Raw genomic sequence first — 45,333 nt, forward strand, 5'->3', positions numbered from 1 at the left:
GCCAACACCTCTCCCGGACGGGAGAGGGGACCCGCGCCTTCCACCTCACCCGGACGAGGGGGGACGTCGCGGGTGGCCTGCCCTCCGGACCTGCCGTCAGGATCTGGCGTCGGAGCCCAGCACCGCGCGGATGAGGCGCCTGCCGTCCTCGCTCGACCACTCGGCCGGGCCCTTCATGACGCCGATCTCGCAGCCGCCCGCGTCGATCAGGATCGTGGTGGGCAGGCCGGTGGAGCCCGTGTCCCGCTGCACCGCCGGCAGGACGCGGCCGCCCGGGTCGGCGTAGTAGGCGAGCCGCGCGATGCCGTTGTCGCGCATCCAGGCCGGCGGCCGGTCGAGGTTGCGCGTGTCGAGGTTGATCGCCACGACCTGGAAGGCCGGGCCGCCGAGCTCGGCCTCGAGCCGGTCGAGGGCCGGCATCTCCGCCTTGCAGGGCGCGCACCACGTCGCCCACAGGTTGACGAGGAGCGCCCGCCCCTTGAGCGCGGCGAGCGAGGTCTCGGCCCCGTCCGGCCCCTTGAAGACGAGGTCCGGCGCGGGCTTCGGCGTGTCGAGGAGCTGCATGGCGGCGACCTCGCCGCGGGCGTGGGGGGCGGCCCGCGCGATCGCCGCGGCGGCGCCCGCGCAGGGGCCGGCGGCGTCGGGCCCGTTGCCGCCGCGGCCCGTCCCGTATAGGGCGAGGCCGGCGCCGAGGACGGTGACGAGGGCTGCCCCCACGGCGAAGGCGGCGAGGCGACCGGGCCTCATCCTGGCGTTCCCGCGACGGGCCGGTGCGGCGAGAGGATCTGAGTCATGAGCAACCGGATGTGGGGCGGGCGCTTCGCGAGCGGCCCCGCCGAGATCATGGAGGAGATCAACGCCTCCATCGGGTTCGACAAGCGCCTCGCGCCCCAGGACATCCGCGGCTCGCTGGCGCATGTGGCGATGCTGGGGGAGACCGGCATCCTGCCGGCCGAAGATGTGGCCGCGATTTCCGCCGGGCTCAAGACGGTCCAGGCCGAAATCGAGTCCGGGCAGCTCGCCTTCAGGCGCGAGCTCGAGGACATCCACATGAACGTGGAGAGCCGGCTCACCGAGATCGTCGGCCCGGCGGCCGGGCGCCTGCACACGGCGCGCTCGCGCAACGACCAAGTCGCCACCGACATGAAGCTGTGGGTGCGCGACACCCTCGACAGTCTCGACCTGCAGGCCGCCGACCTGCAGCGGGCGCTGGCCGAGAAGGCGCGGGCGCACGCCGCCACGGTGATGCCGGGCTTCACCCACCTGCAATCGGCCCAGCCGGTCACCTTCGGCCACCACCTCCTCGCCTACGTGGAGATGCTGGGGCGCGACCGCGGGCGCCTCGCCGACGCGCGCGCCCGCCTCAACGAGTGCCCCCTCGGCGCGGCGGCGCTCGCCGGCACCTCCTTCCCGATCGACCGGCACGCCACCGCCGCGGCCCTCGGCTTCGACCGGCCGACGGCGAACTCCCTCGATTCGGTGGCCGACCGCGACTTCGCCCTCGAGGCGCTCGCGGCGGCGGCGATCTGCGCCGTGCACCTGTCGCGCTTCGCCGAGGAGCTGGTCGTCTGGACCTCGGCGCAGTTCGGCTTCGTGCGGCTGTCGGACGGGTTCACCACCGGCTCGTCGATCATGCCGCAGAAGCGCAACCCCGACGCGGCGGAGCTGGTGCGGGCCAAGGCCGGCCGCGTCATCGGCGCGCTGTCGGGCCTGCTCATCGTGATGAAGGGGCTGCCGCTCGCCTACTCGAAGGACATGCAGGAGGACAAGGAGGGCACCTTCGACGCGCTCCAGACCCTGTCGCTGTGCCTCGCGGCGATGACCGGCATGGTGCGCGACCTCGAGCCGGTGGCGGAGACGCTGGCGCGCGCCGCCGGCTCCGGCTACGCCACCGCCACCGACCTCGCCGACTGGCTGGTGCGCGAGCTCGGCCTGCCCTTCCGCGACGCCCACCACGTCACGGGTCGCCTCGTCGGCGCGGCCTCCGCCCGCGGCGTCGGGCTGGAGGAGCTGTCGCTCTCCGAGATGCAGGCGGCCGAGCCCCGCATCACGCAGGCCGTCTACGCCGTGCTCGGCGTCGGGAACTCGGTCACGAGCCGCACCAGCTACGGCGGCACCGCGCCGGACAACGTGCGCGCCCAGGCGGACCGCTGGCTTGCACAGCTTGGCCGGGGAAAGGGCTGAAAAACGTGCAGGCAACCCTCACCTATGAGCGTGCGTTCACGGCTCAGCTATGTGAACCTCGCTAAGAGGCGGTCCGAGCGCATCGGAGAGCGTACATGCCCCTTGAGAGTTGGATCACGCCGGAAGAGACGGCCGCGCTGGCGGCCGAGGCGGCGGCCCGGATCGACGCGGCCCTGACCGGCCATGCCGCGACCGACCGGGACGCCTACTGGGCCTCCGTCCGCAAGGCCTACAACACCCCCTACAACGACCCGGCCCCGCGCGAGCGCCCGGCCCCCGTCGAGGCGCCCGCCCCCGCGCCGGACCTGCCCGCCGCCGCGAGCCCGCTGCCCGGCCTGCCGGCCCCGGCCGTGATCGCCGGCCTCGGCGCCCCGCCGGCCGAGATCCACGCGGCCTGAGGTCGGCGCCCCCCCTCCTCGCCGCCCCTCCTCGCCGCCCCTGTTGCCCGCGCCTCTTGCCCGCGCCTCTTGCCGAGCGCGCGCCCAAGCTTCACAAGTTGCCCGAGAACGAGCCCTGCCGCGGCGCGGGGACCGCCGCGCGCCCGCGCCGCCGCCCCCCGGCGGCGCCGGGACGCGGCGGCGCGTGCCGCCACCTCAGGATGTGTCGATGCTTCGTGTTGCGCGCTGCCTCACCGCCGGCTCCCTCGCCCTGGCGGGCCTCGCCGCCCCGGCGCTGCCCGGGATCCCCGGCCTCTCCGTGACGGCGGCGCTGGCGCAGGAGGCCGAGCCGGCGCCGACCTCCCGGCGGCGCGGGCGCGAGCGGGGGGCTCCGAAGCCGACCGCGGCGCCGCCCGGCATGCAGCAGGCGGTGCCGCTCGCCACCTTCGGGGACTGGAACGTCTTCGTGAACGGCCAGGGCAAGGCGCGGATGTGCTACGCCATCGCCCAGCCGACGACCCGCTCGCCCGCCTCCCTGAAGCGCGACACCGCCTACCTCTTCGTGACGGTGCGCAAGGGCGAGAACGTGCAGAACGAGGTCGCGGTGATGCTCGGCTTCCCCTCGAAGCCCGCCGCCGCGCAGGTGAAGCCGGGCTCGCCCCCGGCCCCCACCGACCCGACGCTCAACCTCGGCAGCACGCGCTTCGGCCTCGTGGTGAAGGACGGCAACGCCTGGCTGCAGAACCCGGCCGAAGAGGCCCGGGTCGTGGCCGAGATGAGCGCGCGCAACCCCAAGCTCGTGATCAAGACCACGTCGCAGCGCGGCAACCCGACGAGCGACGAGTACGCCCTCGGCGGCTTCGCCGAGGCGATGCGCAGGACGCGCGAGGAGTGCAAGTAGGCCCACGCCGCAAGGAGGCCCACGCAAGGAGGCCCACGCCCCCGAGAGAGCGCGGCCGTCTCCCCGGGGCCGGCCCCGGGGAGGCTCCGCTCCGGCCTGGAATGTCGGCGGCCGGGCCCCGGCCGCCCCCGCGTCAGACCGCCCGCAGCCGCCGCGCGGCCTCGTGGCGGGGACGGTGGGCGGCGTGGCGGGCGCGCTCGCGAGCGGCGCGGGCCGCCTGCTCGACGCTGCGGAAGACCGTGCCGTCGAGGGCGTCGAAATCGCGGGACGACGAGAAGAAGCGCACGCCGCCGTGCTCGGGCACGGCGATGCCCGCCGTCAGCTCGCCGATCTCGATGATGCGGGTCGGCGCCCGCTCGCCGTAGGGGCGGGCGCGGGCGGGGGCGGCGAAGGGGGCGGCGAAGGGCTCGGCGAGCGGCAGGGTCTCGGCGAGGGCGTGGCTGCCGGCGTGAAGCTGGGGCATCGGACGAAGAACTCCCTGGGCCGGATCGGAACCGGCCGTGCGATAGCTGGACGATGTGACGGTGGAATGAGCGTCAGCGTCGACAGCAGTCGCGGGATCGGCGCGGCCGGGCGCGCGCGGCGGAGGGCCCTGGGAAGATCTGGCAAACGGTCACGGCAAGTCATCCTCTCATCGAAGGACCACGAGGCGCGAGTGCTTCGCGGTGCTTTAGCGTTTGATGACGCGGCGCAAGCTACACACTTCAAATCACCGCGGCCGAACGACATCGAAAGACCTCGCCCGACAGCTTTAGGATGGTGCCGTTGACCTTCTCCGTCAATGGTATGGTTTTTCGAATGCGCGCGGTTCCTTAGGCCAAACGTGGCCTTTACGGGACCCGCGCAGCCGCTTCCTTCGCCGCGCGCCTCAGGCCAGGGCGGCGATCACGGCGGCGAGGTCGCGGTGGTCCGAGAAGACCCGAGCCGCGCCGGCGGCCGCGAGGTCGGCGCCCGCCGGGTCGTGTCCCCAGTGGCCGCCCCCCGTGAAGCCGACGACGCTCATCCCCGCGGCGCGGGCGGCCGTGACGCCCGGCACGCTGTCCTCGACGACCAGGCAGGCGGAGGGTTGCGCGCCCATGCGCTCCGCCGCGTGCAGGAACAGGTCCGGGAAGGGCTTGCCGCGGGCGACCTCGGCGGAGGAGAAGACCCGCCCCGCGAACAGCGGCATCAGGCCGGTCAGCGTCAGGGTGTGGGAGAGGCGCACCGGGTCGCTGCTCGACGCGACGCAGCTCGGGATGCCCAGCGCGCGGACCGCCTCGGCGATGCCCGCCATGGCGGCGAGCTCCCGGTCGAAGGCGGCGAGCGTGTCCGCCTTGACCCGCTCGACGAAGCCCTCCGGCGCCGCCACGCCGTAATCGTTCGCGACGTGCCCCATGATCGAGGGCATCGAGGTTCCGGCGAAGCGCGCCCGCACCGTCTCGACGTCGATGGCGACGCCGATCCCGTTGAGGGCCGCCGTCAGGCAGCCGAGGCTGATCGGCTCGCTGTCGATGAGAACGCCGTCGCAGTCGAAGATCACGAGCTCGGGCCCGCGCGCCTCCGCCAGGGCCCGCAGGCCGCCTCCGCTCCCGTCCAAACGCACGACCTCCCGCTGAGCCGGACGGCGCTGTGGCACGCCGGTGCGGCGGGGGCAACCGGCCGGATCGCCGCCCGGCCGGCCCGCGTTCCGCGCGAGCCCGGCTCCGATCCGCGCCCGCGCGGCGCGCTCCTCGCTTGCGCGGGGCTCGGCGGGCCCCTACTCCACCGCCGGTGGCGGCCCGTGCCGGGCCGGCCGACGGGGCCCCGAGGTCGAAGACGCGCGATGTTCCGCTTCCTGCTCCGCTTCCTCGGCTACCTGCTGCTCGCCGGCGGCTTCGTGGCCCTCGTCTACGACGGTGCCAGCTCGATCGCGAACAACGGGCTGCGGGTGACGCCGCTGAGCGACCTCCTCTTCACCCTGTTCAAGGACAGGGCGAGCGCCCTGCAGGCCACGGTCGAGGGCGTGGCACCCTGGCTCTGGCAGGTGCTCGTGCTGCCGCTGACGCTGGCGCCGGCCTCGCTGCTCGGGCTCGGCCTCGGCGCCATCCTGCTCTGGCTCGGCCAGCCGGCCCGCGAGCCGATCGGCTTCCTGACGCGGCCCTGACGCGCCTCTAGCCGGCGAGCGCCCAGCGGACGGCGTAGGCCGGCGTGATGCGCAGGCCCGGCGGCGGCGCGAGGCTCGGGGGCGGATCGAGCAGGGCCTCCTCCAGGAAGGCGAGCGCGGTCTGCAGGCCGTGGAGCGTGTAGGGCTTGGCGATGACGCCGAGCGCGCCCGCGTAGTCGTCGCCGGGGTCGTTGTCGCCGACCGTGCCGGGCGGGCGCTCCGCCTCGTCGCCGAGGGGCACGCGGCGCTCGTTCGCCGTCACGAAGATGACCGGGATGCGCCGGGTGCGGGTGAGGCTGCGGCACACGGACAGGCCGGTCTCCCCGTCGCAGAGGCGCAGGTCGACCAGGGCGAGATCCGCCTCGAGGGTGGGCACGAGCCGCAGCGCCTCGCCCCCTGACATCGCGGTCCCGGCGACGCCGTGGCCCGCGGCCTCGATCAGCGCCTCGAGGTGCATCAGCAGGAGCGCCTCGTCCTCCACGACGAAGATCCGGAGCGGCCGCGGGTTCATCATCGGGGGGCCTCCGGCGGGCGGACGGGACCTCGGCAGGGTCCGCTACAGAGATGGCTCAGCCCGCCGGGGCGTCAACCGGCGCGGGGAGGCCCACGGAGGCCGGCATGGCCACCACCACCCGCGTGCCGGAGCGCGGCCCGCTCTCGACGGCGAGCCGGGCGCCGAGCTGGCGGGCCAGGGTGCGCATCAGCGCCTGGCCGAAGGAGCCCTTCGGCTCGTCCGCCGGCGGCATCCCGACGCCGTCGTCCTCGACGACGATGCGCAGGTCCTCCGCCAGCCCCACCCGGATCGCGATCGTGCCGGGCCGGCCCGCCGGGAAGGCGTGCTTGAGGATGTTGGTCACGATCTCGTTGAACAGCAGGGCGAGGGCCACCGACTTCTCGGCATGGACCAGCACCGGGGCGAGATCGAGGGCGACGCGGATGTCGGAGCGCCCGCTCGCGCCGATCATGTCGGCCACGAGGTCGCGCACGAGCCCGGCGACGTCGACGCGGGAGGCGGACTCGGACTGGTGCAGGCGGCGATGCACCGTGCTCAGCGCCTCGACCCGCTGCAGGGTCTCCATCATGGAGGCGCGCGTCGCCGGGTCGTCGATGCGCTGGCTCTGCAGGACGATCATCGCGGCGATCATCTGGAGGTTGTTCTTCACCCGGTGGTCGATCTCGTGGACCAGGGTGGTCTGCACCGCCAACGCGTCGTGCAGCGCCGTGTTCGCCGCCTCCCGCTCCCGTACCAGCCGGTAGCGCTCGGTCACGTCGAGCTGGGCGGCGAAGAAGAACTGCAGCTCGCCGGTCTCGGCGTGGACCGGATTCAGGTGGAGCGCGTTGTGGAAGGTCGAGCCGTCCTTGCGGTAGTTCAGGAGGTCGATCGCGATCGCCTGCTCGGCCCGGATCGCCTCCCGCACCCGGGCGACGGCATCCGGGCAGGTGCCGGGGCCCTGCAGGAAGCGGCAGTTGCGGCCCGTGACCTCGTAGCGCTCGTAGCCCGTCATGCGCAGGAAGGCCGGGTTCGCGAACACGATCGGGTTGTCGTGCCGGCGCGGGTCGGTCACGATCATCGGCAGGTGCGTCGAGCGGACGATCGCCGAGAACGAGTCGGCCTCGCCCCTCTCCGCGCGCTCGGCGCGCCTGCGGCCCGCGAAGCGCGCGGCGTCGGCCTTGTCCATGCTCTCTCCCCCGAACGCTCGGAAGCCCCGAAGGCCGCGCGCCGCATCCCCGAACGCGACGCTAGCGCGGGGCGGCCTTTAGTCAAGTCTTTCTCTAAGTTATATTTTCGATGACAACCGCCGGTCATGAATTTGTATTTGATGAAACCGGAGATTACCAGACGAAAACAGTATCGGCCGTTCAGATGAGCAATCCAGACGCCGGTGCCCCGTCCGGCCGCCTCGCGGCGCCGCCGGACCGCGCCGGGCGTGCCCCCGCTTCCGCGCGCGCCCGCGGCACCCCATATCGGGGCGAGAGTTCGTGCACGGATTCGTCCGAGAGGAGTGACGATGTTCCTGTTCCGCAAGCGCGCCGAGATGCCGAGCCCCGCCGACGCCCTGCCCGGCCGGCCCGACCCGATCCCGACCGCCGAGACCCACTTCGTGAACGGGCGCCCGCTCAAGGGGCCCTACCCCGAGGGGATGCAGTCGATCGTGCTGGGCCTCGGCTGCTTCTGGGGCGCCGAGCGCAAGTTCTGGGAGCTGCCCGAGGGCATCCACGTCACGGCGGTCGGCTACGCGGCCGGCCACACCCCGAACCCGACCTACGAGGAGGTCTGCTCGGGCCTGACCGGCCACAACGAGGTGGTGCTCGTGGTGTTCGACCCCGCCGTGCTGCCGCTCGACGCCGTGCTGAAGACCTTCTTCGAGAGCCACGACCCGACCCAGGGGTTCCGCCAGGGCAACGACGTCGGCACGCAGTACCGCTCGGGGATCTATCTCACCGACCCGTCGCAGGAGGAGACCGCCCGGCGCGTGCGGGCGGCCTACGCCGAGGCGCTGAAGGCCCGGGGCTACGGCGACGTGACCACCGAGATCCTGCCGCTGAAGGACTTCTACTTCGCGGAAGGCTACCACCAGCAGTACCTCGCCAAGAATCCGGGCGGCTATTGCGGGCTCGGCGGCACCGGCGTCTCCTGCCCGGTGGGCACGGGCGTGGCGGCCTGACGCCGCTCACGCCCCGTCTTGCCCAAGCTCCGTCTTGCCGGTGTCGCGCGCCCGTGCGACACCGCCGCTCCCTGACGGAGGAGATGAGCGACGATGCTGGAGCGGACGTTCGAGCGGGCCCTGTTCGCGTGCCGGTGGCTGCTCGCGCCGTTCTACGCGGCCCTGGCGATCGGCCTGTTCGTCCTGCTCGTGAAGCTGCTGCAGGAGCTCGGGCACTTCATCCTGCACGCCCTCGACTCGAACGAGTCGCAGACGATCCTCGGCGTGCTGACGCTGGTGGACCTCTCGTTCACCGCCTCGCTGCTCATCATCGTGATGTTCTCGGGCTACGAGAACTTCGTCTCGAAGTTCGACCACTCGGACCATAAGGACTGGCCCGAGTGGATGGGCACGATCGACTTCACGGGGCTGAAGCTCAAGCTGATGTCCTCGATCGTCGCGATCTCGGCCATCCAGCTCCTGAAGGCCTTCATGGACGTGAAGGCGAACACGGACCGCGAGCTCGGCTGGCTCGTCGGCCTGCACATGGTGTTCGTGGTCTCGGGCCTGCTGATGGCGCTGACCGACCGGGTCGCTGCCGGCCACCACGACAAGTAGCCGGCCTCCGGCCCTCTCCCAGCCCCTCCCCCGGCCCTCAGCGGGCCTTGAGCACGGAGCGGCAGGCGGGCGGGAGCGCGGCCAGGGTCATCGGCGGCCGCGGCTTCGGCTTCACCTTCGGCGGCTTGGGGTGCAGCACCGCGTCGCTGAACCAGTAGGCGAGCTCGTCGCCGCAGCCGTCGCCGGGAGGCGGCGGGGCCTGGTCGTCGCACGCCTCCGCGCCGCCCGGGCAGGCGAGGCGGATATGGTAGTGGTAATTGTGCCCGTACATCGGGCGCACCTTGGTGAGCCAGCCGCGGTCCCCGCCCGCCTCGCGGCAGAGCGCCTTCTTGATCGCCGCGTTGACGAAGATGCGCGCCACCTCCGGCTGCTGGGCGGTGAGGCGGATCAGCCGCGTGTGGGCCGGCGTCCAGACCTGCGGGTCGATGTCGAGGCGGTCGGACCGCACCATGTCGGTGGCCGACGTCTCCTCGCGCTCCAGCCGGCTCATGCGGTGGCCCGGCATCGGGGTGAGCCAGACGTCGGCGTCGAGGCCGAGCTGGTGCGAGGCGTGGCCCGTCAGCATCGGGCCGCCGCGGGGCTGGGACATGTCGCCGACGAGGAGGCCCGGCCAGCCGACCTTCGGCGCCTTGGCGGCGAGCCGCTCCATGAAGTCGACGAGGTGGGGCGTGCCCCACATCCGGTTGCGCGACAGCCGCATCACCTGCCAGGTCGCCCCGTCGACGGGCAGGGCCTCGCCGCCCGAGAAGCAGCCCTTGGCGTAGGAGCCGTAGGCGCGGGCGGGGCCCGGCGCCGGGGTCGCGGCGCGCCCGAACAGCTCCTTGGCGGCCACGCTCGGCGCATCCGGGTCGGCGAGCGGGGGCAGCGGCCTCGGGTTCACGCTGCCCTTGTCCTGGGCGCGGGCGCCGGGCGCGGCGACGAGGATCGGGACGAGCGCCGCGAGGGCGACGGCGAGGCGGGGCAAGCGCGGCTGTTTCGGCATGGAGGGCAGGCTATCCGGTCGGGAGCCCCCGCGTCGAGGGCTGAGAATCGCGCCGGAACGTCGCCGCGGGGCGGGGCGTTTTTCGGGCATCGAAACAACCGGAAGTTCGCGACAGTGAATGACGCACCTCTGGATACGGGCCCGCGCAGCCTCATCGCCAGCGACCGGGTGATCGGCACCGACGTGCGGCGGCCGGACGGCGAGCGGGTCGGCCGCATCGAGCGGCTGATGCTCGACAAGGCGTCGGGCCGCGTCGCCTACGCGGTGATGAGCTTCGGCGGCTTCCTGGGGCTCGGCGAGAGCTACCACACCCTGCCCTGGGCGGTGCTGCGCTTCGTGCCGGACTTCGACGCCTACGTGGTCGACGTCACCGAGGCGCAGCTGCGCGCCGCGCCCCCGCGCACCCCCGAGGGCACCGACCCGGCGGAGGACAGCGCCTGGGAGGAGCACATCCACCGCCACTACAACGCCGCGCCCTATTGGGGCGTGTGACGGGCTCGCGCCCTGTCGGGGCGTGTGACGGGCTCGCGCCCTGTCGGGGCGTGTGACGGGCTCGCGCCCGCCTACGTGACCGGGCCGCACCAGCCCGGCAGGTAGCCGGCCTCGGGGGATTTCGCGAGGGCCATCGCCTGCTCGAGGGCGGCCGCGAAGTCGGACGCGATGCGCTTCTCCTTGACGGTGCGGCGCAGGAAGTCGGCCCACAGGAACTCGCTGAAGGGCGTCGTGTCCTTGGCGAAGCCGCCGGCCCGGCGCAATTCGCCGGCCAGGCTCCGGTAGGGGTCGTCGGCGAGGTCGGCCACCGCCTTCGGGATGTCCTTGAAGGCGGCGCGCACCCCGTCCGGGCCGTAGGGGTGCACCCAGGCCCGGTGGTCGCAGACCGTCCAGAAGGCGTCCTTGTCGAGCTTGTGCAGGTCCGCCACCACGGTGACGAGCACCGTCTCGACGCCTTCGAGCGCGAGGGCGCGGGCGAGGTGGTGATGGTCGATGACGTAGTGGCGCTTCTTCGGCCCGAGCAGGGTCGGGATCATGTGGGCGCCCAGGAACTCGGCCTTCTTGTCGGCCGGGTGCTCGCGCCAGCGGCGGCGCTTCTCCTCGACCTCGCGGTAGCCGACCGTCATCTGCGTCGGGCGCAGCTCGGAGATCGGGACGGGCTTCAGGATCGGTTCGCGGATCGCCATCGGGGCACTCGGGCTGTTGCCGTCGCCCCAGAAACACCCGTCCGCACGGCCGGGAAAGCGGCGCGCGGTCACGCTTTCGTGTGTTCAGCCGAGGCCGCCCATCGCCCGGACGAGGCGCCACTCCGCCTCGGTCACCGGCTGGACCGAGAGACGCGAGTTGTTGACGAGGACCATCTCCTTCAGGCCCGGCTCGGCCTTGATGGCGTCGAGGCTCACGGGGCGGGGCAGCGCCTCGACGGCGCGCACGTCGACCATGCCGAAGCGCCCGCTGGCGTCGGTGTGGTCCGGATAGTAGGGGCGGATCACCTCGACGATGCCGACCACCGCCTTGCCCTCGTTCGAGTGGTAGAAGAAGCCCCGCTCGCCCACCTGCATGGCCATCATCTGCTGCTTGGCGAGGTGGTTGCGCACGCCGTTCCAGTCGGTGCCGCCCTCCCCGGCCGCGACCTGCTGGTCCCAGGACCAGGTCGCGGGTTCGGACTTGAAGAGCCAGTGCGCCATGACGTTTCCCCGTGAGCGGGGCCGTCCTTACAGGCTTTCGGGCGCGGCTCCCACCGGGCGCTGCCCGCTCATCCCCCGGAGAGCGCGGCCTGCCAGTAGCGGAGGCTTCCCGGATTGACGGGGGCGCCGGAGGCGGCGTTCCGCCCCGCGACGAAGGCGTGGAACTCCGCCGCCTCCTCGGGCGAGGCGAGGTCGCGCACGGCCGCCAGGATGCGGGTGATGCGCAGGTGGTTGTGGTCGTGGGGGCGCAGCCACCCGTCGGTGCCGGCGTAGAAGCGGCGCATCCGGGCGAGCGCCGCGCGCAGGCCCTCCCGCGCCGCCGGATCGGCGCGGATCGCCGCCGCCTCGGCGGCCGTGAGCACGGGGGCGCCCGGCACCGCCCGGCTCGCCTCGGGCAGGGGGAAGCACCACTGGATGAAGTCGTGCACGCCCTCGATGCGGGCGTCGTCGAAGGCGAGGATGTCGGCGAGGCGCCGGCCCGCGCCGTCGCGGCCGGAGCCCGCCAGGAAGGCGTGGATCGGCAAGGCGTGGATCGGCCCCGCGCTCACTCGGCCTCCCCCTTCAGCGGGCGCGCGAGGAGCCGCGCGATCACGGCCTCGACGCTCGCGGCCTCCGCGACGACGGCGGCCACCGCCTCGGCCACCGGCATCTCGACCTCGCGGGCGCGGGCGAGCGCCACCAGGGCGGCGGCCGTGAAGGCGCCCTCGGCGAGCTTGCCGCCCGCGGCCGCCTCGGGGCTCGCCCCCGCGCCGAGGCGCTCCCCGAAGGCGAAGTTGCGCGATTGCGGCGAGGAGGCGGTGAGCACGAGGTCGCCGAGGCCCGACAGGCCCATCAGCGTCTCGGGCCGGCCGCCGTAGGCGCGGGCGAAGCGCATCAGTTCGGCGAAGGCCCGGGCGATGAGGGCGGCGCGCGCGCTCTCGCCGAGGCCGCGGCCCGCCACGATGCCGGAGGCGATGGCGAGCACGTTCTTGCCCGCGCCCCCCACCTCGACGCCGCGCACGTCGTCCGTGTGGTAGAGGCGCAGCGACGGGCCCGAGAGGGTGCGGGCGAGATCGGCCGCGAGCGCCCCGTCCTCCGCCGCCAGGGTGACGGCGGTGGGCAGGTTGCGGGCGACGTCCGCCGCGAAGCTCGGCCCGGACAGGACCGCCACCGGCGTGCCCGCGGGCAGCACCTCGGCCGCCACCGCGCTCATGAAGGCGTCGCTGCCGCGCTCGATGCCCTTGGCGCAGAGCACGACCGGGGCGCCGGCCGCGAAGTGGGGCCCGAGCCGCCCGAGCACGCCCCGCATGGTCTGGGCCGGCGTCACGAGGAGGAGGGCCTGCGCGCTTGCCAGCGCCTCGGCCTCCGCGGTGGCCCGGATGCGCGCGTGGAGCGGCACGCCGGGCAGGTAGCGGGCGTTCTCCCGGGTCTCGTCGAGGCGGGCGGCGGCCTCGGCGTCGCGCAGCCAGAGGGTGACGGGGTGGCCCGCGGCCGCGGCGGCGTTGGCGAGCGCCGTGCCCCAGGAACCACCGCCGACGACCCCGATGGAACGCGTGTCCGGTCTCGTCATGCGGCGGCTCCGTTCGCGGCGTGAAACTCCGCCGCCGAGAGACGATACAGCACGTGCCGGCGCAAGGGGCTGTCGGCCGGCACGCCCGGGTGGTCGAAATCCTCCGCCGGGTCGCGGCGCATGCCGAGCCGCTCCATCACCCGGCGCGAGGGCGCGTTGCCGGCGGCCGTGAAGGCGAGGACGTCCCCGATCCCGCAGCGGCCGAACAGGTCGCCGAGCGCGAGGCGCGCCGCCCGGGTGGCGAGCCCCCGTCCCCAGCCCGGCCGCGCGAGGCGCCAGCCCACCTCGACGGCGGCGCCCGCCCGCTCGCCGCCCCGGAACGGCATCGGCCGGACGAGGCGCATCGACCCGACGAAGCCGAGGAAGGGCTCGCCCGGCATCTCCAGCGCCCAGGGGCCGAACCCGTCCGCCGCGAAGCGCCGGTCGAGGCCGCGCGCCTCCCGCAGGCTCTCGGCGGGCGTCTTCAGGGCGGGGAAGTGGCGCATCACCGCGGGATCGGCGTTGAGGGCGGCGAAGGGCGCGTCGTCCGCCCGCCGCCAGCGGCGCAGGGTGAGCGCGCCCTCCCGCAAAGCCTCCGGGGCGGGCGGCACGGAGCGCTTGCCGCGCCAGCGCAGGGAGCGCCCGTCGAGAAGGACGAGGTCCGCGCGGTCGGCGAGCACCGCCTCACCGAGCTCCACCGCGGCGGCGAGGCGCGCGGGCGGCATGTTCGCCCAGGCGGGCGGGGCCACGCTCTCGCGCCAGGGCCCGCCGCAGGTGTTGTCGAGGAGGATCCGCGCGAAGCAGTGGTCGAGGCGCACCGGCCAGTCGGGCCGGCCGCGCGCCGCCTCCGGCAGGCGCCGCTCGACGAGGTCGCGCCAGCGCGCCTGCATCTCCGTCGCCGCGGGGCGCGCCCGCCTCACGCGGCCTTCGGCTCCGCGAAGGGCCAGCGGGCGCGGGCCGGCGCCGTGAGGTCGTCCACGAGGCCGAGGCGCAGGCGCTCCAGGCCCGCCCAGGCGATCATGGCGCCGTTGTCGCCGCAGAGGTTGAGCGGGGGCGCGACGAAGGCGAGGCCCGCCTCGCCGGCCTGGGCGGCGAGCGCCCGGCGGATGGCGCCGTTGGCCGAGACGCCGCCCGCCGCGACGAGGGCGGTCGGGTGGCCGGCCACCTCCGCGAAGGCGCGCAGGCCCACCCGCAGCCGGTCCACCACCACGTCGACGACGGCCGCCTGGAAGCTCGCGCAGAGATCGGCGACGTCGCGCTCGGCCAGCGGCGCGATCCGCTCCGCCTCGATGCGCAGGGCGGTCTTGAGGCCGGAGAGGGAGAAGTTCGCCTCGTGCCGGCCGAGCATCGGCCGCGGCAGGGCGAAGCGCTCGGGATCGCCGCCCTCCGCCATGCGCTCCACCTCGGGGCCGCCCGGGTAGCCGAGGCCGAGGAGCTTGGCGACCTTGTCGAACGCCTCCCCGATGGCGTCGTCGATGGTGGTGCCGAGCCGCACGTAGTCGCCCACGCCCTTCACGGCGACGAGCTGGGTGTGGCCGCCGGAGGCGAGGAGCAGCAGGTAGGGGAAGGCGAGCCCGTCCGTGAGGCGGGCGGTGAGCGCATGCGCCTCCAGATGGTTGACGGCGAGGAGGGGCTTTCGCGCGACGAGGGCCAGCGTCTTGGCGGTGACGAGCCCGATCAGCACGCCGCCGATCAGGCCCGGCCCCGCCGCCACCGCGATCCCGTCGACCTCCGCGAGCCGCATCCCGGCCGTGTCGAGGGCGCGGGCGATCAGCCGGTCGAGCACCTCCACGTGGGCGCGGGCGGCGATCTCGGGCACGACGCCGCCGTAGGCCGCGTGCTCGGCGATCTGGCTCAGCACCTCGTTCGCCCGGATCAGGCCGCGCCCGTCCTCGCCGGCGGCGACGATGGCGGCGGCGGTCTCGTCGCAGGTGGTCTCGATGCCGAGGACGTTCATTCTGGGGCCGATCCGGTGAGGGAGCCGCACCCTACCCGGCCGGGCCGGGCGGGGGCAACGGATTGACGCGGCCTCGGCGTCGCCCTCCCGCAGGGCCTGCCGGTCACGGCGCCCCGCGAAGCGGGTTGACGACCCGGACGCCGCCGAAATCCGTCTCGTCGTCGGTGACCACCACGCAATCGTTCGCCTGCGCCAGGGCGGCGATGATCGTGTCGAGCGCGCCGCGGGGCCGTCCCCGCCGCCGTCCGGCGGGCTTCTCGAGGATGCCGCGGCGGATCTCGGCCACCGTGAGGGAGGCGATGTGGAGGTCCTCGTCGTTCCGCCCGGCCATCCAGGCGACGAGCGGCTCGGAGGGGGATGCCTTGACGAGGTTGCTGATGATAGTGGTGTCGAGCAGGTAGCGCATCAGAGATCGACCGCGCGGCCCTCCTCCCGCGGCCGGTCGAGGTCGAGATCGGCCCCGACCCTCGGGGAGCGCCTGAGCGCCGCCAGGATGCCGCCCCGGCGGGGAGGCTCGTCCGCGATCGACCGGCCGACCACCGCGCGCAGAGCCTCCGCCTCGGGCGTGTCCTCCGCGAGGCGGCGGGCGAGCGACCGGATCAGCTCCCGGTCGGTCTCGCGGCCGAGCACCTCGAAGCGCGCGAGCCCGCGCGCCCCGAGGCGGGAGCGGTCGTTTCGGACGGCGCGGCGCTGCGACCGACTCAACGGCGATCCCCGGTGTTCCCGGGAATACAGCCGGGCAGAACTCGCGCTCATGGGCCGAGGCCAGCGTCCTCGGGCGCCCGCCTCACTCGGCGGGCGCGATGGCGATCTTGATCGCGTCCCGCTTCGCGCCGCTCACCTCGATCAGGATCGGCGTCGTCCCGAACTGGTAGCGCACGCTCTTGCGGATGGCCGGGCAGTCGCGCTTCACCGTGAAGGCGGTGGGCGGGCGCGCGGTCTTGCCGTCCTGGCTCACGTCGATCCAGGCGTCCTCCGAGAGGGTCACCTGGTAGAGGCCCGGCGTCGTGAGCGCGGGGAAGCGCAGGATGCCGCCGTAGGTGCCCGGCGCCGGCTCCTTCGAGGGCGGCACCGGGAACTCCACCTCGGCGTCCGGCCTCAGCTTGAGCACGGCGCCCGGCATGTCCGCCGCGACCGTGTCGCCCGAGGCGACCTCGCCGAGGCCCGGGGCGGAGAACCACGCGAGCTCCCGCATCAGCGACCAGTCGAAGGCCGTGCAGGCCGGCGGGATCGGGGCGGCCTCGCCCTGCGCCCGCGCTGCCGAGACGGTGACCGAGAGGGTGGCCAGGAGGCAGAGGGAGAGGCCGAACGCTGCGGGCCGGCGCATCGGCTCAGTCCACCGCCACCATGACGTCGGACGCCTTCACGACGGCGTAGGCCGGGGATCCGTTCGCGAGCTTGAGGGCGTCGACCGAGTCGTTGGTGATCGAGGCGGTGACGACCTGACCCGGGGCGACCTCGATCTTCACGTGGGCGGTGGTGGCGCCCTTCTCGACGGAGACGACGGTGCCCTTGAGGACGTTGCGCGCGCTGATCTGCATCGATGCACTCCCGATCTTCCTGTGCCGGCGCGGGTCGCGCCGCTGCCCGTCCTATACACGAGCGCGGAGCCCGCCACCTCCCACGGGCGCGCGGGAGCAGCCCCTCACGGGGCGTTCTCCCCATCCGCCTCGTCCTCCGGAGCCTCGTCCGCGCTCTCCTCGGGGATCGGGGCGGCGCCCCAGGCGACGAGCGCCTCGTTCAGGTCGTCGAGGACGAAGTGGCGGGCGCTGTCGCGGTCGTAGCCGTCGGCGAGCAGCGCGTCGTACTCCGTGAAGACGTGCCGGGCGTAGGCCGTCAGCGCGAGGCGGGCGGCGGTCTCGGGGGCGGCGCCGCGCAGCCCCGGGCTCGCCAGCGCCCGGTCGAGGGTGGCCTCGTGCTCGAAGGCGGGCAGGCGCGGGGCGAGCCGGCGCAGGGCGCGGGCGACCGCCTCGCGCCGGTCGCGCGGCGGTCCCTCCTCCGGGACGGGCCGCCTCACGCCGGGCTCCCGGCCGGTGCGGGCCCGCACAGCGCGGGGCGTCCGCACGCCATATTTCCCGCCCTCGCCCGTGCTAACGCAGGCGAGACGCCCCCGCCGGTCCCCGGAGATCGCAGCGCCGGGCCGACCTTTCGCGAGGCATCGTTCCCCATGCGTGTATCCCCGCGCCGCCTTCTGGCCGTCGCCCTCATCACCGCCCTCCCGCTCCCCGCCCTGGCGCAGCCCGGCGACAAGGCCGGGGCGCCGACGACGAACCGCACGGTCACCGCGACCGGCGTGACGAAGCCGCCCGCGGCCTCGACCTCCGGCTCGAACCTGAGCCCGGCCGTGCGCACCGAGATGGCCAGGGCCGAGAAGGCCGCCGCCGAGCGCAACCGGGCCTGGGACTCCAAGATGCGGACCACCATGGGCTCGATCTGCCGGGGCTGCTGAGCCGCCCCCGCCCGGCGCCGGGAGGCGCCCGTGATCCGCTTCGAGGGCGTCGGCAAGCGCTTCCCCGGTGCGCCGGCCCCGGCGGTCGACCGCCTCGACCTGACGGTGCCGCAGGGCCGCACCTGCGTGCTGATCGGCCCCTCGGGCTGCGGGAAATCCACGACGCTGCGCATGGTCAACCGGCTGGTCGAGCCCGATACCGGGCGGATCACGGTGGACGGCGCCGACGTGCGGGCCGCGGACCCGATCGCCCTGCGGCGCCGGATCGGCTACGTGCTGCAGGGCGTCGGCCTGTTTCCCCACTACAGCGTCGGGCGCAACGTCGCCACCGTGCCGGAGCTGCTCGGCTGGCCGGCCAGGCGAATCGCCGCCCGCGTCGAGGCGATGCTCGACCTCGTCGGCCTCGACCCCGCCCTCTACCGCGACCGGCGGCCCGACGCCCTCTCGGGCGGCCAGCGCCAGCGCGTCGGCGTGGCCCGCGCGCTCGCCGCCGACCCGCCGGTGCTCCTGATGGACGAGCCGTTCGGCGCCGTCGACCCCGTGGCGCGGGCGCGCCTGCAGGAGGAGATCGGCGCCATCCTGCGGCGCCTGTCGAAGACCGTGCTGCTCGTCACCCACGACATCGACGAGGCGATGCGGATGGGCGACCAGGTCGCGCTGATGCGGGAGGGCCGCCTCGTGCAGGCGGACGCGCCGGAGCGGCTGCTCGCGGCCCCGGCCGACCCGTTCGTCGCCGCCTTCGTGGGGCAGGACCGGGCGCTGCGCCGCCTCGCGCTCCTCACCGCGGGCGAGGCGGCGCGGCCTCTCGCGGAGGCCGGGATCACGGGCCTTGAGATCGCGGGGCCGGAGATCGCGGCCGGGACGTCGCTGCGCGACGCCCTCGCCCTGATGCTGGCGCAGGGGGCGGACCGCGCCCGCGTCACCGGCGGGCCGGAGCCCGCCCTGCTGACGCTCGAGGCGATCCGGGCGGCCGCCGCGGTGGAGGCGGCCTCCTGAGGGGGCCGCCGGCGGGCTCGACGAGAAAAAGGGCCGCCCCGGCGGGACGGCCCTCTCGAACGACGGGTCCTGTGCGGACGGGTCAGCGGGAGTAGAACTCGATGACGAGGTTCGGCTCCATCTGCACCGGGTAGGGCACCTCGGAGAGGCCCGGCACGCGGGTGACGCGGGCGGTCATCTTCTGGTGGTCGACCTCGATGTAGTCCGGCACGTCGCGCTCGGCGAGCTGGCTCGCGACGACCACGATCTCGAGCTGGCGGGACGCCTCCTTCACCTCGATCACGTCGCCGGGCTTCACGAGGAAGCTCGGGATGTTCACGCGGCGGCCGTTGACCTTGACGTGGCCGTGGTTGACGAACTGGCGCGCGGCGAACGGCGTCGCCACGAACTTCGCGCGGTACACCACCGCGTCGAGGCGGCGCTCCAGCAGGCCGATCAGGTTCTCGCCCGAGTCGCCGCGCAGGCGGATCGCCTCGGCGTAGTACCGGCGGAACTGCTTCTCGGTGATGTTGCCGTAGTAGCCCTTGAGCTTCTGCTTGGCGCGCAGCTGCGTGCCGAAGTCGCTCATCTTGCCCTTGCGGCGCTGGCCGTGCTGGCCGGGGCCGTACTCGCGGCGGTTCACGGGGCTCTTCGGGCGGCCCCAGATGTTCTGGCCCATGCGGCGATCGAGCTTGTGCTTCGCCTGAACGCGCTTCGACATCGCGTATCCTCTGACACGATTCACTACGAGGAACGCGCCCTCCTCTTCCGCCCGGAGGCGGACGACAGGGCGGTGTTGAGGCCGCCCACGGGTGCGTGTGAAAAAGCCACGGGGCCCCTCATCGGAGCCCCGCGAACCGTGCGTCCATAGTTCAGACGGGCGGACCCGTCAATCCGGCCGGGCGCCGCTCAGCGGGCGCCGGTCGAGGACTTGCTCGGGTCGGTGGCCGAGCCCGGATTGTTGCCGGAGCTGGTGCTGGCGCCGCTGCTGTGGCCGCTGCTCGGCGCGTTGCCGGCCCCTTGAGCGAGCGCGAGGCTTGCGCTGCCCGCGAGGAGCGCGAGCGCGATCAGGGGTGCGTGGAGCTTCATGGGGTTCCTCGTCTGTCGTTCTGTGGCGGGCGTCTTCGGTCCCGCGTCCCGGGGTCGGGGCGCGGCGTGCTCGGCCAACGGCAAGCGGCGCGCGCCTGTTCCACGACACGATCGCGTGGGCGGGCGAGCGATCCGGCGCGACGCGCGTTGGGGGTACGACCGTCCCGATCCTCGAGCCCTCAGGACCGACCGATGCCGCCTCGCCCCGCCTGCGCCGCCCTCCTCGCCCTCGCGGCGGCGCTCCTCACGGCCACGCCCCGGCCGGTCGCGGCGGGGCCGGCCCAGTCCTACCTGTTCGGGGAGCAGCGCTTCCGCAACGCCTGCCGGCCGCCGCTCAAGTACGCGGCGGGCGCCTGCCTGCGCCGCTGCCCGGCGGGCTACCAGGACATGGGCCGCACCTGCCGCCTGCGCAACATGCGCTGGTGAGCCGGCGCTCACTGGAGGGTGAGCGGCATCGGCTCGACGGCGACCTCGTGCAGGCCGCGCCGGGCGAGCGAGCGCCGCAGGGCCTCGCCGAGGCCCGCGCCGCCCGTGAAGGCGCCGAGCACCGGGGCCTCGCCGGGCTCGCCGGGGCCGAGGAGCTGGGTGACGCGCCGCGCGATGGCCGGCGCCGGGTCGATCCAGGTCACGGGCCAGGGGGCGAGCCGCTCGAAGCGGGGCAGCAGCAGCGGGTAGTGGGTGCAGGCGAGGCAGACCACGTCCGTGCGCGCGCCCGCCGCGTCCGTGACGAAGCAGGGCGCGATCTCGGCGGCGAGCGCCGCGTCGTCCACCGGCGCGCCGGCGAGCTCCGCCTCCGCATAGTTCGCGAGGTTCGGCGAGCCGACGAGGCTGATCCGGCATGCGCCCGCGTAGGTGCGGATCAGGTCGTGCGTGTAGGCGCGCGCCACCGTGCCGGGGGTGGCGAGCAGCGAGACGAGGCGCGAGCGCGTCGTCTCGGCGGCCGGCTTGATCGGCGGCACCACGCCGACGAAGGGCGTCGGGAAGCGCTGGCGCAGGGCCGGCAGCACCAGCGTCGAGGCCGTGTTGCAGGCGATCACCACGAGGTCCGGCCGGTGCAGGGCGAGGAGGCGCTCCATCACGGCGAGCACGCGCGCGACGAGGACGCCTTCCGCGAGGCGCCCGTACGGGAAGGCGGCGTCGTCCGCGGCGTAGACGTAGCGGGCGTCGGGCCGCGCCCGCCGCACCTGCTCCAGCACCGTCAGGCCGCCGAGCCCGGAATCGAACACCAGGATCACGGGCTGCGGCGCCGGGTGGAGAGCTGCCGCGGAGAGGGTGGCCCCGGCCATGAGATCGATCCGCATCTGATACGCGCCCGGCACCGTGCAATCGGGCCGAGTGTCGGTGGGCGAGGGTTAAGGCCACCTCACTGAGGCTTGAAAAAGGCCGCGCCCGGCGGCCGGTCCCCGGTAACCACCGGCCCGCGTCCCGCGAAGGGCCCTGGTCGGTCCGGCTGCGCACAATCGAACGCCCGCCGCCCTGCCGCCCCGCTGCGACGAACCGGCCGAGGTTGGCGAGCGTTGCAGAATGCGCGGCGGCACATATGTGCTCGGACCGGGCGCGTTTCGAGGACGGAATTCTCCCCGCCCGCCGGACAGAGGAACATCGGCATGGCAGCCTCTTCTGCAGCCACCCTGGCGGCGAGCCCCGCGCCCCGCGGGCGCGCCGGGCGCAGCGCCTTCCCGCCGCCGCCGGTGACGGCGCGCCCGGTCGACCGGGACGCCTGGATCGCCGCCTTCCGGCAGGTGCGCGACGAGACGGAAGCGCGCGCCGCGCCGCTCTCGCCGGAGGACCAGCAGGTCCAGTCGATGGCCGACGCGAGCCCCACCAAGTGGCACCGCGCCCACACGACCTGGTTCTTCGAGCAGTTCCTGCTGCGCGAGCACCGGCCCGGCTACCGCATCTTCGACGAGCGGCTGCACTACCTGTTCAATTCCTACTACGTGGCGGCGGGGCCCCGGCAGCCGCGGATCAGCCGCGGCCTGATCACCCGGCCGACCGCGGCCGAGACCGCCGCCTACCGCTCCTACGTGGACGAGGCGGTGGAGGCCCTCCTCGCCGAGGCGTCGCCGGAGGCGCTCGGGCGGGTGCTGCCGATCCTCGAGATCGGGCTCTACCACGAGCAGCAGCACCAGGAGCTGATCCTCACCGACATCCTGCACGCCTTCGCGCAGAACCCGCTGGCGCCCGCCTACGACCCGGGCTGGCGCTTCCCCCGGCCGCAGGCCGCGGAGGGTGCCGCGGCGCTGCCCGCCGGCCTCACCCGGATCGGGCACGAGGGCGAGGGCTTCTCCTTCGACAACGAGTCGCCCCGCCACGACGTGCTGATCCTGCCCGGCGCGATCGACCGTGCCCTCGTCACCAACGCCGAGTGGCTCGCCTTCATGGCGGACGGCGGCTACGCGCGGCCCGAGCTCTGGCTCTCGGACGGCTGGATCGCGGCGCAGACGGAGGGGTGGGAGGCGCCGGGCTACTGGCAGCGCGAGGGCGCGGCCTGGCTCACCATGACGCTCGCCGGGATGAGGACGGTCGACCCCGACCTGCCCGTCACGCACATCAGCTACTACGAGGCCGACGCCTACGCCCGCTGGGCCGGGCGCGACCTGCCGACCGAGGCCGAGTGGGAGGTCGCCGCCCGCGACGGCGGCCTCGCCGACGCCTTCGGCCTCGTCTGGCAATGGACCCGCAGCGCCTACAGCGCCTACCCGGGCTACCGGCCGCTGCCGGGGGCGCTGGGCGAGTACAACGGCAAGTTCATGTCGAACCAGTTCGTGCTGCGCGGCTCCTCCGTGGCGACGCCGGCCGGCCACGCCCGCCTGCCCTACCGCAACTTCTTCTACCCGCATCAGCGCTGGCAGTTCACCGGCCTGCGCCTCAGCCGGCAGGCCAGCGCCTGACCTCCCCCTCGCGCCCGGAGTGAGCCCCTTGACCATCAAGCCCGTCTTCGCGGACGCGACCCCGATCGGCCCGCTGCCGGAGCCGAGTGGCTTCCTCGACGACGTCGTGGCGGGCCTCGGTGCCGCGCGGAAGTCCCTGCCCGCCAAGTACTTCTACGACGCGGCGGGCTCCGACCTGTTCGAGGCGATCACCCGCCTGCCCGAGTACTACCCGACCCGGACCGAGCTCGGCATCCTCGACGCGGCCGGCCCCGAGATCGCCGCCGTGCTGCCCCGCCGGGCGACGCTCGTGGAGTTCGGCAGCGGCTCGACCGCCAAGGTCCGCCGGCTTCTGCGCCACCTGCCGAACCTCTCCGCCTACGTGCCGGTCGACGTCTCGGAGAGCTTCCTGCGCAGCGAGGCGGAGGCGCTGCGGGCCGATGTCCCGGCCCTGCACATCGAGCCGGTGGCGGCCGACTTCACGAAGCCCTTCGCGCTGCCGGCAGACCTCGCGGGCGGTCCCGGCGGCGCGGCGGCCGCGGGCTTCTTCCCCGGCTCGACCATCGGCAACTTCGAGCCGGCCGAGGCGGGCCGGCTCCTCGCGCAGTTCGGCGCGGTGCTGGGCGCGGGCGCGAGCCTGATCGTCGGGGTCGACCTCGTGAAGGACCGGGCGGTGCTGGAGGCGGCCTACGACGACGCGGCCGGCGTGACGGCCGCCTTCAACCTCAACCTCCTGACCCGCATCAACCGCGAGCTCGGCGGCGACTTCGAGGCCGGCGGCTTCGCGCACCGGGCGCTGTTCAACGCGGAGGAATCGCGCATCGAGATGCACCTCGTGAGCGCGCGGGCGCAGACGGTCCGGGTGGGGGGCCTGCCGTTCCGCTTCGCGCCCGGCGAGACGATCCACACCGAGAACAGCTACAAGTACACGATCGAGGGGTTCCGGAGCCTCGCCGCCGGGGCCGGCTGGGCGCCGGGCGCCGTCTGGACCGACCCGGAGCGCCTGTTCTCGGTGCACGCGCTGCGGCGCGCCTGAGGCCGGTTCCGGGCGGGGGGCCGGGGAGCGGGCCTCAGGCCCGCTTCTCCATCATCGCCTTGACCTGCATGAGCTGGTCCCAGACCTGGCCGGGCGAGGTGCCGAGGAAGTCGAAGCCGGCCGTGATGCCCCAGTAGATGCCGAGGCAGATGATCGGCACCAGCACCCAGGCGAGAAGCTCCTCGCCCCGGCGGCGGCTCCGTCGGCGGCGGCGGCGCTCCTCGCGCCGGGTCAGCTTCTGGGGCGGCGGAGGCGCGGTGCGGGCGACGGGCGTGAGGGGGCTCTCATGCAGCTCGCTGTTCATGATGCCCCCCTCGTCTCGTGCGGGCAGCGATGCCGCGCCCCCCGAACCTCTCGCGATGCTCCCGCCCCGGTGAGCGGCGGGAGGGCGCCCGGTCGTCGGGCGCGCTGCGCGTGGCTCATATCCCGGGACGCACGCGCAGGAAAGGACATGAAAGCCTCACGGCCCCGCCGCGTCGCGGGCGGCGGGGCCGCGCCCTGGTCTCAGGCGCGGACGAGCGGGACCTTGGGCACGGTGCGGACCCCGCCCGAGCCGCCGGAGCCGCCGCCGCCCTTGTCCTTGTCCGCCTTCTTGCGGGTCGTGGCGCGCGGCTTCGAGCGCTTGTGCTTCTTGGCCGCGTTGGTCACGTCCTTCTCGGGCTTCGGCGTCACGGGCCCGGCCGGGAACTCGAAGCCGAGGCTGTCCTTGGCGCCGGCCTTGGCCTCCGCGTCCTCGGGCTTCTGCACGACGACCCGCACGGCGCCGCCGTCCTTGAGGCGCCCGAACAGCACCTCGTCGGCGAGCGGCGTCTTGATGGTCGACTGGATGAGCCGGGCCATCGGGCGGGCGCCCATCGCGTCGTCGTAGCCGTGCTCCACCAGCCAGTCGCGAGCCTCGTCCGAGAGCTCGATCGTGACGTTGCGGTCGGCGAGCTGCGCCTCGAGCTGGAGGACGAACTTGTCGACGACCTTGGCCACGACCTCCTTCGGCAGGTGGCCGAACGAGATGATCGCGTCGAGGCGGTTGCGGAATTCCGGCGCGAACAGCCGGTTGATCGCCTCCACGTCGTCGCCCGTGCGCTTGCTCTGCGTGAAGCCGTAGGCCGCCTTGGCGAGGTCGGAGGCGCCCGCGTTCGACGTCATGATGATGATGACGTTGCGGAAATCGACCTGCTTGCCGTTGTGGTCGGTCAGCTTCCCGTGGTCCATCACCTGCAGCAGGATGTTGAACAGGTCCGGGTGCGCCTTCTCGATCTCGTCGAGCAGGAGCACGCAGTGCGGGTGCTGGTCGATCCCGTCGGTCAGGAGGCCGCCCTGGTCGAAGCCCACGTAGCCGGGGGGCGCGCCGATCAGGCGGCTCACCGTGTGGCGCTCCATGTACTCCGACATGTCGAAGCGCAGCATCTCGACGCCGAGCGAGGCGGCGAGCTGCTTGGCGGCCTCGGTCTTGCCGACGCCGGTCGGGCCCGCGAACAGGTAGGAGCCGATCGGCTTGTCGGGGTCGCGCAAGCCCGCGCGGGCGAGCTTGATCGCCGAGGTCAGCGCCTCGATGGCGTTCGACTGGCCGTAGACCACCCGCTTCAGGTTCTCGGTGAGGTTCTGGAGAACCACCGCGTCGTCCTTCGAGACGGTCTTGGGCGGGATGCGGGCCATCGTGGCGATGGTCGCCTCGATCTCCTTGACGCCGATGGTGCGCTTGCGGCGCGCCTCCGGCACCAGCATCTGCGAGGCGCCGGTCTCGTCGATGACGTCGATCGCCTTGTCGGGCAGCTTGCGGTCGTTGATGTAGCGGGCCGACAGCTCGACCGCCGCCTTCACGGCGTCGGTCGTGTACTTGAGCTTGTGGAACTCCTCGAAGTAGGGCCGCAGGCCCTTCACGATCTCGATCGCGTCCGGGATCGAGGGCTCGTTGACGTCGATCTTCTGGAAGCGGCGCACCAGGGCCCGGTCCTTCTCGAAGTACTGGCGGTACTCCTTGTAGGTGGTCGAGCCGATGCAGCGCAGGGTGCCGGAGGCGAGCGCCGGCTTGAGGAGGTTCGAGGCGTCCATCGCGCCGCCGGAGGTGGCGCCCGCACCGATCACGGTGTGGATCTCGTCGATGAACATGATGGCGTTGGGGTGCGCCTCGATCTCCTTCATCACCTGCTTGAGGCGCTCCTCGAAGTCGCCGCGGTAGCGGGTGCCGGCGAGCAGGGTGCCCATGTCGAGGGAGAAGACGGTGGCGTCGGCCAGCACCTCCGGCACCTCGTGCTGGATGATCTTGCGCGCGAGCCCTTCGGCGATGGCGGTCTTGCCGACGCCGGGGTCGCCGACGAGCAGCGGGTTGTTCTTCTGGCGGCGGCAGAGCACCTGGATCGTGCGCTGCACCTCGGCCTCGCGGCCGATCAGCGGGTCGATCTTGCCGTCGCGGGCCTTCTTGTTGAGGTTGACGCAGTAGGCGTCGAGGGCGTCGCCCTTCTTCTTGGTCCGGCCCTCGCCCTCGTCGCCGCTCGGGCGCTCGGACGAGCCCTCCTCGTCGGCGCCGCGCACCGGCTTCGACTCGGAGGCGCCGGGCCGCTTGGCGATGCCGTGGCTGATGTAGTTGACCGCGTCGTAGCGGGTCATGTCCTGCTCCTGCAGGAAGTAGGCGGCGTGGCTCTCGCGCTCGGCGAAGATCGCCACGAGCACGTTGGCCCCCGTCACCTCCTCGCGGCCGGACGACTGGACGTGGATGACCGCGCGCTGGATCACGCGCTGGAACCCGGCGGTGGGCTTCGCGTCCTGGCGGCCGTCGCCGGTGAGGTTCGAGAGCTCGGTGTCGACGTACTCGACGAGGCTGCGCTTCAGGGCGTCGATCTCGACGTTGCAGGCCCGCATGACGGCGGCCGCGTCCTGGTCGTCGACGAGGGCGAGGAGCAGGTGCTCCAGCGTCGCGTATTCGTGCCGGCGCTCGCCGGCGAGCGCCAGGGCGCGGTGGAGGGCTTGTTCTAGGCTGCGTGAGAAGCTTGGCAAAGCTCGTGCCTCTGTTGGGGGGCCTATTTCTTTTCCATAACGCACTGCAGAGGATGTTGGTGTTTGCGGGCAAAGTCCATGACCTGCGTCACCTTGGTCTCCGCGACCTCGTAGGTGAACACCCCGCACTCGCCGACGCCGTTGTGATGCACGTGCATCATGATCTGGTAGGCGTCCTCGTGGCTCTTGTTGAAGAACCGCTCCACCACGTGGACGACGAATTCCATCGGCGTGTAGTCGTCGTTGAGGAGCAGCACCCGGTACAGGCTCGGCCGCTTCGTGCGCGGCTTCGTGCGGGTGATGATGGCCGTGTTCGAGCGGTCGTCCCCGCCGCCGCCGCCCGGACTGCGCGGGTTCGAGGCGGCCACGGTCACGGCTCTGTCGCTGCCCGGCCGGGAACGGGCGGGCGGGACTGCGGAACCCCGCATCATCGGGCCCTGAGACATCTGAATCGCACCGACCCCATCTGGCGGCATGTCACGCTCGCGGGGCGCGCCGGCGAGGCGCGCTCGCTTCGACGGCAATCTATAGGGCGGGGCCGAACTTCGCCAGACGGCTGCGCGCACTTGTCCGTGTCTCTCCCGGAGCGGCCGGGCGGCGAGGGGCGCGCGGGCGCACACGTCCCCGCGCGGTCGCCGGGCAGGCGGGAGGGCGCTCGCACCCTCCGGCCCGGGCCGTGGTCAGGCCGCCGTCAGCCCGCCGTCAGCCCGCCTTGGGCAGGCCGAGGCTCTCGAACGGCTTGGCGAGGTCCTTGGCCATCGCGGCGTAGAGGTCGCGCAGCGTCGCGGCCTCGGCGAGGCCCCGCTCGTAGGAGCCCTTCGCGTACTCGGCCTGGATCTCCAGCGCCTTGGCGAGCGTGCCGGCCTTGGCGATCTTCTCGGCGGCGGCGGCCGCGTGCTCGAAGGACTGCTTCGTGTAGTCGACCCACGCGATGCCGATCGTCTGGGCGGTCTTCGAGGCGGCGCCGAGGCTCGCGAGCATCGACTCCATGCCGGTCCTCAGGGCGGTCTCGGCCTTTCCGAAGGCGGCCTCGGTCTGTTCCAGGGGCTTCATCATCGTCTCTCGTCCGGCACCCGCGCGGGGCGCCCCCTCTGCTGTGGTGTTGCCAGGGTGCCGGACCGGACGTCGGGGTGCGGGTGGCGCCGCGAGCCTGCCGGCGCGACGAATATGTGCACCGCACCAAAAACCGTCAAGCCTATGTTGCAGTGCGATATCAACGTCGAATCGGACGCGATCCATTAACCGCCCCGTAACCGCGCCGACTTACGGTTTTCGACTGAAGCAGCGGAGCCACGGTGCGGACGGCGCCGGCCCGCGAGGATGGCGCGATCCGTCCGGCACGGCCGGACCGGCAGGGGCAGTCGATCGTGATGCGTAGCGTTTCAAGCCGCTCCCGGACGTCCCGCGCGTTGCCGGCCGCCCTCGCCGCGGCGGCCGTCCTCACCGCCCTCGCCTCCCCCGCCGAGGCGCGCCGGCGCCACCACGCCCGGGCCGGCGGCGGCTACAACCCGCCCTACGCCGCCATGGTGGTCGACGTGAAGACGGGCAGGACCCTGCACGCGGTCAACGAGGACGCGCTGCGCCACCCCGCCTCGATCACCAAGGTGATGACCCTCTACATGCTCTTCGAGCAGATGGAGCGGGGCCGCTTCGCCCTCGATTCGGACCTGACGATCTCGGCGCGCGCGGCGGCGCAGGCGCCCTCGAAGCTCGGCCTGCGGCCGGGCTCCGCCATCTCGGTCGAGGACGCCATCAAGGCGATCGTGACGAAGTCGGCCAACGACGTGGCCTGCGCCATCGGCGAGAACATCGCGGGCTCCGAGGAGCGCTTCGCGCAGATGATGACCGAGAAGGCGCGGGCGCTCGGCATGAGCCGCACCCGCTACGCCAACGCCTCGGGCCTGCCGGACGCCGACCAGATCACCACCGCGCGCGACCTGACGATCCTCGCCCGGGCGATCCAGGACCGCTTCCCGCGCTACTACCGCTACTTCCAGACCCGCTCCTTCGCCTTCCGCGGCCGGGTGATCGGCAACCACAACCGCCTGCTCGGGGCCGTGCAGGGCGTCGACGGCATCAAGACGGGCTACACCCGCGATTCGGGCTTCAACCTGATGACGGCGGCCCGCTCCGACGACCGCCAGATCGTCGCGATCGTGCTCGGCGGCAAGTCGGGCGCCGGCCGCGACCGCATCATGGCCGACCTCGTGCGCTCGAACCTGCCCCGCGCCTACGCGGGCGCCCGGCAGACGGCGCCCACCACCGAGGTCGCCGAGCGCACGCGCCCCGCCGTGGTGGCCGACGCCGTCTCGCGGACCCGCACGCAGGTCGCCTCGGCGGACGACGACGAGATCGACGCCACCGCCTCGACGGACCGCAACCAGCCCCTCGACATCTCGCCGAGCCGCGCCACCACGACGCCGGGCAGCGCGGGCATCGGCGCCCGGACGGCCCCCGCCCTGCCGAAGGCCGCCCAGGCCTACGCGGCGAGCGCGAGCCAGTCCCCCTTCCCGGGCACGGGCAAGTCGGAGGCGCGCCTCGCCTCCGTCGACGGCCCCGCCCGCGCCGAGGCGCCCAAGCCCCTGTCGGGCCCCCGCGTCGTGCCCACCGCCTGGGTGATCCAGCTCGGCGCCATGGACGACGAGGACAAGGCGAAGTCGATGCTGTCGGAGGCCCGCGCCCGCGGCGGCGGCGCCCTCTCCAAGGCCGCCCCCTACACCGTCAAGGTCGAGCACGGCGGCGCGACGCTCTACCGGGCCCGCTTCTCCGGCTTCGCCGAGCAGGACTCGGCGCAGGACGCCTGCAAGGCGCTCAAGCGCTCCGGCTTCAACTGCTTCGCGACCCGCAGCTAGGGCCGCGCCGGCGCCTGGAAGGGGCGCGACACCGAGAAGACCCGAGGGAGGCGCCTGTTCGCGCCGCTTCCGCCGGCGCCCCGTGCCGGCGGGCCTCGACCGTTCCTGTCTGGCAACGCGCGTGGAGTATCAGCGATGTCGGTTCAAAAGCCTGTCCCGGGCCGCGTTGACGCGGGCCGCAAGCTCGGCGGTGCCGCCCTGGTCCGGGTGGATCCGCTTCATCAGCGCCCGGTGGGCCGCGCGGACCTGTTCTGGGGACGCCCCGCGCTGAAGCCCCAGGATCTCGTAGGCCTCCTCCTCCGCCATCGCCCCTGGCTTCGCCGGTCGGCCCGCCCGCGCGTCGCCATCGCCCTCAGCGTCTACACGCCAGCCGGGAAGCCGGCGGTCGAGATACGTCTCTAGGGTCGCCGCGGTCGCCGCGTCGCGCGCCCGGCAGGCCCACAGGAGCTCGCGCAGGGCGGCGGGCGAGAGGTCGCTCAGGTTCCGGCCGGCGGACGGCCCCGCCAGAACCCGTCCGTCGCCGGGGGTGCCGTCGGGCAGGAGCGCGAACAGGATCGGCGGCGCGCTCCGCGCCCGCCCGCCGACCCAGGGCAGGCTGCGCCAGACGTCGGCGAGGCGCCGGCCCGCCGCGCGCCCGCCCTCGAGGAGCCAGACGCCCGCGAGCCCGAGCACGAGGGCGAGGTCCGGCCGGCCGCGCAGGCCGAGCAGGAACGCCAGGGCGAGCGACCCCCATCCGCCCACGCGGCGCAGGAGCGGCCAGAACCGGGCCGCGTCGAAGCGGCCGTTGCGGCGGGAGAACCACCACAGGGCGAGGCAGGCGAGGACGCCGAGGGCGAGGACCATGGCCTAGCGCCGCACGCCGAAATCGGCGCTGGCGCGCCCGCCGATGCGGACCCGCACGCCGTTGCCGAGATCGACGAAGCCGTCCTCGGCGGCGGGCGCCCGGACGGGCCCGCGCCCGCAGCCCGGCCGGTCCGGCAGGCGCACGCCCTCGGGCGCGTCCTCCGGGCAGAGGCGCGGGCGCGCCGGACGCTCGCCGGCGGCGGCCGGGGGAAGCGCGAGCAGCAGGGCGAGAGGCAGCGCGAGGCAGGACCTGAGAGCCGGCAGGGGATCGGGCAGGGGAACGGGCAAGAGATCGGGCAAGAGATCGGGCACGGGATCGGGCACGGGATCGGGCACGGGATCGGGCAACGACAGGGACCGCCTCACAGCCGGTTCTCCGCCACGTCCGTCGTGGTGACGCGGACCGTGCGGGTGCGCCCGCCCCGCTCGACCACGAGGTCGACGGTGCTGCCGAGGCCCGCCGCCTCGATCGCCGCGGTCAGGTCGGCGAGGCGGTGCACGGGCTTGTCGCCGACGCCGACGATGACGTCGCCGATCTCGCCGGTCTGCAGGTCGACCCCGCGCAGGCCGGCACCGGCGGCGGGCGACCCGCGCAGCACCCGCAGCACCACCACGCCGTCGATGCCGAGGCGCGAGGCGGTCGCCTCCTGGCCGGCGATGATGCCGATGCCGGGGTTGCGCACGCGCCCGTTGCGGATGAGGTCCGGCACCACGCGGTTCACCACGTCGACCGGCACCGCGAAGCCGATGCCGGCGCTGGCGCCGGAGGGCGAGAAGATCGCCGTGTTGACGCCGACCAGCCGGCCCGCGGAATCGAGGAGCGGGCCGCCGGAATTGCCCGGGTTGATCGCCGCGTCCGTCTGGATGACGCCGGAGAGCTCCCGCCCCTCGCCGGTGGGCAGGCGGCGCTGGAGGGCGCTGATCACGCCGGTGGTCAGGGTGTGGTCGAGGCCGAACGGGTTGCCGATCGCGTAGGTCGCCTGGCCGACCTTCAGGTCCGCCGAGGTGCCGATGGCGAGGGGCGGCGGCGTCTTGGTCACGCGGCCGAGCTGCAGCACCGCGAGGTCGTAGGAGGGCGCCGTGCCGACGACCCGGGCGGGCACCACCTCGCCGGAGGACAGGCGCACCGAGACGGAGCCCCCGGACTGGGTGGCCCCCTGGACCACGTGGTTGTTCGTGACGATGTGGCCGGCCGCGTCCCAGACGAAGCCGGTGCCCGTCTGGGTGCCGCCCTGGCCCTGCTCCTGCTCGTCCGGGTCATCGAGGCTCATCAGGGCGCGGCCCTGTGCCGCGGCCTGTGCGAAGACGTGGACGACGGAGGGGCTCGCCCGCTCGAACAGGGCGACGGTGGTGGCCTCGGCGGGGGCGAGATCGCCGCGCGCCGTCACGGCCCGGGGGGTGTCGGCGGAGAACAGCAGGGCGGTGAGGTAGGGCTGCGCGACGAAGAGCGCGAGCAGCACGATGACCGCGGCCAACGCGATGCGCGCGAAGCGATCCGGCACGGCACAACTCCCGCAGCAGGCCCGAGTGTGGTCACGAGGCGACGCCCGCCGGCCGCGGCGGGCGCCCGCTTAGAGCATTCCGCCCCGGCGGCGCGCAACCGCCCTTAACTGGGCGTTCAGCCTGAGAGGTTCAACAGACGGGAGCGGGGGAGACCGGCGTGTGGCAGCGCACCGTTACACGGCAGCGGCCGAGCTAACGAAATGGTCATCCCTCGGGGCCACAATCTTCACGAGGTGAGTGAAGAGCATCCTCGGGCGGGCACGGTACGGATCATGTCAAAATCATGATCGCGCACCTGCGAAAACTGCGACCCGGCCTGACGACCGCGCGAATGCGGCCGGCAAGACCGCAAAGTCGCCCCACGGATGCTCCCATTCGCGAGCACCCATAGATCGCTCTGGCGGACCTTCCTTCACGGCCGGTCAGGCGCTTCCGCAGCGGACGACAGAGTTCAAGAGGAACAGGACGATGGAAACCGAGGCTCTCGAACGACCCGCCGATCTCACGATCTGGCGCACCGTGCCGGCGAGCTCCCCGCTGGCCCAGCCCGAGCGGTTCGACACCCTGCGCGAGGCCATCGCGGCGGCGGCCGGCGCGCTGACCGACCCGGCCAAGCAGCCCTGGATCATCACCGAGGAGGGCGAGATCCTCTCGCCGAACTGGATCCGGACCTACCTGAACTGAGGGATCGTGTGAGCGGAGGGATTTTGGCGAATGCGCCATGCCCGCTCCGGCACGCTGCCGGAGCGGCTCCGCCGGCCGGGTGTGGGCAGGTTGTTGCCGGCGGAGCCAGTCGGACGAGGAAACATATCCGACGCCTGGAATCTCCGGCCGATCCGGCGCCCGCGCATTCACATGGATGAAGCTTGGCGGGAAAGGATTGGCTGAGACGCCTCGCGTACCGGGCGAAATCTGGTTATCTCAGGTGAATGTTGCTTTGGCGCCGCGCCGCTAGCAACGGAACGACCTGCCGATGATCGGAAGGAAGATCGTCATGGCACGCTATTTCTTCCATTTTCAGACCGGCCGGACCTTCACCCGAGACGACGAGGGCGTCGAGATCACGGACCCGGCGCATGTCCGCGCCCACGCCGCCGACCTCGTGCGTCGGCTGATCGCCGAGACGGACGCGCCCGGCACCTGGGCGCGCAGCGCCTTCGCCGTCATGGATGGCGAGCACCGCCTCGTCCTCCACCTCTCCTTCGCCTCCGTGCTCGGGCAGCGCGCCGGGCCGCGCCCGCTCCTGCACTGAGCGCCTTGCCCCGAGCGCCCGGCACGGCCCGCCCGGCGGCTGTGCACCGGATTCTCCGGAGCGATTTCACGTATGTGAATGCCACTTCTCCGTGCGAGCCTTAGGCAGGAAGCTGGCTGGATGAGCTAACCCCCCTCTCATCCGGCCGGCACCGCCGGTCGAACTTTCCCCCGATCGCTTGAGCCGGCGGTGCCCCCCTTCCCCCTCACTCGGCCGCGTCGCGGCCCTGGAACCCCTCGATCCCCCGGCGTTCCGGGTTGATCGCGGCGAGCGCGCGCTTGGCCGCCTCCAGCGGGTGCTCGGACTCGATCCGGACGGAGCGCAGGTCCGGGCTCTTGTAGACGGTGACGATGGTGTCCATCACCTCGGTCAGCGTGGTGCGCTTGTCCTCCGGCGCCGCGATCAGGAGTTGCAGCCCCCAGGCGCGGTAGAGGTCGACGAGCCCCTGCGAGTTGCGCACGTCGAGCTTCGAGAAGGCCTCGTCGAGGAGGCAGAGGCCGAGGCCCGGGTTCTCGTCGCCCGGCCGGTCGCCGGGATAGTAGGCGCTGGCCAGGGAGGCGGCGATCGCCACGTAGAACGGCGCCTGCGCCTCGCCGCCCGAGCCCCGCAGCGCCCGGCTCGACATGGTGGTGCGGTTGCCCGCCCGGTCGCGCATGCCGATCTCGTAGACGAAGTAGTTGCGGTAGTCGGCGAGCCGCGCCGCGTCCTCCGAGCCCGCGATCAGCTCCGAGATCTCCTGGAGGGCCGCCGCCATCGGGCCCTCGCCCGATGCCGGCAGCAGGGCCTGGGCGGCGTCGGGCGAGCGCGCCACCTCGGTGGCGAGCGCGTGGACGGCGGCGTAGCGGCGGTCGACGGTGGCCTCGAAGGCGTAGGTCTGGCCCGTGAAGGTCTGCGAGGCGAGGCGCTCGTTGAGGGCGTCGAGCCGGGAGCGGACGCGCTCGAACTTGTCGGCGAGGCGCGTCAGCAGGTCCTCGGTCATCAGGCGCCGCATCTCGCCCTCGGCGCGCTCCGCCTGGGCCCGGTAGCGGCGCAGCTCGTGACCGGCCACGTCGTCGTGCTCCCGCCGGGCCCAGTCGTAGCCGAAGGTGGCCGGCACCTCGCCGCGGGCGGCGAGGTCGCTGCGCCCGAGGGGGTTCTCGATCCGCCACTGCGCGCAGTACTCGGCGAGGTCGCGCTCGGCGGCGCGCCCGTGGGAGCGGGCGGATTCGGCGGCCTCCCGGGCGAGCCCGCGCTCGGCGCCCGCCAGCGCCGTGACCTCCTTCGGCTCGAGCCCGCGCAGCGCCTCGCGCACGCTGCCCACCGCGCCGAGGTCGAGGGCCTGCCCGCGGGACAGCCGGATGCGCTGCGCGTCGCCGCCGCGCAGGCGGTGCAGGGCGCCGCGGCGGGCAGCGAGGGCGGCGCGGGCCGCCTCGCGCGCCGAGGCGAGGCGGGCCTTGAGCTGCGCCTCCTCGCTGAGGAGCGCGTCGAGCTTCGGCTCCAGCACCTCGGCGAGCTCGCGCAGGTAGGCGGCGCGCTCGGCGGTGAGGTCCTTGATCTCGGCGGCGAGCCCCCCGGTGTCGCGCTTCTCGATCGCCTCGCGCTCGGTCGCCAGGGTGCGCCGGCGCCCCTCCAGCCCGTCCGCCTCCTCGCGCAGGGCGTCGACGTCGAGGCCGCCCCGAGCGGTCCGCGCCCGGATCGCGGCGGCGCTCCGCGCGGCCTCGCGCAGCACCGCCGCCTCCTGGCGCAGGCGCCGCGCCTCGGCCACCGCCGCCTCGTGCCGGCGCCGGCCCTCGGGCGTCGGCCCGCGCTCGCCGCGGGTCATCAGGAGGTCGACCGAGCGCGTCACCGAGTAGGCCATGCCGGCGGTGGTGCGCCCGCTCGGGGCGACGGCGCGGCTCATGTGGCGCAGCTCCGCGTCGTTCGCGGCGAGGTCGTAGCCGCCGAGGCGCACGGCGAGGAACGCCTCCGCGTGCGGGTCGGAGGTCTCGATCACCGAGAGCGCGCCCTCGTCGAAGCGGCGCGCCCGCTGCCGGGCGGTGTCGGTCGTCTTCACGAGGATGCAGCGGTGGTAGAGGTTGCGCTTGCCCTGCAGCAGCCCGAGCGCCTCCTCCAGCCGCTCGGGCGAGACCACCAGCGCCTCCCGGGCGCGGCCGAGCAGCGCCTCGAGCGCGGGTCCCCAGAGCGGATCGACGATCTCGGCGAGCTCGCAGACCGGCACCGCGTCGATGCCGAGGCGGGCGAGCTCCGCCCGGAAGGCCGCCGTGTCGGAGGAGAGCCGCGCCGCCTGCGCGCCGCTCGCGGGCGGGGGCGCCGTGCGCTCGGCCTCCGCCTCCTGCGCCCGCGCCGCGAAGGCCGCCTCCTCGGCCGCCCGGTCCAGGATCTCGTCGAAGGGTTCGAGCCGCGCCAGCCCGTCGAGGAGGCCGGCGAGCGGCCCGTCCGCCCGCAGCATCTCGTCGAGGGTCGCCTCCTTGCGCAGCCCCGAGCGGGCGCAGGATTCGGCGAGCCGCGCCGCCTGGGGCGCGTGCGGCCGCAGGCTGCCCGCCACCGGCATCAGCCGGCCCATCTGCTGGACGAGGCCGACGAGGTCGGCGACGCGGGCGGCGAGCTCCCGCCGGTCCCGCTCCAGCATGGCGAGGCCGGCATCGGCGGCGGCGCGGTGCCCGTCGGCGCCGCCGCCCGCCATCATCGCCTTGCGCTCGGCGATCTCCCCGTCGATCTCCCGCACGAAGCCGTGGCTGGAGCGCACGCTCTCGCGCGCGATGCGCAGGGCCTCGGAGCCGTCGCGCAGACGGGTCCGGATCGCCAGGAGGTCGAGGCTGCGCCGCCGCAGATCGGCCACGCTCGCCCGCGCCTCGTGGGTCGCGGCGGCGAGCACCGCGTCGCCCCAGGTTTCGTAGCGGGCGACGAGGCGGGCGAGGCGCTGGAGCTTCGTCTCCAGCTCGCGGATCGTGTCGAGGAGCCGGCGCCAGTTCTCGACGGATTGCCGGATGCGGCCGACGTCGAGGGGCTCGGGATCGAGCACGAAGGAGCGCACGAAGCCGCTCGAGTCGAAGATCGGCTTGAAGGCGACGGCGTTCGAGAAGGTGCGCAGGAAGTGGCGGGGGTCGGGCGCCGGCGCGCCTTCGCGGAGCGTCGCCAGGAGCTCGGAGGTGAAGCGCTCGCCGGAGGTGCGGAACTCCTCGAAGCGCTCGGCGCGGGCCCTGAGATCGGCTGCGATCTCGGCCCAGGGCGCGGTGAAGCTGCCCTCTCGCGTCACCCGGGCGTAGTCCTCGATCTCGAAGCGGTGGCCGACGCAGACGAAGCGGGAGAGCACCTCCTCCTTCTGCTCCTCGGCCCGCGCCGCGAGCGCGAGCCCGACCGAGACGACGCGGCCCGTCGCCTCGTTCTCGAAGACGAGGCAGAGCACCGTCTCGCAGGCCTCGCGGGTGGGCCGCCCGCCCTCGGCCGGGTCGCTGATCCAGCCGAGGCAGTAGTCGCGCACGGTGCGGGCGCTGCGGCCGGAGGCGGAGGCGTTCAGCGCCAGGCGGCTGGCGTTGTTTCCGGCGAGCACGGTGCCGACCGCGTCGAAGATGGTCGACTTGCCCGCCCCCGTCGGCCCGACGAGCGCCGAGGCGCCCCGGATCCGGATCTGCTCGCGCCGGATGAGGTACCAGTTGGAGAGGGCGATGTCGGTGAGAAGGTACAAGCCGGGTCGTCTGCCTCGATCGGCACAGGGTCAGGGTTGAGCCCAGTTGGCCGGAACTGGCCGGCGACACAAGGGCGGCGGGAACACGCCCGGGGGAACACGGGGCGGGACGAAGGGCGGGCCGGCCCTATCCCGGCCCCTCGTCCGGCCTCTCTCCCGCCTCGGCCCAGGAGCGGATCGCGTCGAGCCACGAATCGGGGGCGATCACGCTGACGCCCGGCAGCACGGCGAGCGGCGTGATGCGCTCCGTCCGGTCGCGCTCGCCCATCCGCACCGCGCCGCGGCGCGCGAACAGGCGCAGGATCTCGATGAGGCGCGCCTCCTCGGGCGGGTCGATGCGGGCGGCGGTGCGCAGCAGGTCGGCGATGTCGTCGGTGGTGCACTCGACGAGGCCGTCCGTGGTCACGCGGTGGTCGCGCAGGCCCTCCTCGTAGGCCATCCGCAGGGCGAGCAGCACCAGGGTCTCGTCCTTGCGCAGGCGCTCGGAGACCATGTCGTGGCGCACGCCCTCCGGCGGCAGGCGCAGGAACACCATCTGGTCGCGGTGCGAGACCTCGAAGGCGTAGCCGAGGCAGGCGAAGTAGTCCTTGAAGAAGGGCGCGTAGTGCCGCGCGAGCTCGTAGGAGCGGCCGATGCCGGGCGTGCCGGCGTAGACGACCTGCGTCTTGAGCAGCACCTGCAGGGCGCGGGCCAGCTCCTCCTCGTCGGGCGCGCGGGCGCCGGGCGGCGGCGGCTCGTCGCCGTCCACGATGCTGCGGAACGCCTCAAGCACGGGCCGCCCCCTGCCCGGCCCCGCGCCGGGCCACCACGAAGTCCGGGCAGTCGAGCCAGCCGTTCGAGACGCGGCCCTCGGCGCGCGACAGGGCGTAGCGCTCGCCCAAAGTGCCGTCGAACAGCACGTCGATCTCGCGCAGGCGCTGGAAGATCACGAACTCGTCGACGTCCTCCACGGCGATCTGCGAGCCGCGGATCGAGGGCGCCCTGCCGAGCTTGACCTCGAGGAAGGTCGCGATCGTCTCCGGCGTCACGGTGGTGCGGCGGCGGAACTCGGCCTTGGCGATCACGAACGCCTCGATCGCCGGGTCGAGGTGGATCTCGGGCAGCGGCTCGGCCTCGATCGGGGCGCGGCGGCTGCGCGGGGTGAAGAGATGCGCCTCGCCGAGGGGCGGGCGCAGGAGCGAGACCTCCGGGGCGAGATCGGGCGGCCCGGCCGCCGCGCCGACCGCGCGCAGGGCCGCGGCGGTGCGCTCGATGGCGAGCGTGTCCGGCCGGTCGAGGTAGCGCACGGCGGCCGCGATCCGGCGCTCCAGCCGCGCCACCACGTCGTCCACCGCCTCCAGGTGCCGGTCGAGCCCCTCGAAGACCGCCAGGATCTCGGCGAGGTCCGCCCGCACCCGGCGCTCGCCGGCGGCGAGGTCGGGCGCGCGGGCCTCGCGCACCAGCGCCTCGGCGAGGCCGCGCACGAGCAGCGGATCGCGCAGGGCCCGGCCCGCCTCGCGCACGATGGCCGAGCGGAAGCGGAACGGGTTGAAGCGCGTGTGCAGCGTCCGGTAGTCGCTGATCAGGTGGCGCTCGACGAAATCCTCGAAGTAGAGGCGGAAGGCCGCGCGCTGGTCCTCCTCGCGCAGGATGCGCTCCTCGATCTTGCGCATGGAGCCGGCGAGGCTCCGCACGTGGCCGAGGAAGGTGCGCGCGGCCTTGGCGGCGTTGCTCAGCGCCTCCGAGCGGTCGGCCGGGTTGGCCACCGCGCTCTCCAGGCTGCCGAGCACGTCGAGGACGGCGCCGCCGTAGGAGCGCGTCTCGCCGCGGTCGAGGCGGGACAGCTCCTCGAGGAGGAGGCGCGCCTCCGGGTCGAAATCGACCACCGGCACGTAGCGCTCGCGCCGCTCCACCAGCCAGCCCGCCTCGACGAAGCGCCGGTAGATGGCCGAGCGCCGCTCGACCGGATCGGGGGGCAGCGCCTCGTCGTCGGCGATCGTGCCCTGCGTCCAGCCGGCCGCGAAGTCGCCGATGGCGGCGAGGAGCTCGCCCTTGCGGATCGGCTCCACGGAATAGGCCATCACCCGCCGGTGCAGGTGCAGGAGGAGGGCCGCGTTGAAGGCGCGGCTCGGCGAGGCGAGCGGCCGGAAGAGGTCGTCGGCGAGGTGCGTGAACAGCATCGCTCAAGCCCCCGCCGGGACCGCGCGCGGGCCTACTTGGCGCCGAGGAGCTCGACGTCGAAGATCAGCGTGGCGTAGGGCGGGATGACGCCGCCCGCGCCGCGACCGCCGTAGCCGAGGTCGGCCGGGATCACGAGGGTGCGGCGGCCGCCCGTCTTCATCGAGGCGACGCCGAGGTCCCAGCCCTGGATCACCTGCCCCGCGCCGAGGGTGAAGGTGAAGGGCTGGTTGCGGTCGCGCGAGGAATCGAATTTCTTGCCCTTGCGCCCGTTCTCGTCGAGCCAGCCCGTGTACTGCACGGTGACCTGCTGACCGGCCTTCGGCTCGGGGCCGGTGCCCACCACCTCGTCCTTGTACTTCAGGCCCTGGGGCGTGGTGACGTACTCGGCGGCGTTGGCGGCAGCGGTCATGGCGATCAGCGCGGCTCCGGCAAGGTTGAGGATCGAGCGGGGCATGGTTCCTCCGTCAGGCTCCGCGCGGGGACGCGCGGCCTCCGCCGCGGGTGTTTACGGGGTCGAGGGGCCGGAGGCTAGAGCGGAGCGCGGAGCCACTTGTCGGCGGACCGATCGTCCGGGCGGACCTGAGGGCTCGGGCATCGATCGAGAGGCAGGCTGCGATCAGGCGTCGCGGCGCCTACCGGGCCGGCCCACATCCTCGGAACCCTCGGCCTCGGCCAGGCGCGCGATGGCCTCGCGCTGGGCGGTACTGCGTGCGCGCGCGCCGCTGCTCCGGCCCTGCAGGCGCGCGTGACCCTCGAGGCGCGCGGCCTCGGCCACCTCGTCGAGGTGCCGATCGTCGTCTGATCTCGGTGCCGGCCGGTTCATGGTGAAACGCTCCGTCCGAAATATGTACTGCCGCGGTAGGACCCCGCAAGCTCGAAGCCCAACACCCTGTAGAGCGGCACCGCCCCTTCGACCGGATCCTTGAGCTTGAGCTGGCGGCGCCCAATGATCACCGCGTAGGTCTCGGCCGCGTCCGTCGCGATCTCGGCGACGGAGCCCTTCAGGCCGTTCGAGCCGCGCCGCCGCTCGACGTAGTGGAGGGTCACGTTGTCCGGCCCCCGCGAGGCCCGACCGATGCACAGGCCCAGGAGATCGCCGCGGACCCAGATGGCGATCTCGAACCGCCGGATGTAGGGCCTGGCCTGCCCCACGATCCTTCGCCAGGGGAAGCGGCTCTCCGACCATTGGATCTCCCAGGCGGCGAGCGCTGCGTCGTCGATCGCGGTCAGGCGAAGGCCGAGCAGCAGCGCCCGCGGCGCGCACCCGGCCCGCGCGAGGTCGTACAGGGTATCGGCGGTCGCCTCGCGCGCCGCCTGCCGGTAACCCTCGTAGCGACGCTCGTGACCATCCCCCCGCGCCATGGAGCCCCCTCCCCGGCGGGATCATACCGGGACGGAGAAGCGAAGGCGCCGCCCATGCGCGGCTCCGAGGGCGCAGGAAGATCCCGATCTCGCGAGCCCTGCTGGCAGAAAATCCGTCCTGCCCCACTGATCCATGCGGCGGCCGAGCGCGTTCCCCTCCCCCGAACCTGCCCGAGGAGGACCATGGCCGTCACCGCCGAGGATTGGGACGCGCGCGTCACGCGCCTGTCCGAGAAGCTGCCGGACCGCCTGAGGACAGGGGTCGACTGGCTGCGCGAGCCCTCCCGCCTCTGGCTGCGCGTCGGCGCCGCCCTGCTCCTGATCCTGGGCGGGATCTTCTCGATCCTGCCCGTCCTGGGGCTCTGGATGCTGCCGCTCGGCCTCGCGCTCCTCGCGCAGGACGTGCCGGGGCTCAAGGTGCCGCTGGAGAAGGCGGCGCGCGGCATCGAGCGGCTCTGGCACCGGCTGCGCGGGCGCGCGGGCTGAGCGGTCAGGCGCCCGCCCAGGCGCCGAGCGTCTGCGTCTCGTCGGGGCGCAGGGTCTCGGCCTCCGCCGTCGCCGCCTCGCCGACGCGGTCCCCGCCGAGGGCGGCGAAGGCCGCGCGGATCTCGGGATCCTCCCGCACGGCCGCGAAGATGCCGGCGTCGAGGCAGGCGAGCCGCCCCGCGTCGACGCGGGCGTAGACGCGTCCCGTGGCGTGCTCCGCGAAGCGGATCGTCCGCATCTTGCGGGCGCACAGCTTCAGGAAGTCTGTGTTGCGCTCCGGCGCCATCTGCCCGGCCTCCGGGTAGACCTGCTCCGGGCCGCCCGCGTCGACGTTGATCTTCCGGAAGCGGTCGACGTCGAGGATGAACTTCAGGTCGAGGATCGTCATCTCCCCGTTCCAGCCGAAGGCGACGGTGCGGGGCCGGTGGCCCTCCGGCACCGAGTTGTCCAGGAACTCGTAGTGGACGCGCTTGTCCGCCCGGAGCGCCCAGGTGAAGAACAGGCGCGGCATGCCCGTGTAGGCCTCGACGTTGTGGGCCAGGAGATCGTCCACCGCCTTGTAGCGGCCGAACTGCTCGCCCCGCTTCCAGGCCCGCTCCACCGTGGCGTCCGGCGGCGTGATCATGAACAGCATGAAGACGAGGTCGCCGAAGCGGGTGAGGAGCTGGCTGCCGTCCTCGTGGCCGGAGACCGCGTTGAAGCTGTCGAAGCGGAAGCGGTCGATCAGGAGGTGCGACATGCGCTGCTCCCCGGCCTTGCGGGCCATGTAGAGGTCGAGCTTCCGGTCGACGATCTCGACCTCGTGGCCGGTGAGCGTGCCGGCGTAGCGCCGGGCGGGCCCGAGCGCGTCGTAGTCGAGCAGGTATTTCCGCCAGATGTCGGGGGTGATCAGGGCGAAGTCGGCCCACTGCACCCCGATCCGTCCCGCGAGCGCCCGCTGGAACGGCCGCATCGTGCTCTTGCCGGAGGCCGAGGCCCCCTTCACGTTCATCACAACCGGCCGTTCCTGGGCGCTGAGCGCCCGGTAGCCCTCGCGCGCCACCGCCTCGGCGAACCAGGGCTCGATCAGGCAGCCGATCCGGCGGCTGCCCTCCTCGTTCGAGACGAGGGTGCGGGCGAGGGAGACGAGCAGAGCCCGGTCGCCGATGAGCTTGCCGCGGTGGCGGACGATGGCCGAGACCACCCGCGCGAGCGCCGCGCAGGCCGCCGCCTCCAGCGTGTCCGTGCCGGCCCGCGCCGCCCAGTCCCGGAGGTGGCTCTGCGCCCGCTCCTCCGTCGTCTCGGCGGGCCGGGCGGGCGCCGGCTTCGGCGCCGGCGCGAGGCCGAGCCAGGACCGCCAGGAGCTCCCGGCCTCCGGCTCCGGCGGGGCGGGGGGCGGCGCGAAGATCTCGGCGAGGGCGGCCTCCAGCGCCGCCGTCGCCTCGGCCCGGAGGCTCTCGAGGGCGGCGGCGATCTCGGCGGCGTGCGGCTCGACGTAGCCCGAGAGGATCCGGGCCACGATGGCGCGGAAGTTGACGCCGAGGTCGCCGTAGGTCTCGCCGACCGGCACCGAGAGGTCGGCCATCACGCGGATCAGAACCTCGTGGACGACCAGGCGCCCGGGCCGGAAGGCCACCACCTCCTGCAGCGGCAGGCCGCTGAAGGCGCTGATCTCCAGGGCGTCCTCCAGCCGCGTCTCCACGTTCTCCGGCCGGTAGATCGTCGCGAGCGGCAGGAAGGCGCGGGGGAGCGCGGACTCGATCCCCGGCGACCAGGGCCCGGTGGCCTCCGGCTCGGCCGGGGCGTTGAGCGGGGTCGAAGCCATGGCGCGGGCCTCGTCCCGGGGCAGGGTCAGGCCGCCGCGGGAGTGGCCCGGAACAGGCTGGTGCAGCCCGAGCCGCGGTGCATGCTCAGGATCGAGGCGCGGTCGATGTCCGGGTTCGAGGCGAGCACGTTGCGCACGCAGTCGAGCACCTTGTCGTACTTGCCGGCGTCGTAGTTCTGCTCCAGCGGGCTCACGGCGATGTAGGTCTCGACGACCAGCACGCGCTCGGCGCGCTCCTTGGTGACTTCCACCGCGATCCACGCGGATTTGATCAGACGGCTGTTGGACAGCATGAACGTACCTCCGGATCCGGGCCGCATTCGTTCGGCCTTGGAGGGGAGGATGAACCCGCCGCCGCCGGCTGCCAAGGGGAAAGCGCGGGAGCGCCCGCCCCAACCCCCGGCAACGCAACGGGAAATCGCGGCGCCCGCGCGGGCCTCAGTAGCCGAAGCCCTGCGTGGCCGCGACGAAGTCCGGCGACAGGGAGCCGACGTCGCCGAACAGCAGGATCATCGAGGCGACGATGCCGAACAGCGCGACGTAGGCCACCGCGATGGCGTCGCGCCCCGGGGCTTCCTGCGCGAGGGCGAGACCGGCGAAGGGAACGCTCTGGAGCACGAGCGCGGCGGGGATGTTCATGGCGGGGCACTCCGATCGACGCGTCGCGCGCGGATCGGGCTCCAGCCCACCGCGCGCGACCGGACCGCGATGTCGCATGAAAATATTTTCGCCAGGATATGGATTAAAGTCGACCCAGCCCTGCAAGATGGCATATTGCATACCAGTTCACGCTGCCGCAGCCTTCGGGGAAACCGCCTCTCCGGCAGCCGGGAAAGGACCAGGGATGGAACGCCAAGACCTTCTCGAACCTCAGGATTCTCCGGCCGCCAAGTGGTGGCAGCTCGCCTTCGGCATCCTCTGCATGGCGATGATCGCGAATCTCCAGTACGGCTGGACGCTGTTCGTCGATCCGATCGATTCGGCCCATCACTGGGGCCGCGCCGCGATCCAGCTCGCCTTCACCTTCTTCGTCGCGACCGAGACCTGGCTGGTGCCGATCGAGGCGTGGTTCGTGGACCGCTACGGCCCGCGGATCGTCGTCGCCTTCGGCGGCGTGATGATCGCGCTCGCCTGGGTGCTCGACGCCTACGCCACCTCGCTGCCGCTCCTCTACCTCGCGGCGGTCGTCGGCGGCATCGGGGCGGGCTCGGTCTACGGCACCTGCGTCGGCAACGCGCTGAAGTGGTTCCCCCACCGGCGCGGCCTCGCGGCGGGCGCCACCGCGGCGGGCTTCGGCGCGGGCGCGGCGCTGACCGTCGTGCCGATCGCCAAGATGATCGCCACCAGCGGCTACCAGAGCGCCTTCCTCACCTTCGGCCTGATCCAGGGCGGCGTGGTGCTGGTCCTGTCGCTGTTCCTGCGCAAGCCCCGCCGGACGGTTGCGGTGCAGCGCAAGAGCCTGCGCCTGCCCCAGTCCCAGGTCGACCGGACCCCGCGCGAGGCGGTGCGGACCCCGGTCTTCTGGATCATGTACGCGATGTTCGTGATGGTGGCCTCCGGCGGCCTGATGGCGGCCGCGCAGATCGCGCCCATCGCCCACGACTTCAAGGTCGCGGACGTGCCGGTGAGCCTGTTCGGCCTGCAGATGGCGGCGCTCACCTTCGCGATCTCGCTGGACCGCGTCTTCGACGGGTTCGGGCGGCCGTTCTTCGGCTACGTCTCGGACAACATCGGCCGCGAGAACACGATGTTCATCGCCTTCGGCATCGCGGCGATCGCCGTCGTCCTGCTGCTGACGAGCGGGCGCAACCCGCTGATCTTCATCCTGGCGACGGCGATGTATTTCGGCGTCTTCGGCGAGATCTACTCGCTATTCCCGGCGACCTGCGGCGACACCTTCGGCTCGAAATACGCCGCCACCAACGCCGGCATGCTCTACACGGCCAAGGGCACGGCGGCCTTCCTCGTCCCCTTCGCGAGCCTCGTCTCGGCGGCCTACGGCTGGACGGCCGTCTTCGCCATCGTGATCGGGCTCAACGTGACGGCGGCACTGCTGGCCCTGTTCGTGCTGAAGCCGATGCGCCTGCGCTACCTCGCGGGCGGGCCGGCCGAGGCGCCGCTCGCCGCAGCGCCGGTCCGGACCGCCTGAGGCCGGCCGGGTCGCGCCCCTCGGGCGCGGCCGGGCCCTCGCAGGACCGCACGTCCGCAGCGGCGGCGTCCTCCCGGACGCCGCCGCTGCCCTGTTTGACACTTGGTATTTGGTATGCCAGTCTCGACGGCGTTGACGTGGGGGCCGTGCGGCCGCCACTTTCCGCGGCCCGACCCCCCGGCTCGAACCGGCGGCGGACCCGGATGCCGGAGGGCGCGTCGTCGCGCGCGCTCACCGGGCGAGACGCCGAAGCGCCGGACCCGCGAGCCACGCCAGATCGGCCGCGGACCCAGCCTCGTCGCCCGGTAGCGCGGGGAGAACCCCGCGACCGGGACGTCCCGCCGCGCCGGATCCCGCCACGCCATGGCGACCCGGTGCGGACAAGAACCGGAGGATACGCTCATGAACCGACAGGAGCAGGCCGCCGCGACCTCGCAGAGGGCGGCGAGCCCGGGCAGCGCGATCACCGCGGACGCAGGCGGGCCGGCGGGCCGGCACGGCACCACGAGGCCCCGCCGCGGCACTCACATCATCGTCAGGAGCGGCGGCCCGAGCGCCGGAATCCGCCCGGCCGCCCTCGCCGCGCGCCGTTTCGGGCCGTCCCCGGGCCCGGCCCGCGGGCGTCTGGCACGGCGGACCAGACCATGTATAAACGATCAGGTATACAGCCGACCCGATTTGTAGGGCCCGGCCCCCGGGCCCGATCCGGGGCGGGGCCCCGCATCGCGAGAGACGCACCGTGCAGCGCCCGCAGACCCGAGCGGACCGGGCGGTGCCGGACACACGATCAACCATTCAGGACTGCGAGTATCCCATGAGCAAGGCTCTCGAAGGCGTGAAGATCCTCGATTT

General features: G+C 73.5%; 53 protein-coding genes. 17 read left to right on the forward strand and 36 right to left on the reverse strand.

The genetic code is table 11. The features are described 5' to 3' along the window. Positions 1 to 96: 96 nt before the first annotated feature. Positions 97 to 747 carry a thiol:disulfide interchange protein TlpA gene (gene tlpA / locus MOX02_RS12595; RefSeq protein ID WP_147026142.1) on the reverse strand — a complete coding sequence of 217 codons (651 nt, stop codon included), beginning with the start codon at positions 745 to 747 and terminating at the stop codon, positions 97 to 99. Between the two features lie 45 nt (positions 748 to 792). Here tlpA and argH point away from each other — a divergent pair, with 45 nt between their 5' ends. The 3 genes from argH to MOX02_RS12610 all read left to right on the forward strand — a co-directional run bounded on the left by argH (position 793) and on the right by MOX02_RS12610 (position 3,462). Further along, complete coding sequence (gene argH, locus MOX02_RS12600) at positions 793 to 2,184, forward strand: argininosuccinate lyase (RefSeq protein ID WP_147026143.1); 1,392 nt, start codon at positions 793 to 795, stop codon at positions 2,182 to 2,184. Positions 2,185 to 2,279: 95 nt separating this feature from the next. Next, positions 2,280 to 2,582 carry a hypothetical protein gene (locus tag MOX02_RS12605; protein ID WP_147026144.1) on the forward strand — a complete coding sequence of 101 codons (303 nt, stop codon included), beginning with the start codon at positions 2,280 to 2,282 and terminating at the stop codon, positions 2,580 to 2,582. Positions 2,583 to 2,790: 208 nt separating this feature from the next. Continuing rightward, complete coding sequence (locus tag MOX02_RS12610; protein WP_147026145.1) at positions 2,791 to 3,462, forward strand: invasion associated locus b family protein; 672 nt, start codon at positions 2,791 to 2,793, stop codon at positions 3,460 to 3,462. Between the two features lie 133 nt (positions 3,463 to 3,595). Here MOX02_RS12610 and MOX02_RS12615 read toward each other — a convergent pair whose 3' ends face one another. After that, entirely contained in the window at positions 3,596 to 3,925 is a 330-nt protein-coding gene (locus MOX02_RS12615) for a hypothetical protein (RefSeq protein ID WP_238179554.1), read from the reverse strand. 405 nt (positions 3,926 to 4,330) lie between these two features. Then, positions 4,331 to 5,038: an HAD family hydrolase gene (locus MOX02_RS12625; RefSeq protein WP_238179556.1), complete on the reverse strand. Its 708-nt coding sequence runs from the start codon at positions 5,036 to 5,038 to the stop codon at positions 4,331 to 4,333. 225 nt (positions 5,039 to 5,263) lie between these two features. Between MOX02_RS12625 and MOX02_RS12630 the strand changes: the two genes are divergently transcribed. Beyond that, complete coding sequence (locus MOX02_RS12630; protein WP_147026146.1) at positions 5,264 to 5,584, forward strand: PetM family of cytochrome b6f complex subunit 7; 321 nt, start codon at positions 5,264 to 5,266, stop codon at positions 5,582 to 5,584. A 7-nt stretch (positions 5,585 to 5,591) separates the two neighbouring features. On the opposite strand, the gene MOX02_RS12635 is transcribed toward MOX02_RS12630, so the two are convergent. Both MOX02_RS12635 and MOX02_RS12640 read right to left on the reverse strand, forming a co-directional pair. After that, positions 5,592 to 6,098: a response regulator gene (locus MOX02_RS12635; RefSeq protein WP_147026147.1), complete on the reverse strand. Its 507-nt coding sequence runs from the start codon at positions 6,096 to 6,098 to the stop codon at positions 5,592 to 5,594. Positions 6,099 to 6,153: 55 nt separating this feature from the next. Next, positions 6,154 to 7,263, reverse strand: a complete 1,110-nt coding sequence (locus MOX02_RS12640; RefSeq protein WP_147026148.1) for a histidine kinase dimerization/phosphoacceptor domain -containing protein — start codon at positions 7,261 to 7,263, stop codon at positions 6,154 to 6,156. A 330-nt stretch (positions 7,264 to 7,593) separates the two neighbouring features. On the opposite strand from MOX02_RS12640, the gene msrA reads away from it, so the two are divergent. Beyond that, a complete protein-coding gene (gene msrA / locus MOX02_RS12645; RefSeq protein ID WP_147026149.1) occupies positions 7,594 to 8,250 on the forward strand; it encodes a peptide-methionine (S)-S-oxide reductase MsrA in 657 nt (218 codons plus the stop codon). 93 nt (positions 8,251 to 8,343) lie between these two features. Then, complete coding sequence (locus MOX02_RS12650) at positions 8,344 to 8,847, forward strand: TIGR00645 family protein (protein WP_147026150.1); 504 nt, start codon at positions 8,344 to 8,346, stop codon at positions 8,845 to 8,847. A 37-nt stretch (positions 8,848 to 8,884) separates the two neighbouring features. Here the strand turns inward: MOX02_RS12650 and mepA are convergent, their stop codons facing one another. Continuing rightward, entirely contained in the window at positions 8,885 to 9,829 is a 945-nt protein-coding gene (gene mepA / locus MOX02_RS12655) for a penicillin-insensitive murein endopeptidase (protein ID WP_147026151.1), read from the reverse strand. Positions 9,830 to 9,943: 114 nt separating this feature from the next. Between mepA and MOX02_RS12660 the strand changes: the two genes are divergently transcribed. Further along, positions 9,944 to 10,321: a PRC-barrel domain-containing protein gene (locus MOX02_RS12660; protein WP_147026152.1), complete on the forward strand. Its 378-nt coding sequence runs from the start codon at positions 9,944 to 9,946 to the stop codon at positions 10,319 to 10,321. A gap of 71 nt (positions 10,322 to 10,392) precedes the next feature. Here the strand turns inward: MOX02_RS12660 and MOX02_RS12665 are convergent, their stop codons facing one another. From MOX02_RS12665 to MOX02_RS12715, 11 genes are all read right to left on the reverse strand, one after another. Further along, entirely contained in the window at positions 10,393 to 11,007 is a 615-nt protein-coding gene (locus MOX02_RS12665; RefSeq protein ID WP_147026153.1) for a ParB-like protein, read from the reverse strand. Positions 11,008 to 11,091: 84 nt separating this feature from the next. Then, on the reverse strand, positions 11,092 to 11,508 hold the full coding sequence (locus tag MOX02_RS12670; protein ID WP_147026154.1) for an EVE domain-containing protein: 417 nt from the start codon (positions 11,506 to 11,508) through the stop codon (positions 11,092 to 11,094). 68 nt (positions 11,509 to 11,576) lie between these two features. Beyond that, complete coding sequence (locus tag MOX02_RS12675) at positions 11,577 to 12,056, reverse strand: opioid growth factor receptor-related protein (RefSeq protein WP_238179958.1); 480 nt, start codon at positions 12,054 to 12,056, stop codon at positions 11,577 to 11,579. Next, positions 12,053 to 13,057 (reverse strand): NAD(P)H-dependent glycerol-3-phosphate dehydrogenase, encoded by a 1,005-nt coding sequence (locus MOX02_RS12680; RefSeq protein ID WP_147026155.1) that lies wholly within the window; start codon positions 13,055 to 13,057, stop codon positions 12,053 to 12,055. Before MOX02_RS12680 ends, MOX02_RS12675 begins: the two co-directional genes overlap by 4 nt. Further along, entirely contained in the window at positions 13,054 to 13,926 is an 873-nt protein-coding gene (locus MOX02_RS12685; RefSeq protein WP_147026187.1) for a GNAT family N-acetyltransferase, read from the reverse strand. Before MOX02_RS12685 ends, MOX02_RS12680 begins: the two co-directional genes overlap by 4 nt. 26 nt (positions 13,927 to 13,952) lie before the next feature. Further along, positions 13,953 to 14,993 (reverse strand): tRNA (adenosine(37)-N6)-threonylcarbamoyltransferase complex transferase subunit TsaD, encoded by a 1,041-nt coding sequence (gene tsaD, locus MOX02_RS12690; RefSeq protein ID WP_147026156.1) that lies wholly within the window; start codon positions 14,991 to 14,993, stop codon positions 13,953 to 13,955. Between the two features lie 103 nt (positions 14,994 to 15,096). Continuing rightward, positions 15,097 to 15,399 carry a PIN domain-containing protein gene (locus MOX02_RS12695; RefSeq protein ID WP_174804918.1) on the reverse strand — a complete coding sequence of 101 codons (303 nt, stop codon included), beginning with the start codon at positions 15,397 to 15,399 and terminating at the stop codon, positions 15,097 to 15,099. Next, positions 15,399 to 15,698, reverse strand: coding sequence for a hypothetical protein (locus MOX02_RS12700; RefSeq protein WP_147026158.1), 300 nt, complete (start codon positions 15,696 to 15,698; stop codon positions 15,399 to 15,401). Before MOX02_RS12700 ends, MOX02_RS12695 begins: the two co-directional genes overlap by 1 nt. A gap of 82 nt (positions 15,699 to 15,780) precedes the next feature. Then, positions 15,781 to 16,320 (reverse strand): hypothetical protein, encoded by a 540-nt coding sequence (locus MOX02_RS12705; RefSeq protein ID WP_147026159.1) that lies wholly within the window; start codon positions 16,318 to 16,320, stop codon positions 15,781 to 15,783. A 4-nt stretch (positions 16,321 to 16,324) separates the two neighbouring features. Next, entirely contained in the window at positions 16,325 to 16,534 is a 210-nt protein-coding gene (locus MOX02_RS12710; RefSeq protein ID WP_147026160.1) for a TOBE domain-containing protein, read from the reverse strand. 104 nt (positions 16,535 to 16,638) lie between these two features. Continuing rightward, on the reverse strand, positions 16,639 to 17,010 hold the full coding sequence (locus tag MOX02_RS12715; RefSeq protein WP_147026161.1) for a DUF2293 domain-containing protein: 372 nt from the start codon (positions 17,008 to 17,010) through the stop codon (positions 16,639 to 16,641). A gap of 150 nt (positions 17,011 to 17,160) precedes the next feature. On the opposite strand from MOX02_RS12715, the gene MOX02_RS12720 reads away from it, so the two are divergent. Both MOX02_RS12720 and MOX02_RS12725 read left to right on the forward strand, forming a co-directional pair. Then, entirely contained in the window at positions 17,161 to 17,442 is a 282-nt protein-coding gene (locus tag MOX02_RS12720) for a hypothetical protein (RefSeq protein ID WP_147026162.1), read from the forward strand. Between the two features lie 30 nt (positions 17,443 to 17,472). Next, entirely contained in the window at positions 17,473 to 18,438 is a 966-nt protein-coding gene (locus MOX02_RS12725) for an ABC transporter ATP-binding protein (RefSeq protein WP_147026163.1), read from the forward strand. A gap of 82 nt (positions 18,439 to 18,520) precedes the next feature. Here the strand turns inward: MOX02_RS12725 and rpsD are convergent, their stop codons facing one another. Together rpsD and MOX02_RS12735 are read right to left on the reverse strand one after the other, a co-directional pair. Then, positions 18,521 to 19,138: a 30S ribosomal protein S4 gene (rpsD, locus tag MOX02_RS12730; protein WP_109889321.1), complete on the reverse strand. Its 618-nt coding sequence runs from the start codon at positions 19,136 to 19,138 to the stop codon at positions 18,521 to 18,523. 188 nt (positions 19,139 to 19,326) lie between these two features. Next, positions 19,327 to 19,506 carry a hypothetical protein gene (locus MOX02_RS12735; protein ID WP_147026164.1) on the reverse strand — a complete coding sequence of 60 codons (180 nt, stop codon included), beginning with the start codon at positions 19,504 to 19,506 and terminating at the stop codon, positions 19,327 to 19,329. A gap of 192 nt (positions 19,507 to 19,698) precedes the next feature. On the opposite strand from MOX02_RS12735, the gene MOX02_RS12740 reads away from it, so the two are divergent. Next, positions 19,699 to 19,932 carry a hypothetical protein gene (locus tag MOX02_RS12740; protein ID WP_147026165.1) on the forward strand — a complete coding sequence of 78 codons (234 nt, stop codon included), beginning with the start codon at positions 19,699 to 19,701 and terminating at the stop codon, positions 19,930 to 19,932. 8 nt (positions 19,933 to 19,940) lie between these two features. Here MOX02_RS12740 and murI read toward each other — a convergent pair whose 3' ends face one another. After that, positions 19,941 to 20,807, reverse strand: coding sequence for a glutamate racemase (murI, locus tag MOX02_RS12745; protein WP_147026166.1), 867 nt, complete (start codon positions 20,805 to 20,807; stop codon positions 19,941 to 19,943). 306 nt (positions 20,808 to 21,113) lie between these two features. Here murI and egtB point away from each other — a divergent pair, with 306 nt between their 5' ends. Both egtB and egtD read left to right on the forward strand, forming a co-directional pair. Further along, positions 21,114 to 22,400: an ergothioneine biosynthesis protein EgtB gene (egtB, locus tag MOX02_RS12750; protein ID WP_147026167.1), complete on the forward strand. Its 1,287-nt coding sequence runs from the start codon at positions 21,114 to 21,116 to the stop codon at positions 22,398 to 22,400. A 28-nt stretch (positions 22,401 to 22,428) separates the two neighbouring features. Then, complete coding sequence (gene egtD, locus MOX02_RS12755) at positions 22,429 to 23,415, forward strand: L-histidine N(alpha)-methyltransferase (RefSeq protein ID WP_147026168.1); 987 nt, start codon at positions 22,429 to 22,431, stop codon at positions 23,413 to 23,415. Between the two features lie 34 nt (positions 23,416 to 23,449). Here the strand turns inward: egtD and MOX02_RS12760 are convergent, their stop codons facing one another. The 4 genes from MOX02_RS12760 to MOX02_RS12775 all read right to left on the reverse strand — a co-directional run bounded on the left by MOX02_RS12760 (position 23,450) and on the right by MOX02_RS12775 (position 27,462). Further along, the gene (locus MOX02_RS12760; protein WP_147026169.1) at positions 23,450 to 23,719 is read right to left on the reverse strand and encodes a hypothetical protein; all 270 of its coding nucleotides are present in this window, start codon (positions 23,717 to 23,719) and stop codon (positions 23,450 to 23,452) included. Positions 23,720 to 23,919: 200 nt separating this feature from the next. Next, on the reverse strand, positions 23,920 to 26,406 hold the full coding sequence (clpA, locus tag MOX02_RS12765) for an ATP-dependent Clp protease ATP-binding subunit ClpA (RefSeq protein WP_147026170.1): 2,487 nt from the start codon (positions 26,404 to 26,406) through the stop codon (positions 23,920 to 23,922). A gap of 23 nt (positions 26,407 to 26,429) precedes the next feature. Further along, entirely contained in the window at positions 26,430 to 26,834 is a 405-nt protein-coding gene (gene clpS, locus MOX02_RS12770) for an ATP-dependent Clp protease adapter ClpS (RefSeq protein ID WP_238179476.1), read from the reverse strand. Between the two features lie 274 nt (positions 26,835 to 27,108). Then, positions 27,109 to 27,462 (reverse strand): phasin family protein, encoded by a 354-nt coding sequence (locus MOX02_RS12775; RefSeq protein ID WP_238179474.1) that lies wholly within the window; start codon positions 27,460 to 27,462, stop codon positions 27,109 to 27,111. Positions 27,463 to 27,776: 314 nt separating this feature from the next. Between MOX02_RS12775 and MOX02_RS12780 the strand changes: the two genes are divergently transcribed. Beyond that, on the forward strand, positions 27,777 to 29,258 hold the full coding sequence (locus tag MOX02_RS12780; protein WP_147026190.1) for a serine hydrolase: 1,482 nt from the start codon (positions 27,777 to 27,779) through the stop codon (positions 29,256 to 29,258). Positions 29,259 to 29,387: 129 nt separating this feature from the next. Here MOX02_RS12780 and MOX02_RS12785 read toward each other — a convergent pair whose 3' ends face one another. The 3 genes from MOX02_RS12785 to MOX02_RS12795 are packed head-to-tail and all read right to left on the reverse strand — an operon-like array spanning position 29,388 to position 31,603. Next, entirely contained in the window at positions 29,388 to 30,101 is a 714-nt protein-coding gene (locus tag MOX02_RS12785) for a J domain-containing protein (RefSeq protein WP_147026171.1), read from the reverse strand. A 3-nt stretch (positions 30,102 to 30,104) separates the two neighbouring features. Then, entirely contained in the window at positions 30,105 to 30,467 is a 363-nt protein-coding gene (locus tag MOX02_RS12790) for a hypothetical protein (RefSeq protein ID WP_238179472.1), read from the reverse strand. Next, entirely contained in the window at positions 30,464 to 31,603 is a 1,140-nt protein-coding gene (locus MOX02_RS12795; RefSeq protein WP_147026172.1) for a S1C family serine protease, read from the reverse strand. Before MOX02_RS12795 ends, MOX02_RS12790 begins: the two co-directional genes overlap by 4 nt. Positions 31,604 to 32,072: 469 nt before the next feature. On the opposite strand from MOX02_RS12795, the gene MOX02_RS12800 reads away from it, so the two are divergent. Both MOX02_RS12800 and MOX02_RS12805 read left to right on the forward strand, forming a co-directional pair. Then, positions 32,073 to 32,288 (forward strand): hypothetical protein, encoded by a 216-nt coding sequence (locus MOX02_RS12800; RefSeq protein ID WP_132254593.1) that lies wholly within the window; start codon positions 32,073 to 32,075, stop codon positions 32,286 to 32,288. A 310-nt stretch (positions 32,289 to 32,598) separates the two neighbouring features. Next, positions 32,599 to 32,856, forward strand: a complete 258-nt coding sequence (locus MOX02_RS12805) for a DUF6894 family protein (RefSeq protein ID WP_147026173.1) — start codon at positions 32,599 to 32,601, stop codon at positions 32,854 to 32,856. A gap of 205 nt (positions 32,857 to 33,061) precedes the next feature. Here the strand turns inward: MOX02_RS12805 and MOX02_RS12810 are convergent, their stop codons facing one another. From MOX02_RS12810 to MOX02_RS12835, 6 genes are all read right to left on the reverse strand, one after another. Continuing rightward, positions 33,062 to 36,520 carry an SbcC/MukB-like Walker B domain-containing protein gene (locus MOX02_RS12810; RefSeq protein WP_147026174.1) on the reverse strand — a complete coding sequence of 1,153 codons (3,459 nt, stop codon included), beginning with the start codon at positions 36,518 to 36,520 and terminating at the stop codon, positions 33,062 to 33,064. 127 nt (positions 36,521 to 36,647) lie between these two features. Further along, positions 36,648 to 37,292, reverse strand: coding sequence for a DUF4194 domain-containing protein (locus MOX02_RS12815; protein WP_147026175.1), 645 nt, complete (start codon positions 37,290 to 37,292; stop codon positions 36,648 to 36,650). Then, positions 37,285 to 38,679 (reverse strand): Wadjet anti-phage system protein JetA family protein, encoded by a 1,395-nt coding sequence (locus MOX02_RS12820; RefSeq protein ID WP_147026176.1) that lies wholly within the window; start codon positions 38,677 to 38,679, stop codon positions 37,285 to 37,287. The genes MOX02_RS12815 and MOX02_RS12820 overlap by 8 nt, the downstream gene beginning before the upstream one ends. Before the next feature lie 32 nt (positions 38,680 to 38,711). Beyond that, the gene (locus tag MOX02_RS12825) at positions 38,712 to 39,134 is read right to left on the reverse strand and encodes an FKBP-type peptidyl-prolyl cis-trans isomerase (RefSeq protein WP_147026177.1); all 423 of its coding nucleotides are present in this window, start codon (positions 39,132 to 39,134) and stop codon (positions 38,712 to 38,714) included. A 162-nt stretch (positions 39,135 to 39,296) separates the two neighbouring features. Next, positions 39,297 to 39,503, reverse strand: a complete 207-nt coding sequence (locus MOX02_RS12830) for a hypothetical protein (RefSeq protein ID WP_147026178.1) — start codon at positions 39,501 to 39,503, stop codon at positions 39,297 to 39,299. Further along, complete coding sequence (locus tag MOX02_RS12835) at positions 39,500 to 40,042, reverse strand: hypothetical protein (RefSeq protein ID WP_147026179.1); 543 nt, start codon at positions 40,040 to 40,042, stop codon at positions 39,500 to 39,502. Before MOX02_RS12835 ends, MOX02_RS12830 begins: the two co-directional genes overlap by 4 nt. 183 nt (positions 40,043 to 40,225) lie before the next feature. On the opposite strand from MOX02_RS12835, the gene MOX02_RS12840 reads away from it, so the two are divergent. Then, on the forward strand, positions 40,226 to 40,528 hold the full coding sequence (locus MOX02_RS12840) for a hypothetical protein (RefSeq protein WP_147026180.1): 303 nt from the start codon (positions 40,226 to 40,228) through the stop codon (positions 40,526 to 40,528). A 4-nt stretch (positions 40,529 to 40,532) separates the two neighbouring features. Here the strand turns inward: MOX02_RS12840 and MOX02_RS12845 are convergent, their stop codons facing one another. The 3 genes from MOX02_RS12845 to MOX02_RS12855 all read right to left on the reverse strand — a co-directional run bounded on the left by MOX02_RS12845 (position 40,533) and on the right by MOX02_RS12855 (position 42,971). Further along, the gene (locus tag MOX02_RS12845) at positions 40,533 to 42,332 is read right to left on the reverse strand and encodes a hypothetical protein (RefSeq protein ID WP_147026181.1); all 1,800 of its coding nucleotides are present in this window, start codon (positions 42,330 to 42,332) and stop codon (positions 40,533 to 40,535) included. Between the two features lie 26 nt (positions 42,333 to 42,358). Beyond that, on the reverse strand, positions 42,359 to 42,625 hold the full coding sequence (locus tag MOX02_RS12850) for a hypothetical protein (protein ID WP_147026182.1): 267 nt from the start codon (positions 42,623 to 42,625) through the stop codon (positions 42,359 to 42,361). 145 nt (positions 42,626 to 42,770) lie between these two features. Further along, entirely contained in the window at positions 42,771 to 42,971 is a 201-nt protein-coding gene (locus tag MOX02_RS12855) for a hypothetical protein (protein ID WP_147026183.1), read from the reverse strand. 205 nt (positions 42,972 to 43,176) lie between these two features. Here MOX02_RS12855 and oxlT point away from each other — a divergent pair, with 205 nt between their 5' ends. Then, positions 43,177 to 44,481, forward strand: coding sequence for an oxalate/formate MFS antiporter (gene oxlT / locus MOX02_RS12860; RefSeq protein ID WP_147026184.1), 1,305 nt, complete (start codon positions 43,177 to 43,179; stop codon positions 44,479 to 44,481). Positions 44,482 to 45,333 lie beyond the last annotated feature (852 nt).

This window comes from Methylobacterium oxalidis, from assembly GCF_007992195.1.
In the GTDB taxonomy this organism is placed as follows: Bacteria; Pseudomonadota; Alphaproteobacteria; order Rhizobiales; family Beijerinckiaceae; genus Methylobacterium; species Methylobacterium oxalidis.

Coding starts and splice junctions, on each gene's coding strand:
- tlpA (WP_147026142.1), bottom strand. CDS start 747: ATGAGGCCCGGTCGCCTCGCCGCCTTCGCCGTGGGGGCAGCCCTCGTC.
- argH (WP_147026143.1), top strand. CDS start 793: ATGAGCAACCGGATGTGGGGCGGGCGCTTCGCGAGCGGCCCCGCCGAG.
- MOX02_RS12605 (WP_147026144.1), top strand. CDS start 2,280: ATGCCCCTTGAGAGTTGGATCACGCCGGAAGAGACGGCCGCGCTGGCG.
- MOX02_RS12610 (WP_147026145.1), top strand. CDS start 2,791: ATGCTTCGTGTTGCGCGCTGCCTCACCGCCGGCTCCCTCGCCCTGGCG.
- MOX02_RS12615 (WP_238179554.1), bottom strand. CDS start 3,925: ATGCCCCAGCTTCACGCCGGCAGCCACGCCCTCGCCGAGACCCTGCCG.
- MOX02_RS12630 (WP_147026146.1), top strand. CDS start 5,264: ATGTTCCGCTTCCTGCTCCGCTTCCTCGGCTACCTGCTGCTCGCCGGC.
- MOX02_RS12635 (WP_147026147.1), bottom strand. CDS start 6,098: ATGATGAACCCGCGGCCGCTCCGGATCTTCGTCGTGGAGGACGAGGCG.
- MOX02_RS12640 (WP_147026148.1), bottom strand. CDS start 7,263: ATGGACAAGGCCGACGCCGCGCGCTTCGCGGGCCGCAGGCGCGCCGAG.
- msrA (WP_147026149.1), top strand. CDS start 7,594: ATGTTCCTGTTCCGCAAGCGCGCCGAGATGCCGAGCCCCGCCGACGCC.
- MOX02_RS12650 (WP_147026150.1), top strand. CDS start 8,344: ATGCTGGAGCGGACGTTCGAGCGGGCCCTGTTCGCGTGCCGGTGGCTG.
- mepA (WP_147026151.1), bottom strand. CDS start 9,829: ATGCCGAAACAGCCGCGCTTGCCCCGCCTCGCCGTCGCCCTCGCGGCG.
- MOX02_RS12665 (WP_147026153.1), bottom strand. CDS start 11,007: ATGGCGATCCGCGAACCGATCCTGAAGCCCGTCCCGATCTCCGAGCTG.
- MOX02_RS12670 (WP_147026154.1), bottom strand. CDS start 11,508: ATGGCGCACTGGCTCTTCAAGTCCGAACCCGCGACCTGGTCCTGGGAC.
- MOX02_RS12680 (WP_147026155.1), bottom strand. CDS start 13,057: ATGACGAGACCGGACACGCGTTCCATCGGGGTCGTCGGCGGTGGTTCC.
- MOX02_RS12685 (WP_147026187.1), bottom strand. CDS start 13,926: ATGCAGGCGCGCTGGCGCGACCTCGTCGAGCGGCGCCTGCCGGAGGCG.
- tsaD (WP_147026156.1), bottom strand. CDS start 14,993: ATGAACGTCCTCGGCATCGAGACCACCTGCGACGAGACCGCCGCCGCC.
- MOX02_RS12695 (WP_174804918.1), bottom strand. CDS start 15,399: ATGCGCTACCTGCTCGACACCACTATCATCAGCAACCTCGTCAAGGCA.
- MOX02_RS12705 (WP_147026159.1), bottom strand. CDS start 16,320: ATGCGCCGGCCCGCAGCGTTCGGCCTCTCCCTCTGCCTCCTGGCCACC.
- MOX02_RS12710 (WP_147026160.1), bottom strand. CDS start 16,534: ATGCAGATCAGCGCGCGCAACGTCCTCAAGGGCACCGTCGTCTCCGTC.
- MOX02_RS12720 (WP_147026162.1), top strand. CDS start 17,161: ATGCGTGTATCCCCGCGCCGCCTTCTGGCCGTCGCCCTCATCACCGCC.
- rpsD (WP_109889321.1), bottom strand. CDS start 19,138: ATGTCGAAGCGCGTTCAGGCGAAGCACAAGCTCGATCGCCGCATGGGC.
- MOX02_RS12735 (WP_147026164.1), bottom strand. CDS start 19,506: ATGAAGCTCCACGCACCCCTGATCGCGCTCGCGCTCCTCGCGGGCAGC.
- MOX02_RS12740 (WP_147026165.1), top strand. CDS start 19,699: ATGCCGCCTCGCCCCGCCTGCGCCGCCCTCCTCGCCCTCGCGGCGGCG.
- murI (WP_147026166.1), bottom strand. CDS start 20,807: ATGCGGATCGATCTCATGGCCGGGGCCACCCTCTCCGCGGCAGCTCTC.
- egtB (WP_147026167.1), top strand. CDS start 21,114: ATGGCAGCCTCTTCTGCAGCCACCCTGGCGGCGAGCCCCGCGCCCCGC.
- MOX02_RS12760 (WP_147026169.1), bottom strand. CDS start 23,719: ATGAACAGCGAGCTGCATGAGAGCCCCCTCACGCCCGTCGCCCGCACC.
- clpS (WP_238179476.1), bottom strand. CDS start 26,834: ATGCGGGGTTCCGCAGTCCCGCCCGCCCGTTCCCGGCCGGGCAGCGAC.
- MOX02_RS12775 (WP_238179474.1), bottom strand. CDS start 27,462: ATGATGAAGCCCCTGGAACAGACCGAGGCCGCCTTCGGAAAGGCCGAG.
- MOX02_RS12780 (WP_147026190.1), top strand. CDS start 27,777: ATGCGTAGCGTTTCAAGCCGCTCCCGGACGTCCCGCGCGTTGCCGGCC.
- MOX02_RS12785 (WP_147026171.1), bottom strand. CDS start 30,101: ATGGTCCTCGCCCTCGGCGTCCTCGCCTGCCTCGCCCTGTGGTGGTTC.
- MOX02_RS12800 (WP_132254593.1), top strand. CDS start 32,073: ATGGAAACCGAGGCTCTCGAACGACCCGCCGATCTCACGATCTGGCGC.
- MOX02_RS12805 (WP_147026173.1), top strand. CDS start 32,599: ATGGCACGCTATTTCTTCCATTTTCAGACCGGCCGGACCTTCACCCGA.
- MOX02_RS12820 (WP_147026176.1), bottom strand. CDS start 38,679: ATGCTGTTCACGCACCTCGCCGACGACCTCTTCCGGCCGCTCGCCTCG.
- MOX02_RS12825 (WP_147026177.1), bottom strand. CDS start 39,134: ATGCCCCGCTCGATCCTCAACCTTGCCGGAGCCGCGCTGATCGCCATG.
- MOX02_RS12830 (WP_147026178.1), bottom strand. CDS start 39,503: ATGAACCGGCCGGCACCGAGATCAGACGACGATCGGCACCTCGACGAG.
- MOX02_RS12835 (WP_147026179.1), bottom strand. CDS start 40,042: ATGGCGCGGGGGGATGGTCACGAGCGTCGCTACGAGGGTTACCGGCAG.
- MOX02_RS12840 (WP_147026180.1), top strand. CDS start 40,226: ATGGCCGTCACCGCCGAGGATTGGGACGCGCGCGTCACGCGCCTGTCC.
- MOX02_RS12845 (WP_147026181.1), bottom strand. CDS start 42,332: ATGGCTTCGACCCCGCTCAACGCCCCGGCCGAGCCGGAGGCCACCGGG.
- MOX02_RS12850 (WP_147026182.1), bottom strand. CDS start 42,625: ATGCTGTCCAACAGCCGTCTGATCAAATCCGCGTGGATCGCGGTGGAA.
- MOX02_RS12855 (WP_147026183.1), bottom strand. CDS start 42,971: ATGAACATCCCCGCCGCGCTCGTGCTCCAGAGCGTTCCCTTCGCCGGT.
- oxlT (WP_147026184.1), top strand. CDS start 43,177: ATGGAACGCCAAGACCTTCTCGAACCTCAGGATTCTCCGGCCGCCAAG.